The 52,702-nt window shown below is 72.3% G+C and carries 60 protein-coding genes (2 of these 60 only partly in view); 22 read left to right on the forward strand and 38 right to left on the reverse strand.

Features of this window, described 5'->3' with window-relative positions; all coding sequences use genetic code 11:
• The 3 genes from ACH4DX_RS18380 to ACH4DX_RS18390 form a co-directional block, all read left to right on the forward strand.
• Window positions 1-34: the 3' portion of a lytic polysaccharide monooxygenase auxiliary activity family 9 protein gene (locus tag ACH4DX_RS18380; RefSeq protein WP_398155876.1), read on the forward strand. Its footprint begins 482 nt before the window's first position; only the last 34 of its 516 coding nucleotides appear in the window; its start codon lies beyond the left edge, outside the window; the stop codon is at window positions 32-34.
• A gap of 110 nt (window positions 35-144) precedes the next feature.
• Complete coding sequence (locus ACH4DX_RS18385; RefSeq protein ID WP_398155877.1) at window positions 145-918, forward strand: calcium-binding protein; 774 nt, start codon at window positions 145-147, stop codon at window positions 916-918.
• A 199-nt stretch (window positions 919-1,117) separates the two neighbouring features.
• On the forward strand, window positions 1,118-1,645 hold the full coding sequence (locus ACH4DX_RS18390) for a DapH/DapD/GlmU-related protein (protein WP_398156216.1): 528 nt from the start codon (window positions 1,118-1,120) through the stop codon (window positions 1,643-1,645).
• Between the two features lie 66 nt (window positions 1,646-1,711).
• Here the strand turns inward: ACH4DX_RS18390 and ACH4DX_RS18395 are convergent, their stop codons facing one another.
• The 3 genes from ACH4DX_RS18395 to ACH4DX_RS18405 all read right to left on the reverse strand — a co-directional run bounded on the left by ACH4DX_RS18395 (window position 1,712) and on the right by ACH4DX_RS18405 (window position 3,996).
• A complete protein-coding gene (locus ACH4DX_RS18395) occupies window positions 1,712-2,077 on the reverse strand; it encodes a hypothetical protein (RefSeq protein ID WP_398123374.1) in 366 nt (121 codons plus the stop codon).
• A 531-nt stretch (window positions 2,078-2,608) separates the two neighbouring features.
• Window positions 2,609-3,076: a cupin domain-containing protein gene (locus tag ACH4DX_RS18400; protein ID WP_398155878.1), complete on the reverse strand. Its 468-nt coding sequence runs from the start codon at window positions 3,074-3,076 to the stop codon at window positions 2,609-2,611.
• Between the two features lie 86 nt (window positions 3,077-3,162).
• On the reverse strand, window positions 3,163-3,996 hold the full coding sequence (locus tag ACH4DX_RS18405) for a helix-turn-helix domain-containing protein (protein WP_398155879.1): 834 nt from the start codon (window positions 3,994-3,996) through the stop codon (window positions 3,163-3,165).
• A 449-nt stretch (window positions 3,997-4,445) separates the two neighbouring features.
• Between ACH4DX_RS18405 and ACH4DX_RS18410 the strand changes: the two genes are divergently transcribed.
• Window positions 4,446-4,712, forward strand: coding sequence for a hypothetical protein (locus tag ACH4DX_RS18410; protein WP_398123377.1), 267 nt, complete (start codon window positions 4,446-4,448; stop codon window positions 4,710-4,712).
• A gap of 209 nt (window positions 4,713-4,921) precedes the next feature.
• Here the strand turns inward: ACH4DX_RS18410 and ACH4DX_RS18415 are convergent, their stop codons facing one another.
• Window positions 4,922-5,704 (reverse strand): MBL fold metallo-hydrolase, encoded by a 783-nt coding sequence (locus ACH4DX_RS18415; protein WP_398155880.1) that lies wholly within the window; start codon window positions 5,702-5,704, stop codon window positions 4,922-4,924.
• 88 nt (window positions 5,705-5,792) lie between these two features.
• On the opposite strand from ACH4DX_RS18415, the gene ACH4DX_RS18420 reads away from it, so the two are divergent.
• Window positions 5,793-6,395, forward strand: coding sequence for a TetR/AcrR family transcriptional regulator (locus ACH4DX_RS18420; RefSeq protein ID WP_398155881.1), 603 nt, complete (start codon window positions 5,793-5,795; stop codon window positions 6,393-6,395).
• A gap of 91 nt (window positions 6,396-6,486) precedes the next feature.
• On the opposite strand, the gene ACH4DX_RS18425 is transcribed toward ACH4DX_RS18420, so the two are convergent.
• The 3 genes from ACH4DX_RS18425 to ACH4DX_RS18435 all read right to left on the reverse strand — a co-directional run bounded on the left by ACH4DX_RS18425 (window position 6,487) and on the right by ACH4DX_RS18435 (window position 9,156).
• Complete coding sequence (locus ACH4DX_RS18425) at window positions 6,487-7,272, reverse strand: ArsR/SmtB family transcription factor (protein ID WP_398156217.1); 786 nt, start codon at window positions 7,270-7,272, stop codon at window positions 6,487-6,489.
• A gap of 154 nt (window positions 7,273-7,426) precedes the next feature.
• Window positions 7,427-7,885: a flavin reductase family protein gene (locus tag ACH4DX_RS18430; protein ID WP_398155882.1), complete on the reverse strand. Its 459-nt coding sequence runs from the start codon at window positions 7,883-7,885 to the stop codon at window positions 7,427-7,429.
• A 209-nt stretch (window positions 7,886-8,094) separates the two neighbouring features.
• Complete coding sequence (locus ACH4DX_RS18435) at window positions 8,095-9,156, reverse strand: LLM class oxidoreductase (RefSeq protein ID WP_398155883.1); 1,062 nt, start codon at window positions 9,154-9,156, stop codon at window positions 8,095-8,097.
• Between the two features lie 76 nt (window positions 9,157-9,232).
• Here ACH4DX_RS18435 and ACH4DX_RS18440 point away from each other — a divergent pair, with 76 nt between their 5' ends.
• On the forward strand, window positions 9,233-9,847 hold the full coding sequence (locus ACH4DX_RS18440) for a TetR/AcrR family transcriptional regulator (RefSeq protein WP_398155884.1): 615 nt from the start codon (window positions 9,233-9,235) through the stop codon (window positions 9,845-9,847).
• A 107-nt stretch (window positions 9,848-9,954) separates the two neighbouring features.
• On the opposite strand, the gene ACH4DX_RS18445 is transcribed toward ACH4DX_RS18440, so the two are convergent.
• From ACH4DX_RS18445 to ACH4DX_RS18455, 3 genes are all read right to left on the reverse strand, one after another.
• Complete coding sequence (locus tag ACH4DX_RS18445; RefSeq protein WP_398155885.1) at window positions 9,955-10,692, reverse strand: VOC family protein; 738 nt, start codon at window positions 10,690-10,692, stop codon at window positions 9,955-9,957.
• A gap of 9 nt (window positions 10,693-10,701) precedes the next feature.
• Window positions 10,702-11,667, reverse strand: coding sequence for a GlxA family transcriptional regulator (locus tag ACH4DX_RS18450; protein ID WP_398155886.1), 966 nt, complete (start codon window positions 11,665-11,667; stop codon window positions 10,702-10,704).
• A gap of 138 nt (window positions 11,668-11,805) precedes the next feature.
• Entirely contained in the window at window positions 11,806-12,675 is an 870-nt protein-coding gene (locus ACH4DX_RS18455; protein WP_398155887.1) for a S1 family peptidase, read from the reverse strand.
• Between the two features lie 142 nt (window positions 12,676-12,817).
• Here ACH4DX_RS18455 and ACH4DX_RS18460 point away from each other — a divergent pair, with 142 nt between their 5' ends.
• Together ACH4DX_RS18460 and ACH4DX_RS18465 are read left to right on the forward strand one after the other, a co-directional pair.
• Window positions 12,818-13,840: a GlxA family transcriptional regulator gene (locus tag ACH4DX_RS18460; RefSeq protein ID WP_398155888.1), complete on the forward strand. Its 1,023-nt coding sequence runs from the start codon at window positions 12,818-12,820 to the stop codon at window positions 13,838-13,840.
• A 125-nt stretch (window positions 13,841-13,965) separates the two neighbouring features.
• The gene (locus ACH4DX_RS18465) at window positions 13,966-14,592 is read left to right on the forward strand and encodes a 2OG-Fe dioxygenase family protein (RefSeq protein WP_398155889.1); all 627 of its coding nucleotides are present in this window, start codon (window positions 13,966-13,968) and stop codon (window positions 14,590-14,592) included.
• An 84-nt stretch (window positions 14,593-14,676) separates the two neighbouring features.
• On the opposite strand, the gene ACH4DX_RS18470 is transcribed toward ACH4DX_RS18465, so the two are convergent.
• The 6 genes from ACH4DX_RS18470 to ACH4DX_RS18495 form a co-directional block, all read right to left on the reverse strand.
• A complete protein-coding gene (locus ACH4DX_RS18470) occupies window positions 14,677-16,116 on the reverse strand; it encodes an FG-GAP-like repeat-containing protein (protein ID WP_398155890.1) in 1,440 nt (479 codons plus the stop codon).
• Window positions 16,117-16,264: 148 nt separating this feature from the next.
• Window positions 16,265-16,717: a hypothetical protein gene (locus ACH4DX_RS18475; protein WP_398155891.1), complete on the reverse strand. Its 453-nt coding sequence runs from the start codon at window positions 16,715-16,717 to the stop codon at window positions 16,265-16,267.
• A gap of 298 nt (window positions 16,718-17,015) precedes the next feature.
• Window positions 17,016-18,164, reverse strand: coding sequence for a PucR family transcriptional regulator (locus ACH4DX_RS18480; protein ID WP_398155892.1), 1,149 nt, complete (start codon window positions 18,162-18,164; stop codon window positions 17,016-17,018).
• A gap of 301 nt (window positions 18,165-18,465) precedes the next feature.
• Complete coding sequence (locus ACH4DX_RS18485; RefSeq protein WP_398123391.1) at window positions 18,466-18,903, reverse strand: hypothetical protein; 438 nt, start codon at window positions 18,901-18,903, stop codon at window positions 18,466-18,468.
• A 29-nt stretch (window positions 18,904-18,932) separates the two neighbouring features.
• The gene (locus tag ACH4DX_RS18490; RefSeq protein WP_398155893.1) at window positions 18,933-19,412 is read right to left on the reverse strand and encodes a hypothetical protein; all 480 of its coding nucleotides are present in this window, start codon (window positions 19,410-19,412) and stop codon (window positions 18,933-18,935) included.
• 61 nt (window positions 19,413-19,473) lie between these two features.
• Entirely contained in the window at window positions 19,474-20,016 is a 543-nt protein-coding gene (locus tag ACH4DX_RS18495) for a hypothetical protein (RefSeq protein WP_398155894.1), read from the reverse strand.
• Between the two features lie 834 nt (window positions 20,017-20,850).
• Between ACH4DX_RS18495 and ACH4DX_RS18500 the strand changes: the two genes are divergently transcribed.
• Window positions 20,851-21,492 carry a hypothetical protein gene (locus ACH4DX_RS18500; RefSeq protein ID WP_398123394.1) on the forward strand — a complete coding sequence of 214 codons (642 nt, stop codon included), beginning with the start codon at window positions 20,851-20,853 and terminating at the stop codon, window positions 21,490-21,492.
• Between the two features lie 81 nt (window positions 21,493-21,573).
• On the opposite strand, the gene ACH4DX_RS18505 is transcribed toward ACH4DX_RS18500, so the two are convergent.
• The 11 genes from ACH4DX_RS18505 to ACH4DX_RS18555 all read right to left on the reverse strand — a co-directional run bounded on the left by ACH4DX_RS18505 (window position 21,574) and on the right by ACH4DX_RS18555 (window position 32,564).
• Window positions 21,574-22,452, reverse strand: coding sequence for a helix-turn-helix transcriptional regulator (locus ACH4DX_RS18505; RefSeq protein WP_398123395.1), 879 nt, complete (start codon window positions 22,450-22,452; stop codon window positions 21,574-21,576).
• A 109-nt stretch (window positions 22,453-22,561) separates the two neighbouring features.
• The gene (locus tag ACH4DX_RS18510; RefSeq protein WP_398155895.1) at window positions 22,562-24,088 is read right to left on the reverse strand and encodes an FAD-binding oxidoreductase; all 1,527 of its coding nucleotides are present in this window, start codon (window positions 24,086-24,088) and stop codon (window positions 22,562-22,564) included.
• 85 nt (window positions 24,089-24,173) lie between these two features.
• Complete coding sequence (locus tag ACH4DX_RS18515; protein ID WP_398155896.1) at window positions 24,174-24,884, reverse strand: HAD family hydrolase; 711 nt, start codon at window positions 24,882-24,884, stop codon at window positions 24,174-24,176.
• Window positions 24,885-24,987: 103 nt separating this feature from the next.
• Complete coding sequence (locus ACH4DX_RS18520) at window positions 24,988-26,223, reverse strand: beta-ketoacyl-[acyl-carrier-protein] synthase family protein (RefSeq protein ID WP_398123398.1); 1,236 nt, start codon at window positions 26,221-26,223, stop codon at window positions 24,988-24,990.
• Window positions 26,223-26,462: an acyl carrier protein gene (locus ACH4DX_RS18525; protein ID WP_398155897.1), complete on the reverse strand. Its 240-nt coding sequence runs from the start codon at window positions 26,460-26,462 to the stop codon at window positions 26,223-26,225. Before ACH4DX_RS18525 ends, ACH4DX_RS18520 begins: the two co-directional genes overlap by 1 nt.
• Window positions 26,463-26,649: 187 nt before the next feature.
• Window positions 26,650-27,651: a beta-ketoacyl-ACP synthase III gene (locus ACH4DX_RS18530; protein WP_398155898.1), complete on the reverse strand. Its 1,002-nt coding sequence runs from the start codon at window positions 27,649-27,651 to the stop codon at window positions 26,650-26,652.
• Between the two features lie 5 nt (window positions 27,652-27,656).
• Window positions 27,657-28,775, reverse strand: a complete 1,119-nt coding sequence (locus tag ACH4DX_RS18535) for an AfsA-related hotdog domain-containing protein (protein ID WP_398155899.1) — start codon at window positions 28,773-28,775, stop codon at window positions 27,657-27,659.
• Between the two features lie 576 nt (window positions 28,776-29,351).
• A complete protein-coding gene (locus ACH4DX_RS18540) occupies window positions 29,352-30,326 on the reverse strand; it encodes a cyclase family protein (protein WP_398155900.1) in 975 nt (324 codons plus the stop codon).
• A complete protein-coding gene (locus ACH4DX_RS18545) occupies window positions 30,323-31,336 on the reverse strand; it encodes a dihydrodipicolinate synthase family protein (protein ID WP_398155901.1) in 1,014 nt (337 codons plus the stop codon). The genes ACH4DX_RS18540 and ACH4DX_RS18545 overlap by 4 nt, the downstream gene beginning before the upstream one ends.
• A gap of 31 nt (window positions 31,337-31,367) precedes the next feature.
• Window positions 31,368-31,784: a heme-binding protein gene (locus tag ACH4DX_RS18550; RefSeq protein WP_398123404.1), complete on the reverse strand. Its 417-nt coding sequence runs from the start codon at window positions 31,782-31,784 to the stop codon at window positions 31,368-31,370.
• A 168-nt stretch (window positions 31,785-31,952) separates the two neighbouring features.
• Complete coding sequence (locus ACH4DX_RS18555) at window positions 31,953-32,564, reverse strand: TetR/AcrR family transcriptional regulator (RefSeq protein ID WP_398155902.1); 612 nt, start codon at window positions 32,562-32,564, stop codon at window positions 31,953-31,955.
• Window positions 32,565-32,638: 74 nt separating this feature from the next.
• On the opposite strand from ACH4DX_RS18555, the gene ACH4DX_RS18560 reads away from it, so the two are divergent.
• Together ACH4DX_RS18560 and ACH4DX_RS18565 are read left to right on the forward strand one after the other, a co-directional pair.
• Entirely contained in the window at window positions 32,639-33,847 is a 1,209-nt protein-coding gene (locus ACH4DX_RS18560; RefSeq protein ID WP_398155903.1) for an MFS transporter, read from the forward strand.
• Window positions 33,848-33,952: 105 nt separating this feature from the next.
• Complete coding sequence (locus ACH4DX_RS18565) at window positions 33,953-34,177, forward strand: 4-oxalocrotonate tautomerase family protein (RefSeq protein WP_398155904.1); 225 nt, start codon at window positions 33,953-33,955, stop codon at window positions 34,175-34,177.
• Window positions 34,178-34,332: 155 nt separating this feature from the next.
• On the opposite strand, the gene ACH4DX_RS18570 is transcribed toward ACH4DX_RS18565, so the two are convergent.
• A complete protein-coding gene (locus ACH4DX_RS18570; RefSeq protein ID WP_398123408.1) occupies window positions 34,333-34,569 on the reverse strand; it encodes a chaplin in 237 nt (78 codons plus the stop codon).
• Between the two features lie 292 nt (window positions 34,570-34,861).
• Here ACH4DX_RS18570 and ACH4DX_RS18575 point away from each other — a divergent pair, with 292 nt between their 5' ends.
• The gene (locus ACH4DX_RS18575) at window positions 34,862-35,725 is read left to right on the forward strand and encodes a hypothetical protein (RefSeq protein ID WP_398155905.1); all 864 of its coding nucleotides are present in this window, start codon (window positions 34,862-34,864) and stop codon (window positions 35,723-35,725) included.
• Between the two features lie 392 nt (window positions 35,726-36,117).
• A complete protein-coding gene (locus ACH4DX_RS18580; protein ID WP_398155906.1) occupies window positions 36,118-36,453 on the forward strand; it encodes a hypothetical protein in 336 nt (111 codons plus the stop codon).
• An 89-nt stretch (window positions 36,454-36,542) separates the two neighbouring features.
• On the opposite strand, the gene ACH4DX_RS18585 is transcribed toward ACH4DX_RS18580, so the two are convergent.
• Both ACH4DX_RS18585 and ACH4DX_RS18590 read right to left on the reverse strand, forming a co-directional pair.
• Window positions 36,543-36,671 carry an LPFR motif small protein gene (locus ACH4DX_RS18585; protein WP_398123411.1) on the reverse strand — a complete coding sequence of 43 codons (129 nt, stop codon included), beginning with the start codon at window positions 36,669-36,671 and terminating at the stop codon, window positions 36,543-36,545.
• Window positions 36,672-36,907: 236 nt separating this feature from the next.
• On the reverse strand, window positions 36,908-37,570 hold the full coding sequence (locus ACH4DX_RS18590; RefSeq protein WP_398123432.1) for an ANTAR domain-containing protein: 663 nt from the start codon (window positions 37,568-37,570) through the stop codon (window positions 36,908-36,910).
• A gap of 512 nt (window positions 37,571-38,082) precedes the next feature.
• On the opposite strand from ACH4DX_RS18590, the gene ACH4DX_RS18595 reads away from it, so the two are divergent.
• Entirely contained in the window at window positions 38,083-38,529 is a 447-nt protein-coding gene (locus tag ACH4DX_RS18595; RefSeq protein WP_398123412.1) for a hypothetical protein, read from the forward strand.
• 183 nt (window positions 38,530-38,712) lie between these two features.
• Window positions 38,713-40,446, forward strand: a complete 1,734-nt coding sequence (gene ctaD, locus ACH4DX_RS18600; RefSeq protein ID WP_398123413.1) for a cytochrome c oxidase subunit I — start codon at window positions 38,713-38,715, stop codon at window positions 40,444-40,446.
• An 83-nt stretch (window positions 40,447-40,529) separates the two neighbouring features.
• On the opposite strand, the gene ACH4DX_RS18605 is transcribed toward ctaD, so the two are convergent.
• Window positions 40,530-41,042, reverse strand: coding sequence for a DUF1360 domain-containing protein (locus ACH4DX_RS18605; RefSeq protein ID WP_398123414.1), 513 nt, complete (start codon window positions 41,040-41,042; stop codon window positions 40,530-40,532).
• 334 nt (window positions 41,043-41,376) lie between these two features.
• On the opposite strand from ACH4DX_RS18605, the gene ACH4DX_RS18610 reads away from it, so the two are divergent.
• The 3 genes from ACH4DX_RS18610 (at window position 41,377) to ACH4DX_RS18620 (ending at window position 44,294) form a co-directional block, all read left to right on the forward strand.
• Window positions 41,377-42,576 carry a hypothetical protein gene (locus ACH4DX_RS18610; protein WP_398123415.1) on the forward strand — a complete coding sequence of 400 codons (1,200 nt, stop codon included), beginning with the start codon at window positions 41,377-41,379 and terminating at the stop codon, window positions 42,574-42,576.
• An 11-nt stretch (window positions 42,577-42,587) separates the two neighbouring features.
• A complete protein-coding gene (locus tag ACH4DX_RS18615; RefSeq protein WP_398123416.1) occupies window positions 42,588-43,181 on the forward strand; it encodes a hemerythrin domain-containing protein in 594 nt (197 codons plus the stop codon).
• Window positions 43,182-43,976: 795 nt separating this feature from the next.
• Window positions 43,977-44,294, forward strand: coding sequence for a MerR family transcriptional regulator (locus ACH4DX_RS18620; RefSeq protein ID WP_398123417.1), 318 nt, complete (start codon window positions 43,977-43,979; stop codon window positions 44,292-44,294).
• Here the strand turns inward: ACH4DX_RS18620 and ACH4DX_RS18625 are convergent.
• Entirely contained in the window at window positions 44,260-45,729 is a 1,470-nt protein-coding gene (locus tag ACH4DX_RS18625; RefSeq protein ID WP_398155907.1) for an APC family permease, read from the reverse strand. The two genes, ACH4DX_RS18620 and ACH4DX_RS18625, sit on opposite strands and share 35 nt — an antisense overlap.
• A 252-nt stretch (window positions 45,730-45,981) precedes the next feature.
• Between ACH4DX_RS18625 and ACH4DX_RS18630 the strand changes: the two genes are divergently transcribed.
• Complete coding sequence (locus ACH4DX_RS18630) at window positions 45,982-46,437, forward strand: ATP-binding protein (RefSeq protein WP_398123433.1); 456 nt, start codon at window positions 45,982-45,984, stop codon at window positions 46,435-46,437.
• Between the two features lie 95 nt (window positions 46,438-46,532).
• Here ACH4DX_RS18630 and ACH4DX_RS18635 read toward each other — a convergent pair whose 3' ends face one another.
• The 3 genes from ACH4DX_RS18635 to ACH4DX_RS18645 all read right to left on the reverse strand — a co-directional run bounded on the left by ACH4DX_RS18635 (window position 46,533) and on the right by ACH4DX_RS18645 (window position 47,958).
• On the reverse strand, window positions 46,533-46,760 hold the full coding sequence (locus ACH4DX_RS18635; RefSeq protein ID WP_398123419.1) for a DUF5133 domain-containing protein: 228 nt from the start codon (window positions 46,758-46,760) through the stop codon (window positions 46,533-46,535).
• A 108-nt stretch (window positions 46,761-46,868) separates the two neighbouring features.
• The gene (locus ACH4DX_RS18640; protein WP_398123420.1) at window positions 46,869-47,303 is read right to left on the reverse strand and encodes a DUF2267 domain-containing protein; all 435 of its coding nucleotides are present in this window, start codon (window positions 47,301-47,303) and stop codon (window positions 46,869-46,871) included.
• 223 nt (window positions 47,304-47,526) lie between these two features.
• The gene (locus ACH4DX_RS18645) at window positions 47,527-47,958 is read right to left on the reverse strand and encodes an Hsp20/alpha crystallin family protein (RefSeq protein WP_398123421.1); all 432 of its coding nucleotides are present in this window, start codon (window positions 47,956-47,958) and stop codon (window positions 47,527-47,529) included.
• A gap of 127 nt (window positions 47,959-48,085) precedes the next feature.
• Here ACH4DX_RS18645 and ACH4DX_RS18650 point away from each other — a divergent pair, with 127 nt between their 5' ends.
• Complete coding sequence (locus tag ACH4DX_RS18650) at window positions 48,086-48,766, forward strand: type III effector protein (protein ID WP_398123422.1); 681 nt, start codon at window positions 48,086-48,088, stop codon at window positions 48,764-48,766.
• A 381-nt stretch (window positions 48,767-49,147) separates the two neighbouring features.
• On the opposite strand, the gene ACH4DX_RS18655 is transcribed toward ACH4DX_RS18650, so the two are convergent.
• Window positions 49,148-49,390: a DUF6411 family protein gene (locus tag ACH4DX_RS18655; RefSeq protein ID WP_030565688.1), complete on the reverse strand. Its 243-nt coding sequence runs from the start codon at window positions 49,388-49,390 to the stop codon at window positions 49,148-49,150.
• Window positions 49,391-49,608: 218 nt separating this feature from the next.
• A complete protein-coding gene (locus tag ACH4DX_RS18660) occupies window positions 49,609-50,112 on the reverse strand; it encodes a metallophosphoesterase family protein (protein ID WP_398155908.1) in 504 nt (167 codons plus the stop codon).
• A gap of 309 nt (window positions 50,113-50,421) precedes the next feature.
• Here ACH4DX_RS18660 and ACH4DX_RS18665 point away from each other — a divergent pair, with 309 nt between their 5' ends.
• Entirely contained in the window at window positions 50,422-51,231 is an 810-nt protein-coding gene (locus ACH4DX_RS18665) for an oxidoreductase (protein WP_398155909.1), read from the forward strand.
• 47 nt (window positions 51,232-51,278) lie between these two features.
• Window positions 51,279-52,019 (forward strand): SDR family NAD(P)-dependent oxidoreductase, encoded by a 741-nt coding sequence (locus ACH4DX_RS18670; RefSeq protein WP_398155910.1) that lies wholly within the window; start codon window positions 51,279-51,281, stop codon window positions 52,017-52,019.
• 9 nt (window positions 52,020-52,028) lie between these two features.
• Here ACH4DX_RS18670 and ACH4DX_RS18675 read toward each other — a convergent pair whose 3' ends face one another.
• Window positions 52,029-52,702: the 3' portion of a LysR family transcriptional regulator gene (locus ACH4DX_RS18675; RefSeq protein ID WP_398155911.1), read on the reverse strand. The gene runs 241 nt beyond the window's last position; only the last 674 of its 915 coding nucleotides appear in the window; the start codon falls outside the window, past its right edge — the gene reads right to left on this strand; the stop codon is at window positions 52,029-52,031.

Consider the following 52,702-nt stretch of genomic DNA (forward strand, 5'->3'; position numbering starts at 1 on the left):
CTTCTACGCCTGCGTGGACGTCAACGTGAGCTGACCTGCCACCGCACCACCGTCCCACCGCGCACGACCCGGCTCCGCCGGCGCCCGGAGCGGGCGAGCACCGCCCGCTCCGGGCAACCCCCGGTCCCACCGAGATGAGGTCCCATGAACCGCCACCGCGTCACCGCCCGCGCAACCGCCGTGGCCCTGCTCGCCGCCGGTCTCGCCGTTCCCGCCGCCGCGGCGGCTCCTGCCGCCGCCGGGGGCAAGGCCCGCGTCGGCGCCGACTGGGCGAAGCAGTCCATCACCTTCACCGCGGCCCCGGGGCAGGTCAACGATCTCCACGTGGTCCCGATGGACCAGGGCGACGGGGTCCGGCGCATCGGCTTTCGCGACACGGTCCCGCTCCAGCCGGGCAAGCACTGCACGTACCTGGAGCCGGGCGTGGAGACGTACGTCGTCTGCGAACTGCCCACCGACAGCACCCGGCCGGACCGGATCGACATCCTGCTCGGCGACGGCGACGACGAGATCGCCACCAGCGACCCCGGGGTCGCCACCGTCAGGGGCGGGCCCGGTGACGACACCCTGCACGCCCACACCGCCCACACGGTCCGGGGCGAGGAGGGCGACGACATGGTCATGGGGCACGCCGTCCTGGACGGCGGCGACGGCATGGACCACCTGATGGGCGACGACGGCGGCCAGCGGATGTGGGGCGGCCGGGGCGACGACATGATCGAGGGGTACGGCGGCCGGGACCTCGTGTACGCGGGCTCCGGCAACGACCACGTCATGGGCGGCGACGGCGACGACGGCCTCCTCGGCGGCTCCGGTGACGACATGCTGCACGGCGAGGGCGGCAACGACCTGCTCGTCGGCGGCTCCGGGAAGGACACCGTCCAGGGCGGCCCGGGCCGGAACATCGTCCTGCCGTAGGCGCTGTGGGCCGTCCTCGCCGCTCGGAACCGGCCGGTACCGGCGTCGCTCACGAACGTCCGCAGCGCTGTGAGGCCTCCGCTTTCGCCTCACCCTTCCTTCACAACCCTGGGTTGTGGATGGTGTGGTGCGGGGTTGTTTGATCGCGTGTTCCGTGTGGTGATGGGATCAGCGCATGTCCACTCGTACAGCGCAGATCATGTATGTCAAGTCGCCCGAGTTCGCCCGTCATGCGGAGCGGATCGCGGAGGTGACCGATGCGACGTCCCGGCTGAACGTGCTTCCGTTCAGCGACAGCGAAGGCCGCGCGGAACTCCTTTCCGTTGTCTTCGGCGGCCCGCTGCCGGAGTCGGTGACGATCTACCCGCCGTTCTTCACCGAGTACGGGCTGAACACGACGTTCGGGGAGAACGTCTTCGTCAACCAGGGATGCACCTTCATGGACAAAGGAGGCATCCGTATCGGCAACGGCGTCATGATCGCCCCGAAGGTGAGCCTCATCACCGGAGGCCATCCCCTGCCCCTGGCCGAGCGCCGCGAGTTCCTCTCCTTCGCCCCGATCGTCCTCGAGGACCGCGTGTGGATCGGGACGGCTGCCGTGATCACGCAAGGGGTGACCATCGGTACCGGTGCGGTGGTCGCCGCCGGCGCGGTGGTCACGCGTGATGTCCCTGCCGGCACCATGGTCGCCGGAGTGCCCGCCCGGGTGATCAAGACGATCGACTGAGCCCGGACGGGCTGCTGGACCGGGTAGGCGGCCCTCCCGCGGTCGGGTGAAGCGGGCGGGCGCGGTTCAGCGAGGGAGCTGGTCGGCGCCGGAAGCGGGTTGGCGGGTGATGTGGCAACCGGTGGCTTTCAGGGTTGTCTCCGTCACCGTGACGGCGGCGCAGTCGGCCAGTTGGTCGTTGTAGCGGACCAGGCCGACACGGGGAGGCACCCCGTAGACCTCGGTGGAGTAGTACGCGTCGACAAAGAAGGTGTAGGGGGCGCCGGAGTCCGTGAAGCCGGGGCAGGAGGTCAGGTTCGCGTGCAGGGTGCCGCGGTGCGTCAGGGTGTCGCGGAAGCCCATGGCGCTGGTGCAGTGCGTGGTGGTCGCGGCGCTCGCGAGAGCGGGTGAGGCAAGGGTGAGGGCGCCCGTCATGCCGATGATCGTTGCCATGGCAGCCAGGACACGGTGTGATCGTTTCTCCATACGCGCTCCCGAGGCGGTATCGGTGTCGATGGGTGTCGGTCGATGTCGATGTCGATGTCGGTGAGAGTCGGTGTCGGTGTCCGGTAGCAGTGTCGGGGTCCGGCAGTTGTCGGGACAGGCAGGAACCGGTCGTTCAGCCGGGCCGGGCCCTGGTGTGCGCTTCCCTGGGCGCGGCCGTCCGCAGAGTCCGGCGCCACGGACAGGCCGGGACTGCGAGACGGACGCCCTGGGCGTGGCGCCGCTGCTCGCGGCTTGAGGTCCCGTGCCGGGAGCCGGGAGGCTGCCTGGTCATCTGGGCCTGGCGCGGTGACCGAGCCCGTGGCCGCGGGGACCAGGGTGCCCGCAAGTTGCTGCTGTGGAGGGACGTCGAGGTGACCTGGCGCCCGCCGAACGTGAGCGGCTGGTCCGTATCGACAGCCGGTTGGCGTTCCGTCACCCCCTTGGTGCGGGCGGCTGCCTACCAGGACGTGCGGACGGTTCGCCGCGTTCGGTGTGGCATCACGGTGCTTGCGGGGCGGGGGTGGCGGGATGTTCGGGCGGGCGGGTGTCGGTCCGGGGGCGGTGGTCGGTGCCGAGGCCGGCGGTGATGGTCAGGATGGTCGAGGGCTCCCGCATGTCGACCGCGTGCCATGCCCCGGTCGGGTTGACGGTGGCCTCGCCCGGTCCGAGCACCACGTGGTGGGGCACGCCGTCCGCGTCGCGGGTGACTGTCACCGATCCGCTGAGGCAGACGACCAGTTCGTCGCCGGCGGGGTGGCGCTCCCAGTGGTCGCCGGGGCCGTCGCCGTCGATGATCGTCACCAGCCTGCCCTCGGCGCCGTCCGCGGCGACCGCGGCGCTGTAGGCCTGGAGCACCTCCGGGTCCCAGGCGAAGCCCTCGATGGGTTTGGCTGTCGATCCCAGTCCGAGGTGTACGGGGGTTGTCCGCAGGTCGATGGGGTTGCGTGCGTGGTCGACGAGTCTCATGCCGACGATCGTCACAGGGCGGCGGGCGGGCGGTCTTGAAGAAAAGGGAACACGATTCCACGCCACCAGGGGCAGTTGGCCTGCGGCTATCCCGTGCCCAGGAGGACTTCGCCGCGCCGCCAGGCCGTCGGCGAGCGGCCGGTGAACTCGCGCCAGTCCCGGACGAGATGGGCCTGGTCGGCGTAGCCGGAGGCGGTCGCCACCTGGGCCCACGGGGGCGGGCCGGGCGCCGTGGCCAGTTCGTGCGCGTGCTCGAAGCGCAGGACGCGGGCGAAGGTCTTCGGTGACAAGCCCACCTCGTCGCGAAACCGCTGGGCGAGGTGGCGGCGGCTCCAGCCCAGTTCCGCGGCCAGCGCCCCGACCTGCGCGCGGCCCCGGGCGGCGACGAGGCGGCGCCAGGCCTCGGTCACCTCGGGGCCCGTCCGGGGTGCGCGGTCGCCGCCGGCGCGGCCGACGGCCCGCAGGAGCAGCTCGTCCAGCGCGGCGAACCGGGCGGCCCATGTCTTCGCCGCCCGGAGCCGGTCGGTCAGCTCGGCGCCGAGCTTTCCGAGAAGTTTGTCGAGAGGGACCAGCCGGTGGGCGAGCGCAGCGGCGGGCACGCCGTAGACGGCCCGGGCCCCCAGCGGTGTCAGTGACACCTGCACGCCGTGCTGGCGTCCGTCGTGGTGGAGTGCGACGGACCGGCACATCAGTCCGCCCGCCACGCTGTCGAACCGGGTGACCGGTGACCCGTCGTCGACGCCCGCCGCCATCTCCAGGGGGTCGGACAGGCTGATCACCGTGGTGAGGGCGTGGCCCGGCGGACCGCAGTGCACCCCCGCCGGGAACCCCCGGAGGTCGAAACCGACGTACGAGCCGACATACCGCCGCAGGGCAGGCGCCGGACGTGCAACGCTCCTGGTGGCTCTAGGGTCCTCCATCCTCGGCAGTGTACGAACCGGCGATCCCGGCAGGACCACCGCCCGCCCGAACACCTGGCGCCCGCCGCCCGTTTCACCGGGCCCGCTCCCCCGGCCCGGCCGCCGTCCTGCCTTCCTGGTTCGACGTCCGCCCGCCGACGGAGTCCGGTCGCGCGACGACGTCGTACGCCAGTACCCGACCGACTCGTTGGCCGCGCCGCTGTTGTGGGCCTTCACTCCGGCCGAGGACAGCGGTTGCCTCGAGCACGGCTACGTCCTGGCCCAGCGGCAGTACGCCCTGGCGGGCGAGGAGAGCCGGCCGTGGCCGGCTCGCACCGTGCCCTCATCGGCACTGGTTGGCCACCGGCCCGTGCAACTAGTCGTATGAGGAGGGAAGTTCGGGGCATCCGAGCGTTAGGCCGGTCGCCTTGGGACCGGATCTTGGAGCGACCGATCCGAAGGAGCGAGAGATGACCACGCAATACGGCAACCAGCCGGTCGGGCAGCGCCACGCCCCGGCCAGGGGCGGCGCCAGCGAGAACGTTCTCAGCATCATCGCGATCGTGCTGGGCGCGATCGGCCTCCTCTTCCTGCCGATCGTGTTCGGACTGGGCGGGCTGATCCTGGCCCTCGTCGCCAAATTCGCCCGCCACGAACGGCTCTCCACCATCGCCCTGATCGTCGGCGCCGTCGGACTGATCGGCGGAATGCTCCTCGGCGCCATCGTCGCCAGCTAGCAACCAGCAGCCAGCGGTCGGTAGTCGGTAGTCGGTAGTCGGCAGGATCTGCTTAGCGGCCTGACACGGCGATCCGCCTGGCACAGTGACCTGCCCGGCACAGCGAGGTGCCATCCCGGCGGCCCGGAGCCCGCGTTCCGCACGCGGGCTCCGGGCCGCTCACCTGCCCGTACCCGGACACATGGCGGCCGGGCCCGCGGGTTCCTCGGTCATACGGCCAGGTCCAGCCACTCCCCGACGGCCAGCACGTGTGCGCGCCCCCCTGCGTGCGCGCGCAGTTCGCTCTCCGGGTCGGGGACCTCGACGTAGCCCGCGATCTTGTCCGGCTGCCCGGGCTCGTAGTGGATCGGCACCGCGTACCGGGCGCCGAGGATCTCCGCGGCCGCGGCGGCCTGCCCGGGGTCCAGCGCGGCGGGCAGCGGGCTCGGCGGTTGCAGGTGCGGTGCGTCGACCACGGCCCCGTTGGCGGGCAGGAACACGGCGTCGAAGGGGCTGAACCGGCGCGCGATGAGCCACCAGTAGCCGTGGAACATCGTGTCGCCGCCGTGGAAGACCCGCTGCCCGTCGGCCTGCACCACCCAGTTCAGCTGCGGGTCGCCAAGACCGTCGACGGCCGGGACCGCGGTGACGCGGAACGGCCCGATGTCGCGGGTGGACCAGGCGTCCACGATCTCGGCGGCCAGCCCGTGGCGGACCAGTTCGCTCTCGGCCGGCAGCGTCGTCATGTTGTCCACGTCGTCGCCGTGGCCGGGCGCCGGCCGCAGCACCGGCGCCCCCGGGCTCAGCACGTCCGCGAGTGCGGGCGCGTCGGTGTGGTCCCGGTGCAGATGGGTGACCAGCGCGGCGGCGGCCTTCCCGCTCGGCGCCGCCAGGAACTCGCCGGGCCGCCACCCCGTGAACAGCGGTGAGAGGTCCCGCACGTAGTCGATCACCAGTCGCCCGCCGCCCGACTCGATCTCCACTCCGGCCCAGCCCAGCCGTCGCACCCGCATCTCGCGCTCCTTCGTCTCGGTGACACGGAATTTAGCGTACGAACGTTCACTAAGTAAATAGCGGACGCCCGTTCGCTATGCTTGCCGTATGTCACCCCGACGCTCAGCAGCCGAAGCGCAGGCCACCAGGGGCCGGATCCTCAGCCGTGCCGCTGAACTCGCCTCCGAGGAGGGGCTGGAGGGCATCACCATCGGTCGGCTCGCCGAGGAGCTGGAGATGAGCAAGTCCGGAGTGCACAAGCACTTCGGCACCAAGGAGACGTTGCAGATCTCCACGCTGGACAAGGCGTTCGTGGACTTCTGGCACCGGGTGGTCGAGCCGACGCTGGCCGAGCCGCCGGGCCTGCGGCGGCTGCGCGTGGTGTGCGCCAACTCCGTGGACTATCTGCAAGCGCCGCTGCTGCCCGGCGGGTGTCTGATGACCGCGGCGCTCACCGAGTACGACGGCCGCCCCGGCCGGGTCCGCGACGCCGTGGCCGAGGTGTGGTCACGCTGGCGGGAACAGCTGCGGGCGGACCTGGGCGCGGCGGTGGACCAGGGCGAACTGCCCGCCGGGTTCGACATCGACCAGGCGCTGTTCGAGATCGTCGCCGCCGGGCTCGCCCTGAACGCGGCCATGCAGCTCCAGCACGACCGGCCGGCCGCAGACCGGGCCCGCCGCGCGATCGAACGGGCCCTGCACCAGTCCTGACCGCACGCCGGGCCGGGCGGGGGCGGCCGGCGGAGCGGGGACGGTCACCGGGGCGACCGGCCCCGCCGGCGGCGGCCCGCCGGGAACAAGGTCAGGCCTTCTCCAGGATCGTCTTCAGCTGCGACAACATCATGACCCAGCCGCCGCTGACACCCTCCAGCATCCTGGAGTCGGCCGAGGTGAAGCCGTCATGGGTGATGGTCAGCTTCATGCCGAGCTCCGGCTCCTCGGCCGGCTCGATGTCGAAGGAGACCTTCGAGCGCTCCTTGGCCGCCTCGGCGAACTCCGCGTCACTCATGCCGAACATCTCCTGGTGCATCGGCTGCAAGGCGTGCCAGGTGTAGGCGAGCCGCCTGCCGGGCTCCGCCTCGGTGACGACCTGGCCGAGGTCCTGCGGATCGCCGCCGTCCTCCACCGGCCACAGCACCTTGGAACCGACCTGCCAGTCGGAGACCGGCGCCCAGCCGCCGTGGTACTGCTTCAGGAACTCCGGGCTGGTGAGCCCCTCCCAGAGCTTCTCGGGCGTGGTGCGGATGTAGATCGTGTAGACGAACTCGGGCTTGCTCATCGCCGTTGCCTCCAGGGCTTGCTTCAGGTTGCCGAGCGCGGCCATCCGGCCCCGCTCGTACTGGCCGATCCAGCGGTCGGCCACGTCGTGGATGGGCACGGGGTTGAGGTAGTGCAGCCTCTCCCGGCCGCGCCGGACCGCCGTGACCAGGCCCGCGCCCTCCAGCACCGACAGATGCTTGGACACCGCCTGCCGGGTCATACCGAGCCCCGCGCACAGTTCGAGCAGGCTCTGCCCGGCCCGCTCGTTCAGCCGGTCGAGCAGCCGCCTCCGACTCGCGTGCGCGAGCGCCTTGAACACCTCGTCCATGCCCATCCGGACCCCCTCACCACCACTTTGGCAACCTTTTGGTTGCGTGTCAAAGGGGCGAGTGAGCGGCAGTCCCCCCAGCGACAGAGCCGGTGCCGGTGCCGGTGCGTGAGCAGGGCCCGTGCCGTGCCCGGGGCGGAGGTTCAGCCCGGGCTCATGGTCTGGTCACCGTCTGGAAAGTGCGCCGGGAGAAGACCATGGGGTCGGCTGCGGGGCGCTGGACGCGGGTGTCCGTCACCGTGCCGATGACCAGGGTGTGGTCGGCGACGGTGACGCGCTGGCGCAGGTGGCAGTCGAGCACGGCGAGGCTCTGGGTGAGGACCGGGTTCCCGGTCGCCGGCGACGGCCGCCACGGCACCTGGAGAAAGGGATCCTCCTCGGGGTCGGAGCGGGCGAACAGCAGGGCGAGTTCCTGCTGATCGGCGGCCAGGATGTTGACGGTGAAGTCCGTCACGGCCAGCAGGATCCCGTGCGTGGCGGTGTCACGGTGCACGGCGGCCAGAGCGGTGGGCGGGTGCAGCGAGACCGACATGACCGCGTTCGCCGTCATCCCGTGCGGGCCCGCGGGGCCGGTCGTGGTCAGGACGGTGACGCCGGTCGGGAAGTGGCGCATGACGTCCCGGAAGTCCTCCCCCGAGGCGTGCCGCACCGGCGGCGTGGCGCCGCGTTCGGCGGGGGCGGCGGACCCCTTGAGTGCGGCGGGTGTGGTGGGCCTGGCGGGCCCAGTGGGTGCGGCGGGATCGGTGGACCCGGCGGATGCGGCGGACCCAGCGGATGCGGACCCAGCAGATGCGGTGGACCCGGCGGGTGCGGCGCGCCCGGTCACCATGCGGGTGCCTGCGGCTCGGGGCCCGCGAGGGCCGGGAAGTGCGGGGCGACCTCCTCGATGAGCTGGGCCACCGCATCGGCGGCGGGGCGGCGGCCGTGCTGCACGCCCAGGGCGGCGTGGTTGACGCCCAGCTCCTGCCACCGGTGCAGGTGCTCGATCAGCGCCTCGGTGCCGATCCGCAGGACGAAGCCGCCGCGCAGGGGCTGGGGCCCGGTGCGCGGGTCCTCGGCGAGGTCGAGCCACTCGTTGGTGGCGACCGGCTTGAACCGGCCCCCGGGGATCAGCTGCCGCCAGGCGGCGACCTTGCGCCCGAGTGCGCCGGTGCCCGCGACGGAGTTCGGTGAGCCCGGGTGGATCAGCCAGCCGTCCGCCTGTTCGGCAATCCACTCCGGCTTCTGCCGCGAGGAGCCGGTGACCAGGAGGGGGATCCGGCCGGTGACGGGTTTGGGCAGGACGTCGAGGCCGCCGCCCATGCGGCCGAGCGCGGAGGAGAGGTGGGGGGCGGTGCTCTGTGTCAGCTCGCGGAACCAGTGGAAGGCCTCCCGGTAGCGTTCCGCGCGTGCGGCGTGGTCGATGCCGTAGGCGGGGAACTCCGAGCCCCGGTCCCCCGATGCCGCCCCGAGGACCAGGCGCCCGCCGCTGAGCTGGTCGATGGACGCGCTCTGCTTGGCCAGGTCGATGGGGTGGCGCAGGGTGAAGACCGCGCTGCCCGCCGCCAGGGAGAGGCGCCGGGTGTGCGCGGCAAGCCAGGCCAGGTAGGTCCAGGGGTCGTAGACCTGGCCGACGTCGCCGAACCCGGGGTCGTACAGCGGGACATCGCGCACCCACAGCGCCGACAACGGCGAGGCGTCGGCGCGTTCGATCACCTCCGCCTGGCCGGTCATGGCCTTCATGTCGCCGCTGTAGGGCCACAGCGGCAGGAAGAGGCCGAGCGTGAGCCGGCCGGGGGTGAACATGCGCGCGAACCCCGGATGGACCGGATGGGCCGGGTGGACCGGGTGGGGCGCGTGGGGCGGGTCGGCCGGGTGGGCCTCGTACGCGGACACGTCGTTCATCACACCTTCGCTAGATCGATCGATCTAGCGGAGACTAGCAGACTGGATCGATCGATCTATTCGGTAGTCTGGCGCCATGAGACCCGCAGTTCCCACAGAGCGGAAGCCGGCCGGGCGGGCGGAGCAGGGTGACACCCGCACCCGGCTCGTCATGGCCACGGCCACGCTGTTGCAGCGCCAGGGGTACGAGGGCACCAGCATCAAGCAGATCCTCAAAGAGGCAGCGGCCACCTACGGCTCCCTGTACCACCACTTCCCGCAGGGCAAGGAGGAACTGGCCGCGGAGGCACTGCGTTTCGGCGCGGCGGAGTTCACCGAACTGCTGAAGCAGGGGCTGTCCGGCACCGACGATCCCGCCGAGGCCGTCGCCAGGTGTGCCCATCTGATGGCCGATTCCCTGCGCGACTCCGACTGGACCGACGGATGCCCCGTGGCCGCGACCGCGCTGGAGATCATCGGCCGCTCCCCGCTGATCCAGCGGACCTCGGACGAAGCGCTGCGGCAGTGGCGCGAGTTGATCGCGGCCAGGCTGCACCGCGGCGGCCTGGCGAAGGTACAGGCCGCCGCGCTCGCCTGCACCGTCCTGTCGACCCTGGAGGGCGCCGAGCTGCTCAGCCGTGTCACCAGTGACGACGCACCGCTGCGCCTGGCCGCGGAGCACCTCGCCGTCCTGGTGCGCGCGGGCCTGTGAGCGCGGCGCCGGGCGGCGGGTGCCCGGAGGCAGCGGTACTCCGCCGCTGACCGGAGACCGGCCGGAGCCTTGCTCCGACCGGAGACCGGCCGGAACCCCGCTCGGGGTCAGCGCGGGGCCAGGAGGCAGAACTCGTTGCCTTCCGGATCGGCGAGTACCGTCCAGGAGATCGCGGACCGGTCGATACCGGGATCGGTGGCGCCCAGGGCGCGGAGCCGGGCTTCCTCTGCCGCGAGGTCGTCACCGGGGTAGGGGCGGACGTCGAGGTGGACGCGGTTCCACCCGCTCTTGGTGCCGGGGGTGCGCAGGAACTCCAGGTAGGGGCCGACGCCTTGCGCGGAGCGCATGGTCGCGTGGTCGTCGGTGACCTCGAGCAGCGTCCAGTCCATCGCCCCGTCCCAGAACCGGGCCATCTCCCGCGGGTCGGTGCAGTCGAGAACCACCGCGGCGATCGGCCCGGTGCCGCGGTAGACCGGGCGGGGCTCCAGGACACAGAACTCGTTGCCCTCGGGGTCGGCCATGACCGTCCAGGGGACCTCGCCCTGACCCACGTCGGCGGGCCTCGCGCCGAGGTCCTCAAGGCGCGCGACCAGCTCCGCCTGGTGGGCGGCGGAGGTGGTGGCGAGATCGAGGTGCACCCGGTTCTTGACCGTCTTGGGTTCCGGGCGGGCGACGATGTCGATGCAGACGGCCTCGGGGGCGGGGTAGGAGAACCCCAGGGGTTCGAGGTTGGTGACGCCGGGTCCCTCGCTGTCGACACCCCAACCGAGCGCCTGCGCCCAGAACCGGCCGAGCGCGGAGTCGTCCTGGGCCTTCATGGTGATCTGTACGAGCCTTGTCGACATGCGCAGATCCTAGAAGCCGCCCGCCGGGCCGTGGGCGCTGCGGTAGGCGCGGGGGGTGGTGCCGGTGCGGGCGCGGAAGTGGTGGCGCAGGGCGGCGGGTGAGGCGAAGCCCGTCGCGTGCGCGACGGCCTCGACGGGGGTGTCCGTCTCCCGCAGCAGCCGCATCGCCTCGTGCAGGCGCGCGCGCAGCACGTACTGGAGGGGGCTGAGCCCGGTGTGGGCGCGGAAGCGGCGCGTCACGCCGCTGGTGCTGGTGCGCGCGTGGGCGGCGATCTCGGGGAGCGTGAGCGGGAGGTGGAGGTGGGTGTCGATCCACCGCAGGGTGGGTTCGAGCCCCGTGCTCTCGGCGACCTCCCGGTCGATGGCCTCCTGGACGCTGTCCGCGTCCGTGTGCAGCGGCGTGATCAGTTCCCGTGACGTCCGTCCCGCGACCCGGCGGCCGTGGTCGCGGGCCAGCAGCCGCAGACAGACGTCCATGCCCCCGAACACTCCGGCCGCCGTGCAGAACGGCCCGTCCTCGACAACCGTGCCCCCCGGATCGACGTCGATACGGGGGTGCAGCGCGGCCAGTTCCTCCACGTGCCGCCAGCCGGTCGTGGCCCGGCGCCCGTCCAGGAGGCCGGTGGCCGCCAGCGTGAACGTGCCGGTGCCGACGGCGGCGACGCGGGCGCCGCGGGACGCCGCCGCACGCAGCGCGGCGAGGACGCCCTCGGGGGGCTGCCCGGCGCGGTGGCCGGCGTGCCCGGGGACCAGTACGACATCGGCGTCCGCCGTGCCATCGAGGCCGTGGGGCGGGCGGACCGCGAGCGCGGGCCCCGGGCCGCCGGTCGCCCGGAACCCGGGTGCCGCGCAGAGCCTGACCTCGTAGGACACCTCCTCGGGGTACTCGCGGCAGGCGGTGCCGAAGACGAGGCCGGGCGTGGTGAGGTGGTGGCCCGGGGCCCCGTCGAGGGCGAGGACGGCGATCACTGGCATAGCGGGAATCCAACCATCCGCGCGAGCCGGCCCGCGTCAGCCGCCCTCGCGGCCCGCCAGCCGCACTCCCCGGCCCGTCAGCCGCCCTTCCCCGGCCCCGTCAGCGGCCCTCGCCGTACCTCAGCGGCTCGCGGTCCCTCAGCCGCCCTTGTGGATCGTCTTGTGGATCCAGCTCTTGAAGGCGGGCACGTTGGAGTAGAGCCCCGGTCCCGTCGCGCAGCCCTCGCGGAGGCTGCCGGGGCCGGACGTGGCGCCGATCAGCTCCCAGCGGCCGTTCTTCGCGCGCTGGAGCTGCGGGCCGCCGGAGTCGCCGTTGCACGCCATGGCCTTCGGCTTCAGGCTGACGGTGCACAGCCGCGTCTTGTCCGCCCAGCCCGGGGCGCACTCGTTCACCGCGCCCCTGCGCGTGTCCAGTTGCTGGAGGCGGTCGGGGAACTTCGCGTCCTCCAGCGACGGCGCCTCCACGACCGTGCCGTAGCCGAGGATGCGGGTGGGCGTGCCGACGGGGCCCGCCTTGTCGGCGATGCGGACGGGCTTCTGGGAGACGGGGCGGTCAAGGCGTATCAGCGCGAGGTCGTTCTTGTTGTGGGTCGTGCCCGTCATGTCCTGCACGTAGCCGGGCGCGGTGACGATCTTGTCGATGTTGCGGACGGACCCGCCGGTCGTACGGTGGTCGCTCCCGACGCGGATCTTGCCGGTGAGCGTGGCCAGCTCGGGGTTGACGCAGTGGGCGGCCGTGAGGACCCACCGGGCGTCGACCAGCGTCGCCCCGCACTGGGCGCCAGACTGCTTGATCGGCACCGTCGCCATGTACGGGTAGTGCTGGGTCGCGTCCTCGCCGTTGACGATGGCGCTCGCGCTGCCGGTCATCACCGTGACGCCCAGGAGCGCGGTCGCGCCGAGCGCCGCGGCGCCCCGGGCGAGCAGCCGGCGCGAGCCCTGCCGGGAAGGGGCGGCAGGGCCGCAGGAAGGGGCCTCGGGGGCGGGAGCGGTGTCGGTGGCGTGCATGAACGGGCCTTTCGCAAAAAGGTGACGGTATGGCGCGTGGGCGGGGCGTTCGTCCGCCTCCCTCCCACCGCTCTGCGATCATCCGTCGCGGGCGGCCCCCGTAAACAGCGGCTGCGATGTCACCCTGGGCTAAATTCTGGACATGTCAGTGATCGCCGTCCTCGCCCTCGACGGGGCTCCGGGGCACCAGCTCACCGCCCCCGGCCTCGCCTTCGCCACGGCGGCCAGGCACCACCACCCGGTCGCGTACGAGGTACGGGTCTGCGCGGGGCCGGGGTTCGCCGGCACGGGCGGTCCCGCGCCCTTCGGCATCGAGGCGCCCTGGGGCATGGAGGGGCTCGACGACGCGGACACAGTGCTGCTGCTGGGGCACGAGGGCTTCCGGGCCGCGCCGCCGCCCGGCGTCGTGGACGCCCTGCTGGCCGCGGCGGCGCGCGGGGCCCGCGTCGGCGCCGTGGGCACCGGCACGTTCACCCTCGCGGCCACCGGCCTCCTGGACGGGCGCCGGGCGGCCACCAGCAGGCGGCACACGCGGGAACTGGCGCGGCTGTACCCCCGTATCGAGGTAGATCCCGAGGGGGCCGCGGTGGCCGACGGCGCCTTCCACAGCGCGGCCGGGGTGCTGGGAGGTGTCGACCTGTGTCTGCATCTGATCACCCTGGACCACGGGGATCCGGTGGCCATCGAGACGGAACGGCAGCTCTTCCTGCATCTGCACGCACAGGCGCAGGACGCAGGTGGGGCGGCGCCCGAGGACGGTCCGGGGGCGGCCGAGGCCGCGTACAACGCGGTCACCCCGCCCGGCAGCAGCCTGGAACCGGTGACGCGGTGGATGGAGGCCAACCTGCACCACCCGCTCACCCTCGACGACATCGCGGGCCGGGCGCGGCTCGGCGTCCGCAGCCTGACCCGCCGCTTCCGCGCCGAGACGGGACTCACTCCGTTGCAGTACCTGCTCCGTACGCGGATCCAGCACGCCCAGCGGCTCCTGGAGCGCACCGACGACCCGGTGGAACGCATCGCCGCCCGCAGCGGCCTGGGCACCCCCGCCAACCTGCGCCACCACTTCCAGCGCTCCACCGGCACCAGCCCCACCACCTACCGCACGGCCTTCCGCGCACTGGTCTCCGGCATCACCTGGCCGGAACGCCCCGAACAGCCCTGACGGCGGCCCGGGGCAGCGGGGGCAGCACGGCCACGGGCGACGCGAGGGCCCTGGTGCGGGCGGCGCGGGACGATGTCGTCGGCTGTGGCTGGCACCGGATGCCCCCGGCCGCGGTCTCCCGGTGCGTGGATGCCGCTCCCTCGGTGTGGGAGCGGTTCGCCGCGCACTGGGAGGACCTGGTGGCGGATCGGTACGCGGCCGAGAAGGGCACGTGCCGTCTGCGGCGCTACGGGCAGTTCCTGCTGTCCCGGGCCGGGGAGATCGCGCCGCTGGACCACGAGGCGTTCGTGCAGCCCGAGGACAGCAACCCCCTGTACGTGGATGTCGAACGCCGCTTCGAGCCCCTTACCGAGGCGTTCCGGGCGGAACCGGTGCTGTACGCGCTGATGCGGTTGCTCGGTGAGGTCGCCGGGAGCATGGACGGTGCCGCCGAGTGGACCGTCAGAGTGCATCCCTTCCGGGTGGTCGCACAGTCCGACGGCCTGGCGCAGCCCACCCCTGAAGGGCGGCACAAGGACGGTGTGACCCTGGTGTCCTCGATGCTGATCGGGCGGGAGAACGTGACCGGCGGCCGCAGCACGGTCTATGACGCGGACGGCCGCGAGATCGCGGCCACCACGCTCAGCGAACCCGCGACCCTCCTGCTGAGCGACGACCGGGCGACCTGGCACGCCGTCTCGCCGGTCCGCCCGCAGGACACCGCAGGGCCTGGCCACCGGGACGTCCTGGTGACGACGCTCACCTCCCGCTGACCCCGTCCCGGCCCGCACCGGGCGGGGGGGCCGCGCGCCGCGGTGGCGTGCGGCCCCCTGGGGGTGTTCCGTGCCGTGCGGCCGTCAGCGGGCCAGGACGCCGAAGTCGGTGCCGGTGGTGACCTGGGGGTCGGCCGGTGCCTTCACGACGCGGGTGGGTGCGGAGCCGGCGACCTTTCCGGCCTTGGTGCCCACCGACCAGACCTCCGGCGTGGTCGCCCGGACCGGGAGGGTGATCTCGGGCTGCTTGTCGTTGTTCAGGTCGGTGGCCCTGAGCTGCCGGGGGATGCGGTAGGTGCCGGTGGGGCGGGGCAGGCCGGGCGCGTTGTGGGCGTAGAAGGCGGCGCCGGTGCCGGTGACGCCCCTGGAGGAGCCCTTCAGGACGTACAGGCCGCCGCCGCTGATGTAGCAGTGCTCGCAGGTGGACTTGCGCTCACCGGTGGCGCCGACGACCAGGTCGGCGTAGCCGTCGCGGTCGAGGTCAGCGGCGGCGACGGCGGAGCCGAAGCGGTCGCCCTTCTGCACGCCGCCGGGGACGCCGGGGGTGTCCTCGGTGAACATCCGCATGCTGCGGTTCTCGTCCGCGCCGTTGGACGAGCCGTAGTTGACCCGGACCACGCCCGCGGCGGTCTCGGTGTCGAGCACGGACTCCGCGTCGCCCACCGCCACGTCGCCGTAGCCGTCCTTGTCGAAGTCCGCGACGGCGACGCTGTTGCCGCCCCGGACGGTGACCGGGGTCAGGCGCAGCCCCGAGGCCCCGCCGAGGAGCACCCGGCCCCGCATGCGCCGCTCGCCCAGGACGACGAGGTCGTCGATGGAGCCCTTGTTGACGCGGCCCACCGCGATCCGCTCCTGGGCCCCCTCGTCGTAGACGGGGTAATTGCGGCCTGTGTCCACCTCCCGTGTGGAGACGGGCGTGCCGTCCGCCGTGAAGGGGCCCTTGAACAGGTGCAGCGAGGTGGAGTAGCCGACGACCAGGTCGGTCTTCCCGTCGCCGGTGAAGTCACCGGCCTTCAGGACCGAGCCGAAGCCGGGCCAGCGCTTGGGGTCGGCCGTCGAGGTGCCGCCCTTGAGGCCGGTGCGGCTGCCCCACAGGAGGCTGACCTGGCTCTGCCCGCCCACGGCGAGGTCCGCGTAACCGTCGGCGTTGAAGTCGCCGCTGGAGAGGACCTGCCCGAACCGCCCGCCCTGGGCCGAGTCGCCCGGCACACCGGGGCTGTTCTGGGTGAGGACCTTCAGGCCGGTCTTCTGGGCGCCGTGCTTGCCGCCGTAGGAGACGGTGACGTAGCCGGCGTTCCCCAGTGTCGTGGTGGCCCCCTCCGTGCCGGTGACCTTCACCCCGGCGTCCGGGGAGCCGATGGCCAGGTCGTGGTAGCCGTCGCCGTTGAAGTCGTCGGAGTACCGGCTGGGCGCGGGAGCCGTGGGGGCGGCCTGGGCCCGGGTGCCGGTGGAGACCAGCAGGCCTCCGGTGAGTGTCGTGGCCGCCGCGGCGATCGCGATGGCGTGACGGGTGTGGCGTCGCACGTCCGTTGTCCCCTAGGTGTTCGATCGGAAAGACGCCTCCAAGACCCCTGACATGGGGGAACGGTTGTACGGAAAGCGGCGGCACGCGCAGCGGCGGCCAGGAGACCGGCATGCCGGTCTCCTGGCCGCCGTCGCGGCTCCGGCTGGTCTACCAGTCCTGGCCGCTGTTGTTCTCACCCGTGCTGTTGCCCTCGCCCTCGATCTCCGCGACGACGAGTGCCTCGACCGCGGCCTTGAAGGTGTGGTTGACGTTGCCCGGGATGGCCGGTGCCAGGAGCGCCTTGGCCTCGACGGTGATCGAGGTGCCCTGCGCGTCGTAGACGCGCACGCGCGCCATCTCCTCGCACTGGGCGAAGTCCAGGCGGTTGCCCGCGTGGTCGAGGTACACCAGGCGGAAGCCCTTCAGGGCGACGTTGGCGATGGGCTGCCCGTTGCTGTAGCGCGCGATCGGCGCGGGGAAGGTGACCGACTTGCTCGCGCTCTTCGCGTCCTTGACCGACCCCTCCAGGTGGATGGTCACCACCTGGAACGCGAGGTTCCGCGTCGCGGCCGCGGACTTGTCCTTGGTCTTCTCGGGGGAGGTTGCGGCATCTTGCGCCATTGTTTTCTCCTTGGTTCACGGTGGTTGCCTGCATCCCGGGGCCCGGGCTGCACTTGCGGCCGAATTCCCCTCCGCACCGCCGAAATACGGCGGTGGAGAATCCAGTCGCTTCCTTGCCTGTTGCTTGTCGAGAGAATCCCCGCCGGGTCTGTTCCCGATTCCCGGAAATGTCATGGCACGACATGTTGGCGGTGTGCGGACAGTTCACGGTTTCGGTTCTCGACGCCCCGGGAAGCAAAGGCTCCGGGTCTGCGCCGGCTGCCGCCGGACTGCCGGGCGTACGGTGCGGTACGCCCTGTCAGCGGTCGTGTCCCCGCGGGCCGGGAACGCGTGCCACGCGGCCGAGGAGGAGGGCGAGTTCGGCACGCAACCGGTCGAGGGGGCTGTCGAGTTCCAGTCCGGTGACGTAGCAGATCGCCTGTAGCCGGTGCGTCATCGTCTGCCGGTGGATGTAGAGAGCGCGGGCCGCCGCGGTCACCGACATGTTGTGTGCCAGATAAGCAGCGAGTGTCTGTAGCAGATGCGAATTCCGGTCCTTCGTGTACAGCGGGCCGAGACAGGAGTTCATGTATGCCTCGCGTTTCTCGGCGTCTATGTCCAGTGCCGCGAGCAGCGGCCACGTGTCGCGGCTTTCGATGTTCTCGCCGTAGTACCGGGCCACCACGGCGGCGAGTGCGGCCTGCCGGGCCGCGTCGGCCGGTGCGCCGTCCGCCACGGGGACCAGCCCGTAGGGCCCGAAGACTTCGGGCCGCTGCGGGCGTTCGCGGGTGAAGGCGATGAGGTGGTCACCGGTGACGACGATGCGGGCCCGGGGGTTGGCGGCCCGGAATGCGCGCAGGGCGGGCACGCTGTCCTTCCTGCGCTGTGCGGCGGACATGCACCAGCGCGGTGCGGTGTCGGACAGGCCGGACCGGTCGGGCCGGTCGGACAGGACGGGCCGATCGGACAGGACGGGCCGATCGGGGCCGCGGGTTTCCTGCCGGGGTGGCGCGGGGGCGTTCTTGGGTGTGCCGCGCAGGGAGTCGTAGTAGCCGACGATCGCCCGGCAGGCGACGAGGAGCAGGTGCGGGCCGTGCGGCCGGGTGGGGCTGGTGACCGGGCCCTGGGGTGTCCTGGGTGCCGCCTGGGCCAGCGTGGTCAGGCACAGGCCCTGCTGGAGGAGGGCTTCCTCGCAGCGCAGGCCGGCGGCCGCGTGCGTGGCGGCCCGGACGCGGAACAGGGCGGCGACCTGCTTCGCGGACAGGTCCTCGCTCAGCACGGCGAACCAGGCGGCCAGGTCGTGTTCGACGGTGGCGGCCCGGTGTGCGGTGGCTGCTTCCGGCGGGGGCAGCGCGGCGAGCACCTGCCGGGTGAGTGCCCCGGCCTCGCGCTGGAGTCGGCGTGCGGCCTCCTTGGCCGGGCCCGGCCGGTGCCAGGTGGCGGGCAGGGGGACTTCCGTGCGGTCCAAGATCTCTCCTCATGGCAGGGGTGGGCACGGATCCGGGCCGCTGCGGGCAGTCGAGGCGGACGGCGGGCGGATGTCCGGCAACCGGTGGCGCCGGACAGCTACGCTGAGGGCGGCCGGAACCACTAGACCTGGTTCCGGCCGCCCTCGAGCCCCGCGGCCGGCCCTTCGGCCCCCGGGTGCCGCCCGTGCCCGTCTCTTGTGCTCCGGCTGTGCTCCGGCGCGCGCGGTGACGGCCGTCCGCGGGGGGTGGGTGCAGCCACTAGACCTGGCTGCACCCGCTCCCGCACGCCGGGCAGGCGGCTCAGGCGTCGTCGCGCTTGAGGTGGACCTTGGAGCCGTACTGGCTGCTGAGCCAGATGCGGGCGGCGTCGCTTCCGGTGCCCTGGAGACGCCGGTTGTGGAACTGCTGCGGCGTCCTGGACTCCGGGTTGACGGTGATGTACGCCTGCTCCAGGCACCAGGCGGGGTTGGCGCCCTCCTCCTCCAGGCGGATGTAGACGGGGTAGCGGTCGAGGTCGTCGGTGTCGAGCTGGGGCTTGCGCGGGTCGTTGTACTCGGGGCTGGTGACGTTGGCTCCGTCGCCGAGCACGTAGTCGATGTACTGGCCGCGCTGGATGGAGCGGTTGTTCTCCAGCAGGAACTCCCGTCCTGCGATGCCGAGATAGACCCTGCCCTCGGTCTCGGCGTTCTCCTCATCGGCGGTCAGGACGCGTGCGGTGATCTTGGTGATGTCGGCCATGTGTGCCTTCTCCTGTGTGCGGCTCGCTGTCAGGGCAGGAGCGGGGAGTCGTCGTTGCGCTTGAGGTGGAGGATGGTTCCCGAGCGCTCGCCGAGCTTGATGCGGCGGTCCGCCGCGTCGTTGATCAGGTGCGGCTGGTCGAAGTAGTGCGGGGCGTTCGTGCCCGGGTTGACCGTGACGGTGACGCGTTCGGCGACCCAGTCGATCTCCTGCTGCGGCTGATCGCCCCGGGCGGGCAGGGGGGAGAGACGCACATAGACCGGGAACCGGTCGAGGTCGTCGGTGTCCAGCTGCGGCATGCGGGGGTCGTTGTCCTCGGGCCGGGCGACATTTGCCTTCTCGCCCAGGACGTAGCGGGTGCTCTTGTTGCGGTCGGTGTCCGTCTCGTCCTTGGGCAGGTTCAGGAGGAACTCCCGGCCCGCGATGCCGAGATAGATCAGTTCGTCGGTCCCGGCGCCCTCGATGTCGGCGGTCTGCAACAGCACGTTGATCTGCTTGATGGCTGTCATGGCTTGCTCTCCTTGTCCGTCGGTCGGTGTCGTCGCGCACCCGGCTCCTCGCGCGCCGGGGTCAGTCGACGTTGCTGCCGCGGTCTCCCCCGGAACCGCCGCCGCCGTTGCCGTTGTCGAGGTCGCGGTCGGTGGGGTCCTTGCGCGGCGGCTGGGTCGGTGCCAGGACGAAGTCGTGGGAGCCGTCCAGGCTGGAGTCGCGGCCGTAGTACGGGGCCGGCCGGCCGCTGCCGGGGCCGGGGCGGTTGTCCTTGGGCTGTAGGCAGTGCCCGGGGTACTTCACCGGCACCAGGGAGTAGCCGCCGCAGCACAGCGGCAGCACGAAGAACTGCTGCCGTTCGCCGGGCGCGGGGGCCGAGCCGTGTGCGTCCGGCTCCTGCCGCTCGGTGTAGGTCATCGGCCCGCGCGGGTCCTTCTCGTCGACGGACAGCACGCGGCCGCTGCTCTTGTTCTCGAAGGTGAACACCGTGTTGTTCCTGCGGTAGCCGACCAGGCGCACGCGCCACAGATGCCGCTCGTCGGTGATCTTCGTGATGTCGTCCGACTCGATCTGCAAATCACCGTTCTGCGTCAGATATCCACCGGTCACCCGGTGGATGATCATGATTTCCCTACCGTGCACCGCGGATCGGACAAACGTGTCCAGCGCGTTGGAGTACATTATTTTTTCCCTCGCTTTCGCGGACGCCTCGAAGAACCGACACGGTCATCGTCGATCCAAGGCGTGATGATGGGTTGAACGGCCGTGAACCGAGACAGGGTTTTCTGGTCCAGCACTCGCCTTCGGTGATTTCCCTTCACTCCCGCTCGGTCTTTTTCCGGCAGTTCGGCAAGTCCGTCCGGCATGCGCCAGAGAGGCAGGGCAGACCGTTGGGGACAGCCTTCACCCAGGTGGCACACTGGGCAGATCCCCGCGCAGTAAGTATGTGAACCTGAAAGTACCCACATCGAGCTACGCGGTATTATTTACCGATCCCCGCGGTCATAATGCTGGCGGGCGAATTCGTGCTCGCCACGCGGAGGTGAATCATTTCTCCACCCGCATCTGAGTGAAAGTGCTTCCCCAGCTGTCACGTTTCGGGCAACAATCGAAACCCGGCGCGAGCCGACGGGAATTCATGCGGCTCGGCGGCCCTGTTTTTACGGTGCCGCTTTTCCGCCGCTGACACATCTGCCGACACATCTGCTGACACATCCGGTTCTCCCCCCGAGGAACAAGGACAGCGAAGCGCGGCACGGCCTGGTCCCGATGCCGCCGAGCCCCTCACGCCACCGCACGCACCACGACCGAAGGTGTCACCATGTACCGCCTCACAGCCCGGACCCCGCAGTCCCCCCTGACGGCCCCCCTCCCCCGCGACGTGCCGGCCGCGCCCCACGCGCAGGCATCTCCACGCGGGCGCGCCTGCGCCGCGCTGCGCGGCCGTACGGCCCGGGCGTGCCGCACGCCACGTCTTCGATGAGCAGCGGCCCCGACCCGGCCCGCAGACCATCACCCGTGCCGGGGCCCGCGCAGCCGCCGGGGGCCTCCCAGCGGCTGGGGCCCTCCCGGCTGCTGGGGCCCGCGCAGCTGCCGGTGTCCGGTTCGCGTGCCGCGCACCGCCGGGCGCGCTGGCATGTCCTGTGGCAGGAGTGCCTCCTGGCCGGCGCCATGCTCGTGGACACCGCACCCGGAGCCGCCCGGGGTGCGGCGACAGCGGGCTGTGCCCGCCGGGACCACGTGGTCTTCCTCCTCGCCGCCGCCCTGCTGGAACAGAGCACCAGCCGGGGCTGCTCCCGCACCGCCGATACCGTCCTTGCCACGTCCGGGGACAGGGGCACCCTGCGGGCGCTGCGGCAGTGCGGGGCCGCCACGCTCAGACGCCCGCCCGTCGGCCCCCTCCACCTGCCCGTCCAGCGGTGTCTGCTGGTGCTCTCGGCCAGCGACCTCTTCACCCGCATCCGCACCGCGGCCCTGGACGTCCTCAGCCACCACATCACATCGGCCCGGGCCCGCGGGATCCACACCGTCCGCGTCCGGCACTGCCTGCCCGGCCTCTCCCCCGTGCTCCCGCCCCGCCCCCCGGCCACAGAGGCGTAACGAGGAGCCCTCACTCCCCCGTGGCGCGGGACCGCTCCCGGGTCGCCGCCGACCGCGAGGGCGCGTCACCCCGGGCCAAGCTCACGCGGCGCCGCCCGCTGCCCCCTCGCCCTGTCCCCGTGCCCCGTGCCACGCGGCGAGCCGCTCGAAGCCCCGCCAGGTGTCGGAGTCGCGGGGGGCCATGTGGACCACGATGGCCTGGTCCGGTGCCGAGGCGATCTGCAAGGCCTGCCAGTCCAGGGTGAGCTCACCGGCCACCGGGTGCTTGACGCGCTTGCGGCCGGAGGTGACGGCCTGCACGTCGTGCAGGTGCCACCAGCGGCGGAAGTCGGCGTCGGCGTGGCAGAGTTCGCGTACCAGGGCGTCCAGGCGCGGGGAGTCCGCGTAGCGCAGGGCGTCCATGCGCAGCTGCGCCACGAAGCTGCTGGCCACGTCCTCCCAGTCCAGGTAGAGCGAGCGGACGCGGGGGTCGAGGAAGACCATCCGGGCGAGGTTGCGGCGCTCCGGTTCCACCTGGTCGAAGTCCACGAACAGGGCCGCGCCGAGGGCGTTCCAGGCGAGCACGTCCATGCAGCGGCCGAGCACGACCGCGGGGACGTAGTCCATGCTGTCCAGCAGCAGCTGGGTCCCGGGGGACACCGAGCGCTCCTCGAACTGCTGGATGTCCCTGGCGGGTGCCTTCACGAGCGAGTGCAGGTACTCGCGTTCGGCCATGTCGAGCATCAGCGCGCGGCCGATACCGGCCAGCACGCCCTCCGAGGCGTGCTGCACCCGTCCCTGTTCCAGACGTGTGTAGTAGTCCACGCTCACCCCTGCGAGCTGCGCGACTTCCTCCCGACGCAGGCCCGGCACCCTACGGAAGCGTCCGGCGCTCTCCAGCCCCGCCTCCTCGGGAGAGACGGCCGCGCGCTTGGCCCTGAGGAACTCGTTCAGCTTGAGATGTCCTGTGGTGGCCCCCATGGCATCCGATTATGCGACACCGGCCGCGCGTCCCGGAGGGGTCCACCGCTTCGATGGGCAGATCCGGCCATGATCACCCCCGGCCCGGGCGCCGGGGCGGGGTACGCGGTCAGCCGGGAAGCCGTACGGACTGCGCGTGACGGAAGATGTCGCGCGGGTCCCAGGCGGCCTTGACCCGTTGCAGGCGCGGGTAGTTGTCCTTGTAGTAGAGGGTGCTCCACGGCACCGCCGAGGTGTTGAAGGCGGGGTCGCCGATGTCGGTGTCGGGGTAGTTCACGTAGCAGCCGTCGGTGCGCCGGTCGGGGACGGGCACGCCGCCGGTGGCGGCGAACAGGTCGCCGTAGATCCCCCGGGTCCAGGCGAGGTTGGCCGCGTCCTGGGCGGGGTCGCTCCAGAAGGTCTGGAGCAGCAGCTTGAAGACCGTCTCGCGGTGGGAGCTCGCGGTCGCGGCGTTGTCGACGGCGGCGATCCGGCCGCCGTAGGGGTGCAGGACGGCCTGGGCGTTGCGGTTGGTGTAGTCGGTGGTGGTGAGGTGCTTGTAGAGCGTTGCCACCTGGTCGTCGGTGAAGCCGCGGCGCAGGCAGGCGGACTTGTGGTCGCCGCGCAGGGTGGTGTCGGTCAGCATGGTGACGCTGGTGCCGAGCATGCGGGTCGCCCGCAGCCAGGGCAGCCGGCGCGGTGCGGGCAGCGGCCGCGGGGCCGCCTTCACGCCGTCGGTGAGGGCGGCCAGGTAGCCGGCGTGCAGCGCGGCGGCGCCCGGGACGGTGGCATCGGACTGCGTGATCAGGGCGATGGTCCCGTTCTGGCGGTGATTCATGATCAGGTATCCGGCGAGCGCCGTGTACGGGGAGTCGGGGGCGCTGTTGTCCTCGTACCAGGTTCCGTGGTTGTGGACGAGCCGGGTGAAGTCCTCCTCGGTGATCTCGCTCCAGGGCAGTGCGACGGAGCTGAGCAGCACCTCGGCGGGGGGCTTGGGCAGTGCCTCGCCCGGTGCGCCGGTGCGGGCCCGCGGGGAGCGGAACCAGAAGCGGGTGACGATGCCGAAGTTGCCCCCGCCGGCTCCGGTGTGGGCCCACCACAGCTCGCGGCGCGGGTCGTGGCGCTCGCGGGTCGCGGTGACCAGCCGGGCCCGGCCGTGCGCGTCCACGGTGACGACCTCGACGGCGTAGAGGTGGTCGACGGTCAGCCCGAGCCGGCGGCTCAGCAGGCCGAAGCCGCCGCCGGTGATGTGCCCTCCCATGCCGACCGAGTAGCAGAAACCGGCGGGCAGGACCACGCCGTGGCCCAGGTACAGCTCCTCGTACACATCGGCGAGGGTCGCTCCGGCCTCCACGGCGAACGCCCGGTGGGCGGGGTCCCAGTAGACGCGGTTCATGTCCCGCAGGTCGATGATGACCTTGACGTCCGCGTTCGAGACGAAGTTCTCGTAGCAGTGCCCGCCGCTGCGCACGCTCACGCGCTTGCCCGCGCGGACGGCTTCCTGCACGGCCTCGCGTGTCTGCTGGGCAGTGGACACCAGCGTGACGTGGTCGGGGCGGGCGGTCCAGCGCTGGTTCATCCCCGAGACGAGTTCGCCGTAGCGCGGGTCCGTGGGGTGCACCGTGCGGGCGGCGGCCGGCGGTTTGTGGTGGTTCATTCTTGTTCCCCCGTGTGCATGTGCTGATCCGGTCGGTGGGCGGTGTGCGTGGGCGGTGTGCGTGGGCGGTGTGCGCGTGCGGCCGTCAGTCGCGGCCCGCCCACAGGGTGCCCGCGGCCAGTTCCTGGTCGATCTTGCGCAGCAGTTCCAGGTCGATGTCGCGGATGTCGCGGACGGTGTAGCGCACGCCGGTCGCCTCCATCTCGGCCCGCTGGAAGTTGTGCGGCATGCCGGCGGGCACGCCGAGGAAGCCCGCCCCGAGGGCTTTGGTGACCTCGGCGACGCGGTTGATGTCATCGACGAAGAGCGTTTCGTCGAAGGCGTAGCCGAAGATGTCCCGGACGATCTCCTTGGTGCCCGGGCGGAAGTCGTTCACGTCGACGTAGGGGGTCTGTTCGTCGAAGTATCCGGCGAGGTGGCCCAGGTGGGTGTCGAAGGTGTACGCGCGATCACGCCCGCCGTAGCACACGACGCGCGCCCCGGTCTCGCGCAGGGTGGCGAGCAGTTGCTCGGCGCCCGCGCTGACCTGTACCGGATGCTCGGTGAGGTAGTTCTCGCGCTCCTTGAAGAAGGCCGCGATGGTCTCCTTCGCCGACCACGGCAGCTTGCAGGCGAGCGCCATGTTCTGCCCGGCGGCCAGTTGCGGCGAGCCCCACACACCGCGCTCCACGGCGGCGGTGTACTGCCCGCCGTGGCGGGTCACGAAGCGCTCGATCACCGGGCTGTAGGTGTCGTTGAGCAGGACGCCGTCGCTGTCCAGGGCGACGAGGCGGATCTTGTCGAGGCCGCTTGGCATGGGTGGGTCTCCTGTCCGGTGGCGGGTGTGCGGGCCGGGTGTGCGGGCCGGGTGCGTGGGTCGGGTGTGAGGTTGCGGGGTCGGTGGACGCCGGTCCGGGGTGTCAGGCGGCGGTCAGGACGAGGGCCGCGTTGTGCCCGCCGAAGCCGAGCGAGGTGCTGACGGCGACCTCGACCGGCATGTCTCTCGGGGCGCCGCTGACCACGTCGATGTCGAGGGCGGGGTCGAGCCGGTGCAGGTTGGCCGTCGGCGGCACGCTGCCGTGCTCGATGGCCAGCGCGGTGAACGCCGCTTCCAGGGCCCCGGCGGCCGCCAGCGGGTGCCCGGTGACGCCCTTGGTCGAGGTGACCGCGGGGCGGGTGCCGAGGACCCGGCGCAGCATGCGGCCCTCGGTCACGTCGTTCATCGGTGTCGAGGTGCCGTGCGCGTTGACGTGGTCGATGTCCGAGGGAGCCACCCGGGCATCGGCGAGTGCGGCCCGCAGGGCTTGTTCGATGCCGCGGCCGCCGGGCTCGGGCGCGGTGGCGTGGTGGGCGTCCGTGGCGGCCCCGTACCCCCGTACCACGGCACGCGTGTGGGCACCGCGCGCCCGGGCGTCCTCGACCCGCTCCAGGACCAGGACACCGGCGCCTTCGGCCGCGACGAAACCGTCCCGGTCGGCGTCGAAGGGGCGGCAGGCGTGCTCCGGTGCCGCCGTCCTCCTGGACAGGGCGCCCATCTGGGTCAGTCCCGCCATGACCGCGGGGGTCAGCGCGGACTCGGTGCCTCCGGCCAGGACGACGTCGCAGGCACCGGAGCGCAGCAGTTCACGCGCCGTGCCCACCGCTGTGCTGCCCGAGGCGCAGGCCGTCGCGGTGACCAGGCTCGGTCCCTTGGCGCGGACGTCGAGGGCGACGTACCCGGCGACCATGTTGACCATGTACATCGGGATCGTCAGCGGCGAGACGCGGTGCGGCCCGTCCCGGCCAAGGACGGTGTGCTGGTGCGTCAGCGCGTGGGCCCCGCCGAGCGAGTTGCCGAGGACGACCCCCACGCGCGCCCCGTCCCACCCGGCCGGATCCCACCCCGCGTCCGCCAGGGCCTGGCGTGCCGCGACGATCGCCAGCTGGACGAAGCGCTCCAGCTGCCGGGCCTCGAAGCCGCCCAGCAGCTCCGCGGCGTCGAAGTGCGGGACGCGGCAGCCGAAGTCGACCGGCAGGCCCGCGAGGGCCGCGTCCGCGGCGGCGCTCGACAGGCCCGAGCCGAGCCGGTCCCAGTTCTCCTTGACCCCGATGCCCGCGGGTGTGACCAGGCCGAGCCCGGTGATGGCGGCGCCGAACGCTCCCCCGTCGGCGGCCATCAGCGCGCGGTCTTCTTGGCCGTCACGAGCTCTGCGGCGTGCCGGATCGTCATCGCCTCGGTGAGCTCCCCGGCGTCCAGGTCGATGCCGAACTCCTTGTCCAGGATCAGACCCAGCTCGATGAGGACCAGCGAGTCGAATTTGAGGCTGCCGAACGTCATGTCGCCGGCGATCACCTCCGGCTGGATCTTGAACTGTTCCACCAGGACCGTGATGATGCGCTGTTCTGTGGTGCTCATGACTTCCCCCGTGTTTCTGTGTGCCTAGGTGTGCCTGTGTGTGTCCGTGTGTCTGTGTGTGTCCGTGTGCCTGTCGGGCTCGATGTGCAGGTTGCGGTACGGGACCGCTGTGCGGGTCTGCGGTACGGGACCGCTGTGCGGGTCCGCGGTACGGGTGCCGCCGCATGTGCCCGTGGTGCGGTGGTGGTCAGGCCGCCGTCAGGTCGGGCCAGGTCAGGGCGATGGACCCCCAGGTGAGGCCGCCGCCGAAGCCGGTCAGGAGCACCTGGTCGCCCACCCGGAGGCGGTTGTGGGTCACTTCGTCGGCCAGGGCCAGAGGAATCGAGGCGGCCACCGTGTTGCCGACGCGGTCGATGTTGGAGGCGAAGGCCTCCACCGGCACGCCGAGGCGCGCGGCGAGGGCGGTGATGATGCGGGCGTTGGCCTGGTGCGGCACGAACCGGTCGATGTCCGCCAGTTGCCAGCCTGCCCGCTCGGCGCTGTGCCGTACGGAGCCCTCCATGCGCTGGACCGCCTCGGCGAAGACGGCACGCCCCTGCATGGCGAAGTACAGGTCCGCGTCGGTGACGGGGCGGCCGGTGGAGCGCTGGCGTGAGCCGCCGCCGGGGATCTCGATGAGCTCGCTGCGGCTGCCGTTACTGCCCAGGGTCAGCCCCCGCAGGGCGCCCGTCTCGTCCTTGCCGCCCGAGCGCAGCAGTACCGCGCCCGCGCCGTCGCCGAACACGGCGCGGGTGGTGCGGTCCTTGGGGTCGAGGATCGTGGAGAAGGTGTCGGCGCCGATCACCAGGACGGAGCCGGCGGCGTCGGTCGCCAGGAGACCGGCGGCGGTGGCCAGGGCGTAGATGAAGCCCGTGCAGACCGCGCCGACGTCGAAGGCCGCGACGCCTTGCAGACCCAGTCTGGCGGCGACGTCGGGCGCGGTCGCGGGGCAGGGGCGGTCCGGTGTGCTCGTCGCCAGGACCACGGCGTCCGCGTGTTCCTGCCCTGCCGACTTCAGGGCCCGGGCGCCCGCCTCGACGGCGAGGTCGCTGGTGGCCTCGCCGGGGGCGACGACGTGGCGCTGCCGGATGCCGGTGCGGGTGCGGATCCACTCGTCGTCGGTGTCCAGGACGGCGGCGAGGTCGTCGTTGGTGACCACGTCCGGCGGGAGCCACGCCCCCAGGCCGGCCAGGACGGCTGCCTGTGCCACGGCCGTCACCGCCCTCGCGCCGGCGCGGCGGTGCCGGCCTCGACGGCCCGGACCTGCCCGTCCGTGCCGTCCGTGCCGTCCGTGCCCCGGTGTCCGGTGAGCGCGGCGAGCTGGAGCTCCACCGTCGCGATGTCCGCGCCGTTCTGCCGGAACGTCACCTCCACGCGGTGCTCACGTCCTGGCAGGGCGGTCATCGTGGTGGGCGCGTCCAGTTCGGCGTACGCGAAGAACGCGGCGCGCATGGTCACCATGACGGACTGCTCGGGGCGCACTGCGCGCCCTCCCGCCCCGGCGGCGCCTTCCGCCGTGGCGCCCCCTTCCGCCACGGCGAACGCGGCGAGCTGGCGGGCCGCCTCGACCAGCACCATTCCGGGTACGTGGTCCTGGGGGTGGTCGAAGAGGCTGGGGTTGTCGGCGGCGGGCCGCAGGGTGGCGGTGCAGCCGGTGGCACGGGCCACGGCGTCCAGCAGCAGGGTGTCGCGCGCGTGCAGCCGTCCCGCCCGGGCGGGTTCGAGGGCCGTGCCCAAGGCGGCGGGCGGGCAGGTGTCGGAGGACGGCGGCGGGCCGGTGCGCCTGCCGCGCCGCATGACGCGGTAGGCCTCACGGGCCACGTAGCCGACCTCCATGCGCACGTCACCGAGGCGGGCGCCCGCCGCCCACAGCGTGAAGGCGTAGCTGAGTCCGCTGAGGCGTCCGGCGCGGTGGCGGGGGTCGTGGGTCAGGGCGGTCATCGTCAGTTCCGTGGAGACCGGCACCGTGCCGGGCAGGCCCCTTGGGACCTCGTCCGTCAGCTCCATGGACCAGTTGCGCAGGACGAAGCTGCTGTCCCGGTCGACGCCGTGGCACAGGTGCGCGGCGGCCGTCTCGGCCTGACGGCAGCATTCCAGCAGCAGCATCGGGTCGAGGTGCCGCAGGGATGTCTGGGCCGAGTGGCTGGTGTAGTGCGGGTGGACGGCGGGCAGCAGCGCCGCGGCGACGAAGCTGTCCGCGCCGGTCCGGCGGATGTCGGTCAGGAAGACCTCGGTGAGGTGGTGCCGGTGGAGCAGTGTGCGGTCCACCGTGCGGTGGTGGCTCAGCCCGGCAGCCGCTTCGGGCGGCCGGGGATCATGCCCCGAGAGTTTCATGTTCTTCCCCCTGTGTTCTGTTCCCTGCCTCTGTTCTTCTGTTCTTCTCTTCTTCTGTTCGTCTCTTCTTCTGTTCTTCTGTTCTTCTGTTCCTTCGTTCTTCGGTTCCCTGCCTCGTGCCCTGACGCAGGGGCGCGCTCCGGTGCCTCGCCGTGCGGGCTCTTTCGCTGCGCGTTTCGTGAAGAGCGGAACGTGGCACGCGCCGAGGTCGCGGCGCCTGCGCTGCACGCGTGTCCGCATTGCGTCATTCAGGCCCCCGCGCAGTGCGCTTGTGCCCGCGGCGGATATTCACTGAACTGACCGGCATGCGGATGATCGGCCGCCGATTCCCCCGTCGGCCGGAATCAACAACTCCCCGTCGCCCCGTTCACAGCCCTGCCGGATCGGTGTCGGTGCCCCCTGATGGCCACCGTTGACGGCTGTGGCTGCCGTCGCCAGGGTAACAAGAATCCCTTTTATCCAGCGATACCTCTCGTCCGCCAACAGGCCGTCCCGCGACGGTTTTTGACGGTCCGTCTTCCATTTCCGTACTGGCCTTGCAGAACATGGCGAGGACATCCTGGCCCGTGACGCATGTCACTTCACCGCGATCGGGTTCATCGGCCCGCCGACGGCCCCCGTGATGGGCAGCGGGGCCGCGGCGAGGAAGAATTCGTACACGCCGTCGTCCGCGCAGTCCTCGGCCAGCAACTCCAGGTCGAACATCTCCCCCAGCGGAATACCGGCGTTGACGAGGAGCACCAGGTGCAGCGGCTGGAAGAGGTCCGGCGTCTCGTTGGGGCGCACCTCCACCCCCCAGGTGTCGCCGGCCACCGCCGCGACTTGTCGCCCGTACAGGAAGTGGGCGCTGGACAGGGCGAGACCGGGGGCGTCGCCGCCGGCGTAGTCGCCCCAGCCCTCGCGGCGGGCGGCGCGCAGGTGCCCGGTGCGTACCAGCACGATGTCGCCGCGGCCGACCGTGACGCCCTGCGCCTCGGCGCAGGCCTCCAGTTCGGCGCCGGAGATCCCCTGACCGGGTGCGAGCGCGGCCACGCGGCGAAAGCGTGCGATGTCAAGGAGCACTCCGCGGCCGGTGAGGCTCGCGCTCATGCGCTCGACCCCGCAGCGGGCGGCGCCCGCGCTGGTCACCTCCGCCAGGCCGTAGCCGTTGTACATGCGCCCCTCGTAGAAGATGTGGCTCAGGGCGTCCCAGTGGGTGGCGCACTGCAAGGGCATCGCTATGCCGTCGTCGGTGTAGCGCAGCCCCGCGAGGTGTTCCTGTGCCCCCAGGGCGATGTCGCCGCCGTCCTGGACCATGTAGTGCAGCGGGTTGTTGCGCCCGAAGGCGCCCTTCTGCGGACCGCTCGCGTCCAGCGGGATGGCCAGCGAGAGGACCCGCCCGTGCCGGATCAGGGAGGCCGCCCGGGTGAGGGCCCCGGCGTCGATGAAGTTCAGTGCGCCCCGTTCGTCGTCGGGCCCCCACTGCCCCCAGCGCCGGTAGCGCTCGGCCAGCGCCACCACGCTCTTCCTGTCCCACACCGTTCTCCCGGTGTGCGGCGCTGTGTCCGTCACGGCCCCAGCCCTTCCCCGTGCTGCGCGTCGGTGCGCGCCGTGCCGGCCGCGGGCAGGTGTCCTGGCGCGCCGTTGGCGGCGGCGTCCCACCCGTGCGGTTCGCTCGCGGTGATCCCCTCCTGTTCGAGCGCGGCGGCCAGGCGGTGCGTCTGCGCCGCGGTGAGCGGGGTGAGGGGCAGGCGTACGTCGCCCATCGCCCGCCCCATGATCGCGACGGCGGCCTTGACTCCGGCCGGGTAGCGCGGGACCAGCAGTGCCAGCAGGCGTGTCATGCGCGCCTGGAGCTCCCGGGCCCGCTGCTGGTCGCTGTCCCGCGCCGCCTGCCACAGCGCCATCACCAGGCGCGGTGCCACCGGCGCGCAGATCGAGAAGGCCCCCGCCCCGCCCAGGGACCGCTGCGGCAGCAGGTACTCGATGCCGCCGAGGACGGAGAAGTCCGGCCGTGCCGCGCCGGCGGCGCGGGTGGCCGCACCGAAGGTGGCCATGTGGTTGCTCGCCTCCTTCAGGCCCAGGAAGTTCCCGTGGCGCCGGGCGAGCCGGGTGATCAGCTCCGCGGGCAGCGGGGTTCCGGCCGTGGGCGGCGGCGAGTAGCCGATGACGGGGACGTCGACGGCCGTGACCAGGGCCTCGAAGTGCCGTGCCGTCGCCTCCTCGCCAAGGTCCCAGTGGTAGGAGGCGGTGGCGATGACCGCGTCCGCCCCCGCCGACTGCGCGTGCCGGGCCAGCCGGACCGTGTGGCCGGTGCCGGGGCAGCTCACGTGCACCACCACCGGCACCCGGCCCCGCGCGGCCCGCACGGTGAGGGTGGCCAGCAGTTCCCGTTCGGCGAACGAGAGGTTCAGCGACTCCCCCACGTGCATCGGCGCGCACAGCGCCGGGACGCCGGAGGCGATCAGGAACTCCACCTGCTGCGCATACCGTTCGCCGTCGACGTCCCCCGCGGCGTCGTACGGCGTCAGGGGGCAGGCGATGACCCCCTCCCACCGGCCGGGATGTCCGAACAAGCCCATGGCCGCGCTCCCCGCCCCCCGTGCCCGCCCCTCAGCCCGCCGCGGGAACCGCGGCCTTGACGACCGCCTGTGCCACGGCGCAGTCCTGGTCCACGCTGCCCCCCGACACCCCCACGGCACCGATGACCTTCCCCGAGTCGTCGGTGATCGGCATCCCGCCGCCGAAGGTGACCAGGCCCGCGTTGCTGTGCTCGATGCCGTAGACGGGGCCGCCGGGCTGGGAGATCGCCCCCAGGCCGCCGGAGTCCATCCGGAAGTAGACGGCCGTCTTGGCCTTCTTCAGCGCGATGTCGATCGAGCCGAGCCAGGCGTCGTCCATGCGGGAGAACTGCACCAGGTGCCCCGCCTCGTCGACGATCGCGATGTTCATGTCGACGCCGATCTCCTCGGCCTTGTCCACTCCCGCTTCCACGCGGGCGACGGCTTCGGCCTGTTTGATGGAGCTCACGGGCGGTCCTCCTGGGTTTCTGGGTCGTGTGCGGAACCGGCGCACTCCCCCGTAGTGCGCCGGTTGATCCCACGGTGTCCCGCCTCGGCGACACGTTCCAGAGCGAGTTCTTCCTGGGTCCGGCGTTCCTAGGACCCCGAGTCCCAGGAACCCGTGCGGCCGCCGTCCTCACGCCTCGGCGTCGGCCCCCGGCAGGGCGCGGCGCGCGAAGTCCACCAGGAAGTCCCGCAGTTCGCCGCCGCCCAGGGCGTCCCCTGCCGCCTGCGCCGTGTCCGGGCCGGTCCCGCCCAGCACGGTCCGCGCCAGCTGCGGCACGGCCAGCGGCCAGGCGGCGAGCCCGATCGTGAGCAGCAGCACCATGGCCGCCTGCCGCCCGGGGGCCATGCCGAGCACAGCGGCGAGGGCCTCGCTCTTGCGGGCGTAGTGCCCGGCGCGCTCGTCCTCGTCGGGCAGCGGCGCGTCCCCGTAGTGGAGCGCCTCCCACAGCAGCAGGCGCAGCAGCTGCGGGTTCTCGCGGTGCATGTCGTACAGCCGCCCCACGTACTGCCCGATGTCGCCGCGGGGCGTGCCGAGTGCGGCGGTGTGTTCCTCCAGCGCCTCGGCGACCACGGCCTCGAAGAGCCGCTCCTTGTTGCCGAAGTGGCCGTAGATGCGTTCCTTGCTGACCCGGGCCTCCCGGGCTATCCGGTCCACCCGGGCCCCGTCGATGCCCCGCTGGGCGAACTCCACGCGGGCCGCGGCGATCAGCCTCGCTCTGGTGGCGGCTGTGTCCCTGCTCATGCGGGCACGCTACCGCGCGCCCGGCCGGGTCAACCTCCTTGTGGTACCAACTAGTTGGTCGGTACGTTCGTGTCATGCCGACCACTCCCTCCGCGAGCCCGGCCGCCACCGCCGCCGACCCGGCGGGTGGCGGGTGGAGCCCGCCCGGGCGCACCACGGCGCTCCTGACGGTCACCGGCATCCTGGTCGTGGGGCAGATGTACATCGTGCTGCCGCTCCTTGGCCCGATGGCCCGCTCCTTCTCCGCCTCCCCGGGCGCGGTGACCTGGATGGCGACCGGATTCGGCCTCGCCTACGCCACCGGGTTCCTGTTCGCCGGTCCCCTGGCCGACCGGTACGGTCCGCGCCGGGTCATCGTCCTCGGGCTGCTGGCGACCACGCTGACCACCCTCGCGGTCCCGCTCGCCACGAACCTGGCCGCGGGTTGTGCTCTGCGCGCCGTGCAGGGCCTGGCCGCCGCCTCCTTCGCCCCGGCCGCCTTCTCCGTCATCGCCACCACGGTGGCCCCCCAGCGGCGCCCTTTCGCCCTGACGTGTGTGACCAGCGGGTTCCTGGCGGCGGCGGTACTGGTGCAAGTCGCCTCGCAGGCGCTGGAGTCGCTGGCGGGCTGGCGGACGGCGTTCCTCACCTTCGGGCCGCTGATGGCCCTTGCCGCGGTGTTCGCGCGGCGGGTGCTGGCCGCCGACGGCGGCGACCGGGCCGCCACGGTGCGCTCGGCGTTCGCCGCCATGCCGCGCCTGCTGGCCACCCCCCGGCTCCTGCTGCTCTACGCCGCGACCTGCACGCTGCTCGGCGGCTTCGTCGCCCTCTACACCGCCGTCAGCCTGGCCGGTCCGCCCGGGGTGTCCGGCAACGAGGGGGCGCTGCTGTGGCTGCGGGCCGGTGCGCTGCCCGCCATGGTGGCGGTGCCGCTGCTGGCCGGTGCGCTGGGGCGGGTACCCGGCCGGGTGCGCCTGCCCGCCGCGCTCGCCCTGGCCGGCGCCGCGGCCCTGGCCGCCTCCGGAGCCGGCGGGTCCGCCGTCGCGCTCGGCGCGGTGCTCCTGCTGCTCGTGGCGGGCATCGCCATCGCCGCCCCCGCTCTGGTCGAGGCCGTCGCGGCGGCGGGCGGCAGCGCGCGCGGGGCCGCCGTCGCGCTGTACGCCTGCGCCATGTTCATCGGCGCCAGCCTGGGCCCGCAGCTGGCGAACTCGCTGGCCGACTGGGGCTTCGCGGGCATCGTCCGGGTGGTCGCGGCCGTCTTCGCGGCGGGCGCCGTGCTGAGCGTTGCCGCCTTCAGCCGCTGAACGCCCGGCCGCCGGCTCGCCGCCGCCCAGCGCCCCGCCGACGGCCCGGCGCCCGCCGACAACCCCGTACACATCCTTGAAGCCCGACCGTGAAGGAGCGATGAGATGCCCGTCGTCACCGTCGACTGGTGGAGCGGCTTCGGCACCCAGGAGCGCCGCGAGCTCGCCCGCAGGATCACTGCCTCGGTGGTGACCGTCACCGGGTGCCGCCCGGACTCCGTCACGGTGATCATCCGTGATGTCGAGCGCGACCACTGGGCCCGGGGCGGGACCCTGTCCAGCGACCGCGCCGCACCACCCGCCCGGACCCCCCGGCCCCCTCTCCCCTGAAGCGCGTGCCGGCCGCCCCGTGCGCGGCGCCTGGAGCACCGGCCGGCGCCGGGCCGCGGTGCCCGCGTACGTGAGCGCGCCGCCGGAAGGGAAGGGTCGGCGGCGCGCTCGCTGTGGCCGTGCGGGGCCCGCTCCGGGCCCTGGATACGGGTACGTCAGTCGTTGACGCAGGTGTTGCCGAAGGCCGGGTTGAGCAGGCCGACGACGTTGATCGAGTTGCCGCACACGTTGACCGGGACGTGGACCGGGACCTGGATGACGTTGCCCGAGATCACGCCCGGGGAGTTGTGCGCCGCGCCCGAGGCGCCGGCGTCGGCGGTGGCCAGTCCAGCGCCACCCAGCACGAGGGCACCGGTGCCCAGGACAACGGCAGCCATCTTCTTCACGGACATGCTCACTCCTCTTGCTCATGTTCCAGTGGGCGCCGGGCAAGGCGCACAGCGTCACGCACCTCGGAGCAGTCCCGCCCGGCTCCTGCATCCATCAACGCCCCACCCTGCGGCCGGACATGCCGGGACCGGCCCTCATCCACGGCAGGTAATCGCGTAATCAGCCTTTCGGGGCACCGCGGCTAGCCCGCCCGGGCGCACCGCCCCCGCGGCAGCGGCGGACCGTCATCGCGGCGGGGCCTGAAACACCACCGGCAAGGAACGGGGCCGGGGCGGGCCTGTGAGACTGGAGCGCATGGAAGCAGCGTTCGCCCGTACGGTGTGGCAGGTCCTCGAACCGCTGCACGCGCTCACGTACTTCGCACCCGAGAGCCGCGAAGCCAACCGTGCGGTTGGCCTGCGCGGGTTCTGGATGGGCTACTTCGCGGCCCGGGCCGCACCGCTGGGAGCGGTGGCGGCGGGTGCGGTGGAGGCGGTCTTCTTCAACTTCCACCCCGCCATGGTGCGACGCGCCGTCCCCGACGCGTGGGGGTTCGCCCCGCCGAAGGCCGTGCTCCGCACCCGCACCGAGGCGGCTGCCGTGGCGCTGCGCCGCACCGCGCCGTCAGCGGCGGAGGCGAGTGCGCAGATCGTCCCGCTGCTGGAACGGGCGGTCGCCGGCGCGGACGGGGCCGGGCGCCCGCTGTTCGCCGCCAACCGCGGCCTGCTGACGCCGCAGGACCGGGTCGGCGCCCTGTGGCAGGCCGCCACGACGCTGCGCGAACACCGCGGTGACGGGCACGTCGCCGTGCTCACCGCCGAGGGCCTGAGCGGGTGCGAGGCCCATGTGCTCCTCGCCGCCTGCGAGGGGGTGCCCGCAAGGATCCTGCGCGACAACCGCGGCTGGTCCGCGCAGGACTGGCACGCGGCCACCGAGCGCCTCGCCGCGCGGGGACTGCTGGACAGCAGCGGGCACCCCACCGCCGGGGGGCGGGCCCTGCGCTCCCACATCGAGGCCCGCACAGACGCCCTCGCCGTCCACCCCTACCGCGCCCTCGCCCCGGCCGAGGCCGCCCGGCTCCTCACCCTGCTCACCGTCCTGGCCGACCAGGTCCTCACGTCCGGCACCATCCCCTTCCCCAACCCCATGGGTCTGCCGCCCCACCGCACCCGGACCTAGCCCGCCCCCGCGCGACGGGCCGGGCCCGTTCGGCTGCCCGCCGGGCGCGGTCGTGTACGGAGCGGCTCGGGGCCCCCGCCGGCGGCGCTGCCCACCCGCGCCGCACGGCCCGGGAGTTGCCCCGCGCACCGTACGAGGACTTCCGGGAATATGCCTGTCGGGTGGGCACGTACAGGAGTAGGGTGGTAGCAGTCCGTGGTCGATGGGTCGCTGTTAGCGCAGCGGCCGGCCTTCCGGCGATCTCTCGGGGCCCGGGTTGGGGTCTCTACCGCCAGCGGCTGGTATCAGCGGGAGCCTGCACCCGTGACACAGCACCGGGTGGAGAATCGCCGTGGCCGGTCTTTCCCCGCTCCCCCGTCTTTCCACTGGTGTGCCCCGAGGAGCCGGGACTGATGATGCGCGGATTCTTCGCCGACGACCAACTGCTCATGCTCCCCCTGGCCGACCACCCCGGCGTGCGACTGCACGGCGAAGCCCTCGGCGTGCACCGAGGACCTCTGGTCCTCGCCCTCACCGAGGAGGCCCAGCAGACCGAGGAGGTCGTCGTCGACCTCACCGACGTGCGCTTACTGGCCACCAGTGTCCTGGAGACCCTCGCCCTGCTCGCCGCGCGCCTGACCCCGCCCCAGCGCCTGCTGGTGCGCGCCGGAGCCGAACTGGAACTGCGCGAACGCATCGCCGCCCGCGGCTGGGACCGCATCGGCACACTGCGTCTGGCGGACAGCTGACCCAGCCGCGCCGCGCCGACGGGGCCCTTGCCGTCGCGGGAGGCGGCAAGGGCCCCGCCGGCGCGGCGCCGCACCGGCGGCGCACCGGCTCAGTGGTGGCCGTGTGCGGAGCTCGATGCGCCGCCGAACAGGCGGGCCACCGCCCGGAACGGCAGGGTGACGACGGTGGCGATGGCCCCGCCGATGGACCGGAGAACATCTGCGATTGCCCTGAACACGGTGGACCTCCGTCCTCCAACGCGATGCGCCGGAACGTCTGTGCCGCTGTACGGCCGATCACTGGGCAGGTGCCCGGCGCCCGGCCGGTGAAACAGGGCCGACGGCGGACCGGTCACCCTCGGGTTCACTCCCGCACAGCCGTCCCGGCCCCCCGGGCCGTTCCGTGCCCCGGCGGCGCGGCGCCCCCGCCCTTCCCTGGCCCGGCAGCCCCGCGCCCCCGCGGCGCCGGAGCGGGTCAGTCCAGGCCGCCGTTTCGGCAGACCCGCAGGGCGACCTCGCGGAGCTTGGTGTTGTTCTCCTGGGAGGTGCGGCGCAGCACGTCGAAGGCCTGGTCCTCGGTGAGGTGGCGGCTGCCCATGAGGATGCCCATGGCCTCGCCGATGGTGTGGCGGGTGGTGAGGGCCTGTTCCAGCTGGGCGTGGGTGCGGGCGCTGGAGAAGGCGACGGAGGCGTGTGAGGCGAGGAGGAAGCCGGCCACCTCACTGGCCTGGGTGAAGGCGCCCGGCTTGCGGGAGTAGAAGTTCAGGGCGCCGAGGTCCTCGTCCTCGGTGAACAGCAGCAGTCCCATCATGCTGCCCACGCCCAGGGCCTGGGCTCTGGGGGCGTAGGCGGGCCAGCGCTGGAGCTCGCCGGTGAGGTCGGCGATGCGCAGGATCCGCTCGCCGTTCGCCTCGCGCGCGGCGTCGAAGCACGGCCCTTCGCCCAGGCGCTGTTGCAGCTGGTCGCTGTCGGTCACCAGCTGGTGGGTGGGGGCAAGGCTTTGCACCCGGCCGCCCTGGAGGATGAGGATGCCGGCCGCGTCACAGCCCTCCACCAGCTCGGTGGCCGAAGCGGTGATCCTCTCCAGCGTCGCCTCCACCGAATCGCGCGCCAGCAGATCGCGCGCCAGGGACGCCATCTGCTGCGCGAACTGCTCCCAGTCCGTCTCGCCCTCCGCTTCGCACGGTTGCGTACGGTCCCATGACACACCTCTGATACCCGAATTCTTGTACGAACGCCGGGGGCGGGGCGCACCGCCCGGGGGCCGTGCGGGGTGCGGGGCGCGTTTGTGGCGGCGCCGCGTCTTCGGCGAAGAGCAGCGCGTGGATCAAGAAGGGCTCCTCACCGTGTCACACGGTGAGGAGCCCTCCGGGGCTGTGTTCCCAACCCCGCCCACGCGGGTTTCTCCATGGCGCGGAGCCATTCCTGTCCATCCGAAAAAGCTTTGCGAACAGGTATCGCGGGTGTGTGCGCAGGGATGCGTGCGGTTCCGGGGCCGCGCTGTCGCGGCAGGCGGCGGGGTGCGGCCGGGTGGCCGGTGCACGGGTCCCCGCCGGGGGCGTGCCCCCACGGCGGCCGCTGGCCCGGTCCTGCTCCGGTGGCGAAAGGATCCGGGCGGTTGTCCCCGCATGCCGGGGGTATCCGCCCTCCATGGTTGAGACACCTGCATGGATGCCGGGCTCTTTCGCACGTGTGGTCCAGCGGCGTACGAGGCCCCGGCACGCCCGGTCGAGCCGCCGCCGGGGACGGCTGCACCGCCGGCTCCTGGCCTACCGCGACGTGCGGATCGTCCACTCCCTCGCGCCCGCCGACCGGGCGCACAGCCTGCTGCTGGTGTACACCCGCCGCGTGGTCGGCCGGCTCACCTACGAGGTGTGCGAACAGTGTGCGAGCGGTGTCATCACCGAGGTCGACGTCGCCGCGCCGCTGAAGGACAGCGGCCTCGGCACCCGCGCCGTGTCGCATCTGCGCGCCTGCTACCCCGACGTCACCTGGCACAGCCGCCTCACCCGGCGCATGTCCCGCGGCCTGGCGCACCGTATGCGTCTGCCCCACACCAGCACCGCGCGGCTGTGCTCCCACGCCCCGGCCCGCTGACCCCGGAGCAGGGGTTCGGCCATGCCGCGGGGCCGTTCCGGGAGGCCGCGCGGCATTCGGGCCCCGCGGGCGCGAAACGCCTTCGCGCACAGGAGTGCTGACGGGGTGTGAGCGTAGCGTTTGGGGCCGTGGCGCACGGGTACTTCGCCGCGGTCCTTGTCCGTACTCGCACCGGGAAGCCCCATGGCCGCACACGCCGAAACCGAGTCCGTCACCCCCGTCCCGGTTGCGGGCCGCAGCCGGGGCGCGGTGATCGTCAGCTGGCTGACCACGACGGACCACAAGAAAATCGGCCATCTGTACCTGATCACGTCGTTCGTGTTCTTCCTCGTCGGCGGGCTCCTCGCCATGGCGATCCGCGCGGAACTGGCCCGCCCAGGCTTGCAGTTGCTCTCCCCCGAGCAGTACAACCAGTCGTTCACGATGCACGGCACGATCATGCTGTTGCTGTTCGCCACGCCCACCTTCGCGGGTTTCGCCAACGCGATCATGCCGTTGCAGATCGGCTCCCCCGACGTGGCCTTCCCCCGGCTGAACATGCTCTCGTACTGGCTGTTCCTGTTCGGCGGGCTGATCGTGCTCGGCAGCTTCCTCACCCCGCAGGGCGCCGCCGACTTCGGCTGGACCGCCTACACCCCGCTCAGCGGCGGGGAGCGCACCCCCTACATCGGCGGCGACCTGTGGATCATGGGGCTGGCGCTCGCGGGGTTCGGCACGATCCTCGGCTCGGTCAACTTCATCACCACCATCATCTGTCTGCGCGCCCCCGGGATGACGATGTTCCGGATGCCGATCTTCACCTGGAACGTGCTGCTCACCTCGGTCCTGGTGCTGCTGGCCTTCCCCGTGCTCGCTGCGGCGCTGCTGGTCCTTGAGGCCGACCGGCGCTTCGGCTCCCAGGTCTTCGCCGCCGAGAACGGCGGGGCGATCCTGTGGCAGCACCTGTTCTGGTTCTTCGGCCATCCCGAGGTCTACATCCTGGCGCTGCCGTTCTTCGGTGTGATCAGCGAGATCATCCCGGTCTTCGCCCGCAAACCGATCTTCGGTTACATGGGGCTGGTGGGGGCGACCATCGCGATCGCGGGTCTGTCCGTCACCGTGTGGGCCCACCACATGTTCGCCACCGGCGCCGTACTGCTGCCGTTCTTCTCCTTCATGACCTATCTGATCGCCGTGCCCACCGGGGTGAAGTTCTTCAACTGGATCGGCACCATGTGGAAGGGCTCACTGTCCTTCGAGCCGCCCATGCTGTGGGCGGCCGGCTTCCTGGTGACGTTCCTCTTCGGCGGTCTGACCGGGGTGATCCTGGGCTCGCCGCCGCTGGACTGGCACGTCACCGACACCTACTTCGTCGTCGCGCACTTCCACTACGTCCTGTTCGGCACCATCGTGTTCGCGATGTTCGGCGGCTTCAGCTTCTGGTGGCCCAAGATGACCGGCACCATGCTCGACATGCGCCTGGAGAAGATCCACTTCTGGACGCTGTTCATCGGCTTCCACACCACGTTCCTGGTCCAGCACTGGCTCGGGGCCGAGGGCATGCCCCGCCGCTACGCCGACTACCTGGCCGCCGACGGCTTCACCGCCCTGAACACCATCTCCTCGCTGGGGGCCTTCCTGCTGGGCCTGTCCACCCTGCCCTTCCTGTACAACGTGTGGAAGACCGCCAAGTACGGCAAGAGGATCGACGTCGACGACCCCTGGGGTTTCGGCCGTTCCCTGGAGTGGGCCACCTCCTGCCCGCCGCCCCGCCACAACTTCACCACCCTGCCCCGCGTGCGCTCGGAGTCCCCCGCCTTCGACCTGCACCACCCCAGGATCAGCGCCCAGGACCAGGCCCGCGCCACCGGCCGGCGCGACGCCATCGAGCCCGACGACGGGATCTCCACCAAGGCCCCGGGCGAGGAGAAGGACTGAGGCGGGGCCCTGGCCGTTCGCCGCCGCAAGAAGAAACGCGCGGCGAACGGCCAGGGCCCCCGGTCCTGCCCGCCGCCCGCTCGCTACTCGCTGTTCTTCTGCACCAGGCAGTCGTAGCCCAGCTGCATCGCGTCGGCGGCCGCCAGCGTGGACAGGGCGCCCGTCACGGTCCGCGTGGCCCGCGGCCACAGCAGCCGGGCGCCGGTGAGGGTGGTGGTCAGCCACACGCTCATGCAGAACGGGCAGGTGACCAGCTCGCCCACGGTCGACCTGAGAGGTCCCCCGCGCGCGCTCTCGCTGACCTCGGCGGGGCCGCCGTCCGACTCGTAGCGGGTGAAGGGCGCCCGCAGGGGACTGGTGACCGAGCCCTTGCTCAGCAGCCGGCTGAGCCGGAAGGTGGCCGTCGCCGCGAGCAGGATGTCCCAGGGCTCGGGGCGCTCCGGGATCGCCGTCCTGCGCAGGCGCACGGCCGCACCCCAGGCCGCGGCGTACGCGCCGAACGCGGCCACCGCCCCCAGGTGATTGCCGAGCCGGTGTTCCTCACCCCCGGAGTAGGCCCTGCTCGCACGCCGGAACACCTGTTTGGCCCGTTGCATGTGGTGCCTTTCCTGTCAGTGCTGTGAAACCGCTGCCGTCTCACCCTTTCGCGAGGGGGCGGCAGCTCGCCGCGGCGTGGTGCGCGCGGCGCGGGTCCCGTTCTGCGGCACGGGTAACCGTTCGGGGCGGACGAAAACGAGGGGACCGCCGCCGTCCCCGCCGCAGGGCGCGTCTGAGCCATCCGGTGCACCCCGCCCGCGGACCGGGCGTGTGCCGGAAGGAGTCCGCCGCGGGTGCGGGAGGTTGGGCGAACGGGTACCCGGTGGACGCGGCGGACATGGAGCGCGGCTACGGGGGTACTCCGCCCACTCGCTCTCATCGAGGAGAAGCATCGTGACCTTCAACCCTTTGGAGCAGCGGGGCATCCCGCTGGACCGGCAGCTGCGCAGCTGGCGCGAGCTGGACGTCAAGCCGATCGACCCGGACCGCTGTGACCCCTACACCCGCTGTCGCATCATCACGATGAACGGCATCGAGGTCGAAGCGATCATGTTCAGCCACCAGCTGGCACGCAACACGGTGGACCCGGAGGTCAAGCGGCAGCTGGCCAGGGTCCGTTACATCGAGGCCCAGCAGCAGAAGGCGGTCAACTGGCTGCTGCCCGGGGTGTCGTCCGTGCTCGAGACGACGATCGCCTACGAGCAGGTGGCGGTGGACCTGACGGCCTGGGTGGCCCGGATGGAGCCGGACCCGTACCTGAAGCAGGCCTACCAGTTCGGGGTCCTGGAGGACTTCGACCACCTGTACCGGTACGCGAACCTGTACGAGATGATCGAGCACCGCAAGGCGGAGTCGATCGTCGACAACCTCACCGAGGTCATGCCGGGCCGGCCCACGAAGTTCCACCACCGCGACCCGGTCGACAACGTCCGCGACCCCTACGCCAAGGACGAGACCAGCCCGCTGTCCAAGCTGCACGCGCTGACGATCCTGTCGGCGGAGCAGCAGACGATGAACTTCTACATGAACACCGGCCCCACCTACATGGAGCCGATCGCCCGCCAGCTCTACCAGGAGATCGGGCTCATCGAGGAGGAGCACGTCACCCACTACGAGTCCCTGGTGGACCCGGGTGAGACGTGGTGGGAGCAGCTGGTCAACCACGAGTACAACGAGTGCTACCTCTACTACTCCTTCATGGAGCAGGAGAGCGACCCGCGGGTCAAGGCGATCTGGGAACTGCACCTGAACATGGAGCTCGAGCACCTGCACCACGCCTGCGACCTGATGCGCCGCCACGACGGGCGCGAGCCGGAGTCGGTCCTGGCGCCGGAGCTGCCCAACGTGCTCACCTTCGAGCCGAACAAGGGCTACCTGCGCGAGCTGCTGGACACCCAGATGGATCTGACCACGCTGGGCGCGGGCTATGTGCGCGAGGCGCACGAGCGGTTCGAGCAGATGCAGGAGCAGATCCACGGCGGTGAGCAGCCGCCCAGCGAGCGGGTGATGGCCGAACACGGGGCGATGTTCGGACGCGAGTACCGCGTGCAGACCGAGGGTGAGCACCCCGACCCCTCCCAGCGGGAGAAGTGAGGCAGCCGGCCATGAGCGAACTCTCCACCCCGCAGGCGGGCGACGACCACGCCAGGGACACGGATGTGGTGTCCTTGCTGATGCGCCAGCACGGGGACATCCGCAACCTCTTCGACGAGGTCGAGGCGTGCACCGGCGCGGAGCGCCGCGATGCCTTCCGCCGCCTGGTGCGCCTGCTCGCCGTGCACGAGACGGCCGAGGAAGAAGTGGTCCACCCCTTCTCGCGGCATGCTCTGCCCGGCGGCGAGCAGGTCGTCGCGGACCGTCTCGCCGAGGAGCGGGCGGCCAAGGAGACACTGGCGGCCCTGGACGACCTGGACCCCGACGACCCGAAGTTCATGCCCCAGCTGATGCGGCTGCGCACGGACGTCCAGGAACACGCCCGGGCCGAGGAGCGCTACGAGTTCACCCACATCCGCCGCAGCACCGACGTCACGAACCTGGCCGCGATGGCCAAGGCGGTCAAGGCGGCGGAGGCGATGGCACCCACCCGGCCCCACCCGGGCGTGGAGTCGGGTGCGGCGAACATGGCGCTGGGTCCGGTCGCGGCGCTGATGGACCGCACCCGCGACGCGGTACGCAACGCCATGGGCAAGGACGGCTGACCCCACCGGGCGTCCGCTGCCCGCCGCGCAGCGGAGGCCCGCCCGGAACGGACACCCCCGCACAAGCCCTCCGGCAGGGCCCGATTACCTCACTGCCGGACAGGCGGAAATCTATGTCGGCCGGAGTAGACATTGGTCGGTGGCGTGGGTATGGTTTCTCTCGTAGCCGAGATCAGTGAAGCCCGGCAGAGACGAACTGCCGGGCAGCAGTACAGATTTGTGCAGGACGCAGGACGGTGCGGTGGTGGAGTTCCGAAGCCAGAGCAGACGCAGGACGGCGACGGGACTGACGACCGCACCGGGTGGCCCGCAGTGATCAGGGGCCGCCAGGAGCAGTACCCAGCAGTTGCACTACCCCGCAGTGAAGTCAGTGAGCAGGACCTCGGTGAAGGCGTCGGCTGCGGACGCGCGCACCGGACCAGCAGTACGCAGAAAAGCAGTACCAGCAGGAAAGCGGCACCAGCAGTAACAGCAGTACGCAAGAAAGCAGTATCAGCAGGAGAGCAGTACCAGCAGTAGGCAAGTGCTCGGTTGCAGAGGGAAGAAACGGAGGAGCAGGGCGCCATCAGGATCGCCCGGGCGGAATGACTGAGCTCGGGTACCGCAGGACATCGATAGTGAGGTGGTCTCCGGTCAAGCAACCGCGATCCCCGCATTCCCGGCAGCGTTCCGGCCGGGTCCGCGGAAACAGAACGCCGGCGCGGTACTGAAGCCGGCAGATGGTGTAGCAGTTCCTTCGGGGCCCTGGCGCCAACGGCGCCAGGGCCCCTCCACGCGTTCCGCCGAGAGGTGCAGATGACAGCTGACGACTCCTACGGGCGTCTCGACGATGACGACTATCCCGCCTACACCATGGGCCGGGCCGCCGACATGCTCGGCACCACTCAGGGCTTCCTGCGTGCCATCGGCGAAGCCCGTCTGATCACTCCGCTCCGCTCCGCGGGCGGCCACCGCCGCTACTCCCGCTACCAGCTGCGCATCGCGGCCCGTGCCCGGGAGCTCGTGGACCAGGGCACCCCCGTCGAGGCCGCCTGCCGCATCATCATCCTCGAGGACCAGCTCGAAGAGGCCCAGCGCCTCAACGCCGCCTACCGCCGCGCCGCCGGGGAGTGAGCGGGCCGGGGCCCGCAGGACCAGACGCCGGGTTCGCCGCGTCCACCGGGTCCACCGGGTCCGCCGCGTCCACCGGGTTCGCCGGGTCCGGCTCCGGACGGTGGACGGACCGGTGGTGGCGGGCTGCCACGGCGGCGAAGAGGGCGCCGGCGGCCAGGACGATCAGGCCCCGCAGCCACACCTCCCGGTCGACCTGGGTCGCCAGCACCACGCACGACAGGGCGCCGAGCGCGGGCACCGGCGCGGGGGCCCGGAAGTGCTCCCGCCCGCCCGGCCTGCGGCGCAGTACCAGCGCGGCGGTGTTCACGATGAAGAAGACGACCAGGAGCAGGAGCACCAGGGTGGCGGCCAGGGTGGCCACGCTGCCGGTCACGGCCAGGAGCAGGGAGAGCGCGGTGGTGGCGGTGATCGCGGCCCACGGGGTGCGGCGCCCCGGCAGGACGCGGGTCAGGGCGCTGGGCAGCAGTCCGTCGCGGGCCATCCCGAAGGCGAGGCGGGAGGTCATGATGCCGGTCAGCAGGGCGCCGTTGGCGACGGCGATGAGGGCCACGACGCTGAAGACCCGGGGCGGCACGGCGCCGGCCGCCTTGACGACCTCCAGCAGGGGGCCGCTGCTGTGCACCAGGGTGTGTGTCGGTACGGCCGCCGCGGCCACGCAGCCCACCAGCACATACACCGCGCCGGCGGTGAGCAGCGCGCCGAACAGGGCGCGGGGGTAGGAGCGGCGCGGGTCGCGGGTCTCCTCGGCGACGTTGACGGACGTCTCGAAGCCGACGAAGGAGTAGTAGGCAAGCACGGCCCCGCTCAGCACCGCGGCCGCGGGCCCGCTGTGGGGGGTGCCGACCTCGGTCAGACGGCCCAGGTCGGCGTCGCCGCGGGCCATGACCCAGACGCCGAGGCCGATGACCAGCAGCAGCCCGCCCACCTCGATGACGGTGGCGACGGCGTTGGCGCGGGTGGAGGCGCTGATGCCGCGCAGGTTGAGCAGGGCGAGCCCGGCCAGGAAGACCAGGGCGACCGGTACCAGGGGCAGGGAGACGAACTCGGTCAGATAGTCCCCGGCGAAGCCCCGCGCCAGCGCCGCCACCGACACCACTCCGGCCGCCAGCATGCAGAAGCCGGCGAGGAAGCCGGTGAAGGGGCCGTAGGCCAGGGTCGCGTAGTGCGAGGCGCCCCCGGCGCGCGGGAAGCGGGTGGCCAGCTCCGCGTAGGAGGCCGCGGTCAGCAGGGCAAGGCCGAGGGCCACGGCCAGCGGCAGCCACACCGCGGGACCCGACTCGGCGGCCACCTGGCCCACCAGCACGTACACCCCCGCGCCCAGGACGTCCCCGAGGATGAAGAAGTACAACAGTGTGGTGGTGAGGGCCGGGCGCAGCGGTGAGCTGTCCGGTCCTGCCCCGGCGGCCGGGGGCCGGGGGGTGTGCGTGTCGTTCATGAGCCACGTGTGCCCCGCCGCGGGCGCGGCTACCAGCATTGCCGCCGTTCGGCCGCCCCCCCGGCCCGCGGCGGGCGGGGGTACCGGCAAGGCGTGGCTGGCGCCTGGCGGCTGATGCATGGCGGCTGGTGGCATTGGGGGGCATTAGGGGGCATTGCTCGAAACCGCTTCGGCCCCGCACTGTTGCACTGCTGTTTTCCGGGTAAACGAGCTCGCGTGACCAAGGACGGCGGGGGAAACATGGCGGACCGGATGCGGGTGGCGGCGGCCGACACCGAGTGGAAGTCGCCGGCCGGCGGGTTCCTCTCGGTGTCCGCGGCGTTCGAGGACAGCCAGGACATCGGGGCGGCCAGGGACCTGGCCCGGGACTTCTTGACCGACGTGCAGGCCGTGCACGGGCTGCCCGTGTCCGGCCGGGCCATGGGCACGGTGCAGCTGGTGGTCAGCGAGCTGGTGACCAACGCCCGCAAGTACGCCCCCGGGCCCTGTCTGCTGACCTTGGAGATCCAGGCAGGTGCCGTCGAGGTGAGCGTGTGGGACAGCAGCACCACCCTCCCGCTGATCCTGCCCGCGGACCCGCGCCGGGTCGGCCAGCACGGCCTTGAGATCGTCATCGCTGTCTGCGAGGGCTTCGCGGTGCGTCGCGAACCGGTGGGCAAGCGCATCACCGCGGCCATCACACTGTCCGACGTCCCGGGCGGGGCGTGACAGGCCCGCGACACCGCTCTGCCGCAGGGCGGTGACGCGGCGAAGCCCCCGGCGGCGGACCCGTTCCGCCCGGGGGCCTGTGCGGCCGCCGGCGATCAGGCGGTGAGCAGGGAGTCGTCCTCGGTGCGCGCCCCGGGCAGCCGGTGGCGGGCGGCGATGAGGGCGGTGTCGATGTCGCGGGTACCGGTCGACACGCACAGCGTGTAGGCGACGTCGTTCATCCGCTGCCGGGCCTGGTCGGTGCCCTTCTCGGCGTGCAGGGCGCGCAGCGTCTCGTACTGCTCGACCAGGTTCTTCAGCACGACCGGGTGTGCCATCAGCATCGGGTGTCTCCCTCACAGCGCTTTTCACAGGGGGTGTGCATCGACCCTTGTGCCCCGCGTCCCGGCCCTCATGCACCGGTGTTGCGCCTTGGTGCCGGGCAGGGGCACTCACGCGGCCTGCGTGAGCTCCGCGCGGCCGAAGAGCAGGGCGTATCCGCCGGGGAGTGCGGTGAGGACGCGGTCCAGGAGGGCGCGGCCCGCCAGGCGGCCGACGACGGTGAGGACGGCTCCGGTGTCCCAGCGGGCGGTGGCGGGTGTGCCGCCCGTGCGGGCGGCCAGGTCCTTGACGAAGGCCCAGCCGGTGAGTTGGCGGGTGTCGGGGATCTGGCCGGTGAAGAGGCGGGCGGCCTCGGCGGGCAGGCGGGCGGCGAGGTCCACGCGCTCGTCGCCGGTGAGCTGGCGGCCCAGTGCCTCGAGGACCGCGCGGGTGACCTCCTCGGCCCGCTCGCGGGTGGGGTACGCGCCCTCGTACCGGATCTTTTCCAGCATCTGGTGAAACGTCGTACCGGTGGGGGCGGAAGCCGGTTCACGCAGCGGAAGCATCGGAGAACGTGCTGCCTTTCTCGCCTCGGGGGGCGCTGTCGCCGGCAGGGGGCGGGCGGCCATGGGGTGCCGGGCCCCCTGCCGGGGCGGGGGATGTGGTTTCTGGAGCCGGTCTGCTTTCCCGGCCGGGCTGCCGGGGCGCGCTCTTCTCGGCCGAGCTGCCGGGGCTCGCCTTTCCCAGCCGAGCTCGCGTTGCTCAGCCGAGCAGCTGGGCGCGCGTCACTCAGCTGAGCTGCTTGTGCTCGCGCTCCGCGCCGATCGCGATCTTGCGGGGCTTGGCGCGCTCGGCGATCGGGATGCGCAGCGTGAGTACGCCCGCTTCGTAGTCGGCGGTGATGCGCTCGGTGTCCAGGGTGTCGGCGAGGACCAGCTGGCGGGAGAAGGCGCCGAGAGGCCGCTCGGAGAGCTCCATCTGGGCGTCCTCGGACTTCGCCACCGGGCGGCGCTCGGCCTTGACGGTGAGCATGTTCCGCTCGACATCGATCTCGATCGCGTCCCTGGCGACGCCGGGCAGGTCGAGGGCGATCACATACTCCTCGCCCTGGCGGTAGGCGTCCATCGGCATGGCCGAGGGCCTGGACCAGGTGCCGGCCACGCCGGTCAGCTGCTGCGCGAGCCGGTCGAGTTCGCGGAACGGGTCAGTGCGCATCAACATCGCGAAAACACCTCCACAGGTCTGGCAGGAACTGCCAATGCGCTTCGTCTGCCACCGTTGTAGCATGTCATCCAAACGATGACAACCGGCATGTCGTCCGGACGATGACGCTGTGAGAGTGGTTCCCATGAACGCATCCCCTCCCGCGCCCGGCACTCCCGGCGCCCCCTCCCCCGCTCCCGGCCCCGCCTCCTTCCTCGCGGCCGCGGCGGCGCTGGACACCATCGGCGAAGCCGTGCGCACCGCCCAGGACCCGCAGGAGTCGCCGCCGCCCGACGGCGAGCAGGCCAGTAGCGAACAGGCCCTGGCCGCGCTGGTGATGCTGCGCGAGCTGCGTGAACAACTCGCCGGGTGGGAGCCCGGCCTCATCGAGGCAGCCCGGGCGGCGGGCTCCAGCTGGGCCGATCTCGCCCGTCCGCTGGGCGTCGCCAGCCGGCAGGCCGCCGAGCGCCGCTATCTGCGCGTGCGCCCCGGCGCCCCCGGCACCACCGGGGAGCAGCGCGTGCAGGACACCCGCAACCGCCGCGCCGCCGACCGCAGCCTCACGGCCTGGGCCCAGGCCAACGCCGCCGACCTGCGGCAGCTCGCCGGCCAGGTCACCGCGCTCACCGACCTCTCCGCCGGGGCCCGCACCCCCCTGACCCGGCTCGCCCGGGCGCTCGCCGACGACGACGCCGCCAGCCTGATCACCCCCCTCGCCGACACCCGCACCCACCTCGAGGCCCGCCATCCCGACCTCGCGGCCCGCGTCGAGACCCTCACGCACACCGCCGACCGGCTGCGCCGCGCCGGCACCGGACACCCCTGAACCCCGGCCCGGAACCCGGGCACAGCACCCGGGCGCAGAATCCGGGCACAAAAAGAGCCCCGGCTGGACGGGGGGGACCAGCCGGGGCGGCAAGCGGTGGCGTGCGGAGGGCGGTCGCCTCTCGGCGAAAGGCTCCATGGGGCTTCAGCCGAACGATCGTCCCCATGGGCTATAGGTGAGGCCCGGGGACACTGTCCCCTCCGCAGCCACGTAGAGAAGAACGGCGCACCGGGCGGGGATGTTCCGGGCCAGCACCCCTTATCGATGTGAACTGGGGCACACCGGGGAAGAGCGGGCAGTGGTGTGGCCGGCCCGGCGGGCGGAGCGGGGTCTTCACGCCTGCCCGGACGGCGGACAGCCGCAGGGGCGCTCGGTGTGCGCTCAGAACGGCATGCGGCCGCGGGTGCGCCGGCCGGCCGAGCCGCTGCGGCCCACCGCCTTGGAGCTGCTGCGGAAGGGCTTGCTGAAGATCCGCCCCAGGATGCCGGGAGCCTTGCTGCCGGCCCGCGAGCCCACTCCCAGGGTGCGCTGGGTACCGCGTTCGGGGTGGCGCGACAGGCGCGGGACGAAGAAGGCGAGGACCGCGAGGACTATGCAGACCCCGACGATGCCGACGATCACCATGGAAGACTCCCTGAAGGGTGGGGCGAAGAGTGAGGCGTGTCTGTCGAGTGCCCCGCGGCGCCTTCTCCATGCGGTGGCCGCTCCCGCCGCAGGCGCCCAATACCGGCAGCGGGGGGCCGTGTTGCGCCCGGGACGCGCGCGGCGGCGTCAGGGGGCGGGGGCGCGGCCGGTCTTCCGGCTTCTGGTTGCCGGGGCGGGCCTTGCGGGCCTTGCGGGCCTCAGGACCGGCGGGGCAGCCGGTGCACGGTGACGTCCTCGATGGTGCCGTCGGCTGCCTCCACGCTCATGTAGGTGCAGTGGGGCTGCCTGCGGCGGTCCGTGGGAGAGCCGGGGTTGAGCAGGCGCAGGCCGCCCGGTGCGGTGGTGTCCCACGGGATGTGGCTGTGGCCGAACACCAGGACGTCCAGGTCGGGGAAGCGGTGCTCGCAGCGGGTTTCGCGGCCCTTGGCGGCTCCGGTCTCGTGGACGACGCCGAAGCGCAGGCCCGCCAGTTCGCGCCGGGCGACCTCGGGCAGCCGCCGCCGCAGGCCGGGCCCGTCGTTGTTGCCGTGGACCGCGAGGAGGTCACAGGAACGGGCCTGGAAGAGGTCGAGTGTGGCCTCGTCGATCCAGTCCCCGGCGTGGACGACCACGTCCGCGCCGCCGATCGCCTCCAGCAGGGCGTCGGGCAGCTGCCTGGCCCGGGTGGGCAGGTGGGTGTCGGAGGTGAGTACGAGCCGCATGTCCCCACGCTACGACGCGGGCGGCGGGGGCGGCGCGCCACGGCGCGAGCGATCCGCTCCCCACCGCGGCGCGCCATAGGAATTCCCTATGGCACCTGCTGACTTTTCGTCTTTGCCTCTCGTTTCTTCACGGACCTACCGTGAAACCGCTCGACGAGGTGCTCACCGCGCATTGTTCCCTCCGGATGTTCGCGCTCTGTGTACGTCGGCTCTTTTTCCGTCGAGCGGACCATGACGCGATCACGGCTACGACGCCCTTACGGCTACGACGCCGCTACGCGCCATCACGCGATCGAGAGGACCGGTGGCATGACCACGCTGGAGAACGGACCCGGAGCAGGAACGGGAACAGGAACACGAACGGGGCCCGGGTCGGGGGCGGGAGGGCTGGTGGGGAAGCGGGCCCTGGTCACGGGTGGTTCCCGGGGGATCGGGGCGGCCGTCGTGCGTCAACTCCTGGACGCCGGTGCCGAGGTGCTCACCACCGCCAGGTCGGCGACGGGCACGGTGCCCGAGGGGGCCGCCTTCGTGGAGGCCGACGTACGTACCCGGGCGGGAGCACAGGCACTGGCCGCGGCCGCGCGGAAGGCGCTCGGCGGGGTGGACCTCCTGGTCCACAACGCGGGCGGCGCGCAGCCGCACCCGGGTGCTCTGGCCATCCCCGAGGAGGAGTGGCTGGACGCGCTCGACCTGAACTTCCTGGCGGCGGTACGCCTCGACTCGCTGCTGGCCCCGGGGATGCGGGAGCGGCGTTCGGGGGCGATCGTGCACGTCTCCTCGGCCGCGGTGCCCACCGTGGCACCGCCGTTCTTGCACTACACCACGGCGAAGGCGGCGCTGGAGAACTACAGCCGGGGCCTTGCCGCGGAGCTGGCGCCCTACGGGGTGCGGGTCAACACCGTCTCTCCCGGCCGGACCGCCACCCCCGGCGGTGAAGCCACGCGTGAGCAGTGGGCGCGCCTGAACTCCGGTCCCGGCCAGGACACCACCGCTCCCCCGCTGGGCCGTGACGGCCGGCCCGAGGACATCGCCGAGGCGGTGCTGTTCCTCCTCTCCGGGCGGGCGGGCTGGCTGACGGGGAGCAGTCTCGTCGTGGACGGCGGTGAATTCCCCCGATGAGCCACGTCGAGAATCCGGTGCGGCACGTAAGGCAGCGGGAAGGGGAATTGCGGGGAAGGACCGCGCTGGTCACCGGCGGCACTTCCGGTATCGGTCTGGCAGCGGCCCGGCTGCTGGCCCGTGCGGGTGCCGACGTCGTCATCACCGGCCGCGACATCGAGCGCGGCCGCAGCGCGGCGCACGCCGTGCAGGGCGGTGCGGTCCGGTTCGTCGCGGCCGATCTGGCCGACCTGGACTCGGTCGCCGAACTGGGCCTCAGGAGCGGCCCGGTGGACATCCTCGTCAACAACGCGGGCGCCTTCCCCACCGCGCTCACCGTCGAGCAGCGCGTGGCGGACTACGAACGGGTCTTCGACACCAATGTGCGCGGGGCCTACTTCCTGGTGGCCGCGCTGGTGCCGCACATGCTCGAACGGGGCGGGGGCAGCATCGTCAACGTCACCTCGCTCTCGGCGTTCAAGGGCTTTCCCGGCGCCTCGGCCTACAGCGCGTCCAAGGCAGCGCTGACCTCGCTGACCCACACTTGGGCGGCGGAGTTCGCCGAGGGCGGGGTCCGGGTCAACAGTGTGGCTCCCGGTCCCACCCGTACCGAAGGCGTGCTGGCCGCGTGGGGTGAACAGGGCAACGAGGGGGTGGCCAGGGCGCTGGGGCTCCAGCGGACGGCCCGGGCGGAGGAGATCGCCGAGGCGATCTGCTTCCTCGCCTCCCCTCGTGCCAGTTACATCACCGGCACCACGCTGCACGTCGATGCCGGGGGCGCCGTCTTCTCCGGCGCCGGCGGCCTCTAGCGGGACATCTCAGGACACCGGTACCGGGGCCGGGGCGGCGGGCGTGGCGGGCGTGGCGGGTTCGGACCAGGTCTGTTGGCGCAGGAGGTGGAGCAGGGCTGTTTCCGCGGGGCCCGTGTCGGGTCGCAGTACGGCGATGACGGGCTGGCAGAGGGGCGGGGACAGCGGGCGGGTGAGGTGTTCGTGGCCGGGGGGTACCGCGGAGGCCGTCACGAGTGTCGCCCCCAGGCCGTGGGCGGCCCAGCGCACGGCCGTCGCGGTCTGGGACACGCGGGCGGCGGTGGCGGGTGCGCTGTTGCCCAGCGCGTTCAGGAGTACGCCGTCCAGGGCGCTGTCGCGGTCGAAGCGCACCCAGGGCCCGGCCCGCAGTGCGCGCAGCTCGACGCGGTCCGCGGTGAGCTGGGGGTGGCCGGGGGCGAGGACCACGACGAGTTCCTCCTCGCCCAGGCGGTGGGCGTCGGCGGGGCTGCGCTCGCACGCCGCCATCAGGGCAAGGCCCAGCGTGCCCCGGCGGCACAGCCGCTCCAGTTCGGCGGAGCTCGGTTCCTCGAGGACGGTGACCTCCAGGCGGGGGTAGCGGCGGCGCAGCGCGGCGAGCGCGTGCGGCAGCTGCCGGGTGCCGAAGCCCATCTGCACCGCGACCGTCACCTCGCCCACCAGATCCTCCGCGCCGGCCCGTGCCG

The sequence above is a fragment of the Streptomyces sp. NPDC017940 genome (assembly GCF_044328435.1).
Taxonomy (GTDB): Bacteria; Actinomycetota; Actinomycetes; order Streptomycetales; family Streptomycetaceae; genus Streptomyces.

Excerpts from the sequence above, each read along its gene's own strand:
- ACH4DX_RS18385 (WP_398155877.1), top strand. The coding sequence starts at position 145 with ATGAACCGCCACCGCGTCACCGCCCGCGCAACCGCCGTGGCCCTGCTC.
- ACH4DX_RS18390 (WP_398156216.1), top strand. The coding sequence starts at position 1,118 with ATGTATGTCAAGTCGCCCGAGTTCGCCCGTCATGCGGAGCGGATCGCG.
- ACH4DX_RS18395 (WP_398123374.1), bottom strand. The coding sequence starts at position 2,077 with ATGGCAACGATCATCGGCATGACGGGCGCCCTCACCCTTGCCTCACCC.
- ACH4DX_RS18400 (WP_398155878.1), bottom strand. The coding sequence starts at position 3,076 with ATGAGACTCGTCGACCACGCACGCAACCCCATCGACCTGCGGACAACC.
- ACH4DX_RS18405 (WP_398155879.1), bottom strand. The coding sequence starts at position 3,996 with ATGGAGGACCCTAGAGCCACCAGGAGCGTTGCACGTCCGGCGCCTGCC.
- ACH4DX_RS18410 (WP_398123377.1), top strand. The coding sequence starts at position 4,446 with ATGACCACGCAATACGGCAACCAGCCGGTCGGGCAGCGCCACGCCCCG.
- ACH4DX_RS18415 (WP_398155880.1), bottom strand. The coding sequence starts at position 5,704 with ATGCGGGTGCGACGGCTGGGCTGGGCCGGAGTGGAGATCGAGTCGGGC.
- ACH4DX_RS18420 (WP_398155881.1), top strand. The coding sequence starts at position 5,793 with ATGTCACCCCGACGCTCAGCAGCCGAAGCGCAGGCCACCAGGGGCCGG.
- ACH4DX_RS18425 (WP_398156217.1), bottom strand. The coding sequence starts at position 7,272 with ATGGACGAGGTGTTCAAGGCGCTCGCGCACGCGAGTCGGAGGCGGCTG.
- ACH4DX_RS18430 (WP_398155882.1), bottom strand. The coding sequence starts at position 7,885 with ATGCGCCACTTCCCGACCGGCGTCACCGTCCTGACCACGACCGGCCCC.
- ACH4DX_RS18435 (WP_398155883.1), bottom strand. The coding sequence starts at position 9,156 with ATGAACGACGTGTCCGCGTACGAGGCCCACCCGGCCGACCCGCCCCAC.
- ACH4DX_RS18440 (WP_398155884.1), top strand. The coding sequence starts at position 9,233 with ATGAGACCCGCAGTTCCCACAGAGCGGAAGCCGGCCGGGCGGGCGGAG.
- ACH4DX_RS18445 (WP_398155885.1), bottom strand. The coding sequence starts at position 10,692 with ATGTCGACAAGGCTCGTACAGATCACCATGAAGGCCCAGGACGACTCC.
- ACH4DX_RS18450 (WP_398155886.1), bottom strand. The coding sequence starts at position 11,667 with ATGCCAGTGATCGCCGTCCTCGCCCTCGACGGGGCCCCGGGCCACCAC.
- ACH4DX_RS18455 (WP_398155887.1), bottom strand. The coding sequence starts at position 12,675 with ATGCACGCCACCGACACCGCTCCCGCCCCCGAGGCCCCTTCCTGCGGC.
- ACH4DX_RS18460 (WP_398155888.1), top strand. The coding sequence starts at position 12,818 with ATGTCAGTGATCGCCGTCCTCGCCCTCGACGGGGCTCCGGGGCACCAG.
- ACH4DX_RS18475 (WP_398155891.1), bottom strand. The coding sequence starts at position 16,717 with ATGGCGCAAGATGCCGCAACCTCCCCCGAGAAGACCAAGGACAAGTCC.
- ACH4DX_RS18485 (WP_398123391.1), bottom strand. The coding sequence starts at position 18,903 with ATGGCCGACATCACCAAGATCACCGCACGCGTCCTGACCGCCGATGAG.
- ACH4DX_RS18490 (WP_398155893.1), bottom strand. The coding sequence starts at position 19,412 with ATGACAGCCATCAAGCAGATCAACGTGCTGTTGCAGACCGCCGACATC.
- ACH4DX_RS18495 (WP_398155894.1), bottom strand. The coding sequence starts at position 20,016 with ATGATCATCCACCGGGTGACCGGTGGATATCTGACGCAGAACGGTGAT.
- ACH4DX_RS18505 (WP_398123395.1), bottom strand. The coding sequence starts at position 22,452 with ATGGGGGCCACCACAGGACATCTCAAGCTGAACGAGTTCCTCAGGGCC.
- ACH4DX_RS18510 (WP_398155895.1), bottom strand. The coding sequence starts at position 24,088 with ATGAACCACCACAAACCGCCGGCCGCCGCCCGCACGGTGCACCCCACG.
- ACH4DX_RS18515 (WP_398155896.1), bottom strand. The coding sequence starts at position 24,884 with ATGCCAAGCGGCCTCGACAAGATCCGCCTCGTCGCCCTGGACAGCGAC.
- ACH4DX_RS18520 (WP_398123398.1), bottom strand. The coding sequence starts at position 26,223 with ATGGCCGCCGACGGGGGAGCGTTCGGCGCCGCCATCACCGGGCTCGGC.
- ACH4DX_RS18525 (WP_398155897.1), bottom strand. The coding sequence starts at position 26,462 with ATGAGCACCACAGAACAGCGCATCATCACGGTCCTGGTGGAACAGTTC.
- ACH4DX_RS18535 (WP_398155899.1), bottom strand. The coding sequence starts at position 28,775 with ATGAAACTCTCGGGGCATGATCCCCGGCCGCCCGAAGCGGCTGCCGGG.
- ACH4DX_RS18545 (WP_398155901.1), bottom strand. The coding sequence starts at position 31,336 with ATGGGCTTGTTCGGACATCCCGGCCGGTGGGAGGGGGTCATCGCCTGC.
- ACH4DX_RS18555 (WP_398155902.1), bottom strand. The coding sequence starts at position 32,564 with ATGAGCAGGGACACAGCCGCCACCAGAGCGAGGCTGATCGCCGCGGCC.
- ACH4DX_RS18560 (WP_398155903.1), top strand. The coding sequence starts at position 32,639 with ATGCCGACCACTCCCTCCGCGAGCCCGGCCGCCACCGCCGCCGACCCG.
- ACH4DX_RS18565 (WP_398155904.1), top strand. The coding sequence starts at position 33,953 with ATGCCCGTCGTCACCGTCGACTGGTGGAGCGGCTTCGGCACCCAGGAG.
- ACH4DX_RS18570 (WP_398123408.1), bottom strand. The coding sequence starts at position 34,569 with ATGTCCGTGAAGAAGATGGCTGCCGTTGTCCTGGGCACCGGTGCCCTC.
- ACH4DX_RS18575 (WP_398155905.1), top strand. The coding sequence starts at position 34,862 with ATGGAAGCAGCGTTCGCCCGTACGGTGTGGCAGGTCCTCGAACCGCTG.
- ACH4DX_RS18580 (WP_398155906.1), top strand. The coding sequence starts at position 36,118 with ATGATGCGCGGATTCTTCGCCGACGACCAACTGCTCATGCTCCCCCTG.
- ACH4DX_RS18590 (WP_398123432.1), bottom strand. The coding sequence starts at position 37,570 with ATGGCGTCCCTGGCGCGCGATCTGCTGGCGCGCGATTCGGTGGAGGCG.
- ACH4DX_RS18595 (WP_398123412.1), top strand. The coding sequence starts at position 38,083 with ATGGTTGAGACACCTGCATGGATGCCGGGCTCTTTCGCACGTGTGGTC.
- ctaD (WP_398123413.1), top strand. The coding sequence starts at position 38,713 with ATGGCCGCACACGCCGAAACCGAGTCCGTCACCCCCGTCCCGGTTGCG.
- ACH4DX_RS18605 (WP_398123414.1), bottom strand. The coding sequence starts at position 41,042 with ATGCAACGGGCCAAACAGGTGTTCCGGCGTGCGAGCAGGGCCTACTCC.
- ACH4DX_RS18615 (WP_398123416.1), top strand. The coding sequence starts at position 42,588 with ATGAGCGAACTCTCCACCCCGCAGGCGGGCGACGACCACGCCAGGGAC.
- ACH4DX_RS18620 (WP_398123417.1), top strand. The coding sequence starts at position 43,977 with ATGACAGCTGACGACTCCTACGGGCGTCTCGACGATGACGACTATCCC.
- ACH4DX_RS18625 (WP_398155907.1), bottom strand. The coding sequence starts at position 45,729 with ATGAACGACACGCACACCCCCCGGCCCCCGGCCGCCGGGGCAGGACCG.
- ACH4DX_RS18630 (WP_398123433.1), top strand. The coding sequence starts at position 45,982 with ATGCGGGTGGCGGCGGCCGACACCGAGTGGAAGTCGCCGGCCGGCGGG.
- ACH4DX_RS18635 (WP_398123419.1), bottom strand. The coding sequence starts at position 46,760 with ATGCTGATGGCACACCCGGTCGTGCTGAAGAACCTGGTCGAGCAGTAC.
- ACH4DX_RS18640 (WP_398123420.1), bottom strand. The coding sequence starts at position 47,303 with ATGCTTCCGCTGCGTGAACCGGCTTCCGCCCCCACCGGTACGACGTTT.
- ACH4DX_RS18645 (WP_398123421.1), bottom strand. The coding sequence starts at position 47,958 with ATGTTGATGCGCACTGACCCGTTCCGCGAACTCGACCGGCTCGCGCAG.
- ACH4DX_RS18650 (WP_398123422.1), top strand. The coding sequence starts at position 48,086 with ATGAACGCATCCCCTCCCGCGCCCGGCACTCCCGGCGCCCCCTCCCCC.
- ACH4DX_RS18655 (WP_030565688.1), bottom strand. The coding sequence starts at position 49,390 with ATGGTGATCGTCGGCATCGTCGGGGTCTGCATAGTCCTCGCGGTCCTC.
- ACH4DX_RS18660 (WP_398155908.1), bottom strand. The coding sequence starts at position 50,112 with ATGCGGCTCGTACTCACCTCCGACACCCACCTGCCCACCCGGGCCAGG.
- ACH4DX_RS18665 (WP_398155909.1), top strand. The coding sequence starts at position 50,422 with ATGACCACGCTGGAGAACGGACCCGGAGCAGGAACGGGAACAGGAACA.